This window comes from Acetobacter cibinongensis (genome assembly GCF_000963925.1).
GTDB classification, from domain to species: Bacteria; Pseudomonadota; Alphaproteobacteria; order Acetobacterales; family Acetobacteraceae; genus Acetobacter; species Acetobacter cibinongensis.
Genome location: NZ_BAMV01000008.1, coordinates 171,311 through 228,981 on the forward strand (window position 1 = coordinate 171,311; position 57,671 = coordinate 228,981).

General features: G+C 54.7%; 56 protein-coding genes (2 of these 56 running past the window's edge). 48 read left to right on the top strand and 8 right to left on the bottom strand.

The features are described 5' to 3' along the window. From Abci_RS05230 to Abci_RS05450, 45 genes are all read left to right on the top strand, one after another. On the top strand, positions 1 to 2,766 hold the 3' portion of the coding sequence (locus Abci_RS05230) for an efflux RND transporter permease subunit (RefSeq protein WP_048838086.1). The gene continues 405 nt to the left of window position 1, outside the view; the window shows 2,766 of its 3,171 coding nt (coding positions 406-3,171); its start codon lies beyond the left edge, outside the window; the stop codon is at positions 2,764 to 2,766. Further along, entirely contained in the window at positions 2,763 to 4,100 is a 1,338-nt protein-coding gene (locus tag Abci_RS05235) for an efflux RND transporter periplasmic adaptor subunit (RefSeq protein WP_048838087.1), read from the top strand. Before Abci_RS05230 ends, Abci_RS05235 begins: the two co-directional genes overlap by 4 nt. 8 nt (positions 4,101 to 4,108) lie before the next feature. After that, positions 4,109 to 5,707, top strand: a complete 1,599-nt coding sequence (locus tag Abci_RS05240) for an efflux transporter outer membrane subunit (RefSeq protein ID WP_371861374.1) — start codon at positions 4,109 to 4,111, stop codon at positions 5,705 to 5,707. A 106-nt stretch (positions 5,708 to 5,813) separates the two neighbouring features. Continuing rightward, positions 5,814 to 6,245 (top strand): 50S ribosomal protein L11, encoded by a 432-nt coding sequence (gene rplK / locus Abci_RS05245; RefSeq protein ID WP_048838089.1) that lies wholly within the window; start codon positions 5,814 to 5,816, stop codon positions 6,243 to 6,245. A 4-nt stretch (positions 6,246 to 6,249) separates the two neighbouring features. Beyond that, a complete protein-coding gene (gene rplA / locus Abci_RS05250; RefSeq protein WP_048838090.1) occupies positions 6,250 to 6,942 on the top strand; it encodes a 50S ribosomal protein L1 in 693 nt (230 codons plus the stop codon). A 284-nt stretch (positions 6,943 to 7,226) separates the two neighbouring features. Beyond that, positions 7,227 to 7,751, top strand: a complete 525-nt coding sequence (rplJ, locus tag Abci_RS05255) for a 50S ribosomal protein L10 (RefSeq protein WP_048838091.1) — start codon at positions 7,227 to 7,229, stop codon at positions 7,749 to 7,751. Positions 7,752 to 7,850: 99 nt separating this feature from the next. After that, on the top strand, positions 7,851 to 8,225 hold the full coding sequence (gene rplL, locus Abci_RS05260) for a 50S ribosomal protein L7/L12 (protein WP_048838092.1): 375 nt from the start codon (positions 7,851 to 7,853) through the stop codon (positions 8,223 to 8,225). A gap of 233 nt (positions 8,226 to 8,458) precedes the next feature. Further along, entirely contained in the window at positions 8,459 to 12,631 is a 4,173-nt protein-coding gene (gene rpoB / locus Abci_RS05265) for a DNA-directed RNA polymerase subunit beta (protein ID WP_048838093.1), read from the top strand. Between the two features lie 105 nt (positions 12,632 to 12,736). Next, positions 12,737 to 16,912, top strand: coding sequence for a DNA-directed RNA polymerase subunit beta' (gene rpoC, locus Abci_RS05270; RefSeq protein ID WP_048838094.1), 4,176 nt, complete (start codon positions 12,737 to 12,739; stop codon positions 16,910 to 16,912). A gap of 345 nt (positions 16,913 to 17,257) precedes the next feature. Beyond that, complete coding sequence (gene rpsL, locus Abci_RS05275) at positions 17,258 to 17,629, top strand: 30S ribosomal protein S12 (protein WP_025826436.1); 372 nt, start codon at positions 17,258 to 17,260, stop codon at positions 17,627 to 17,629. A gap of 14 nt (positions 17,630 to 17,643) precedes the next feature. Then, positions 17,644 to 18,120 carry a 30S ribosomal protein S7 gene (rpsG, locus tag Abci_RS05280; RefSeq protein WP_006557752.1) on the top strand — a complete coding sequence of 159 codons (477 nt, stop codon included), beginning with the start codon at positions 17,644 to 17,646 and terminating at the stop codon, positions 18,118 to 18,120. 95 nt (positions 18,121 to 18,215) lie between these two features. Then, the gene (tuf, locus tag Abci_RS05285) at positions 18,216 to 19,406 is read left to right on the top strand and encodes an elongation factor Tu (protein WP_048838095.1); all 1,191 of its coding nucleotides are present in this window, start codon (positions 18,216 to 18,218) and stop codon (positions 19,404 to 19,406) included. A gap of 109 nt (positions 19,407 to 19,515) precedes the next feature. Then, positions 19,516 to 19,824 carry a 30S ribosomal protein S10 gene (gene rpsJ, locus Abci_RS05290; protein WP_007282720.1) on the top strand — a complete coding sequence of 103 codons (309 nt, stop codon included), beginning with the start codon at positions 19,516 to 19,518 and terminating at the stop codon, positions 19,822 to 19,824. 10 nt (positions 19,825 to 19,834) lie between these two features. Beyond that, entirely contained in the window at positions 19,835 to 20,518 is a 684-nt protein-coding gene (gene rplC / locus Abci_RS05295; RefSeq protein WP_048838096.1) for a 50S ribosomal protein L3, read from the top strand. A gap of 4 nt (positions 20,519 to 20,522) precedes the next feature. Beyond that, positions 20,523 to 21,137, top strand: a complete 615-nt coding sequence (gene rplD, locus Abci_RS05300) for a 50S ribosomal protein L4 (RefSeq protein ID WP_048838097.1) — start codon at positions 20,523 to 20,525, stop codon at positions 21,135 to 21,137. After that, positions 21,134 to 21,469 carry a 50S ribosomal protein L23 gene (locus tag Abci_RS05305; protein WP_048838098.1) on the top strand — a complete coding sequence of 112 codons (336 nt, stop codon included), beginning with the start codon at positions 21,134 to 21,136 and terminating at the stop codon, positions 21,467 to 21,469. The genes rplD and Abci_RS05305 overlap by 4 nt, the downstream gene beginning before the upstream one ends. Positions 21,470 to 21,485: 16 nt before the next feature. Then, positions 21,486 to 22,316: a 50S ribosomal protein L2 gene (rplB, locus tag Abci_RS05310; protein ID WP_048838099.1), complete on the top strand. Its 831-nt coding sequence runs from the start codon at positions 21,486 to 21,488 to the stop codon at positions 22,314 to 22,316. A gap of 13 nt (positions 22,317 to 22,329) precedes the next feature. Then, complete coding sequence (gene rpsS, locus Abci_RS05315) at positions 22,330 to 22,608, top strand: 30S ribosomal protein S19 (protein ID WP_048838100.1); 279 nt, start codon at positions 22,330 to 22,332, stop codon at positions 22,606 to 22,608. Between the two features lie 2 nt (positions 22,609 to 22,610). Beyond that, on the top strand, positions 22,611 to 23,021 hold the full coding sequence (gene rplV, locus Abci_RS05320) for a 50S ribosomal protein L22 (protein WP_006557761.1): 411 nt from the start codon (positions 22,611 to 22,613) through the stop codon (positions 23,019 to 23,021). 3 nt (positions 23,022 to 23,024) lie between these two features. Then, positions 23,025 to 23,702, top strand: a complete 678-nt coding sequence (rpsC, locus tag Abci_RS05325) for a 30S ribosomal protein S3 (RefSeq protein WP_048838101.1) — start codon at positions 23,025 to 23,027, stop codon at positions 23,700 to 23,702. A gap of 18 nt (positions 23,703 to 23,720) precedes the next feature. Then, positions 23,721 to 24,137 carry a 50S ribosomal protein L16 gene (gene rplP / locus Abci_RS05330; RefSeq protein ID WP_048838102.1) on the top strand — a complete coding sequence of 139 codons (417 nt, stop codon included), beginning with the start codon at positions 23,721 to 23,723 and terminating at the stop codon, positions 24,135 to 24,137. 1 nt (position 24,138) lies between these two features. Continuing rightward, positions 24,139 to 24,375, top strand: coding sequence for a 50S ribosomal protein L29 (gene rpmC / locus Abci_RS05335; RefSeq protein WP_048838103.1), 237 nt, complete (start codon positions 24,139 to 24,141; stop codon positions 24,373 to 24,375). A 13-nt stretch (positions 24,376 to 24,388) separates the two neighbouring features. After that, positions 24,389 to 24,661 (top strand): 30S ribosomal protein S17, encoded by a 273-nt coding sequence (rpsQ, locus tag Abci_RS05340; protein WP_048838104.1) that lies wholly within the window; start codon positions 24,389 to 24,391, stop codon positions 24,659 to 24,661. Between the two features lie 19 nt (positions 24,662 to 24,680). Next, complete coding sequence (gene rplN, locus Abci_RS05345) at positions 24,681 to 25,049, top strand: 50S ribosomal protein L14 (RefSeq protein WP_006557767.1); 369 nt, start codon at positions 24,681 to 24,683, stop codon at positions 25,047 to 25,049. After that, positions 25,049 to 25,369, top strand: coding sequence for a 50S ribosomal protein L24 (gene rplX, locus Abci_RS05350; RefSeq protein ID WP_048838105.1), 321 nt, complete (start codon positions 25,049 to 25,051; stop codon positions 25,367 to 25,369). Before rplN ends, rplX begins: the two co-directional genes overlap by 1 nt. Positions 25,370 to 25,379: 10 nt before the next feature. Continuing rightward, positions 25,380 to 25,949 (top strand): 50S ribosomal protein L5, encoded by a 570-nt coding sequence (rplE, locus tag Abci_RS05355; protein ID WP_048838106.1) that lies wholly within the window; start codon positions 25,380 to 25,382, stop codon positions 25,947 to 25,949. An 83-nt stretch (positions 25,950 to 26,032) separates the two neighbouring features. Then, positions 26,033 to 26,338, top strand: a complete 306-nt coding sequence (gene rpsN, locus Abci_RS05360) for a 30S ribosomal protein S14 (protein ID WP_048838107.1) — start codon at positions 26,033 to 26,035, stop codon at positions 26,336 to 26,338. 9 nt (positions 26,339 to 26,347) lie between these two features. After that, the gene (gene rpsH / locus Abci_RS05365) at positions 26,348 to 26,746 is read left to right on the top strand and encodes a 30S ribosomal protein S8 (protein WP_048838108.1); all 399 of its coding nucleotides are present in this window, start codon (positions 26,348 to 26,350) and stop codon (positions 26,744 to 26,746) included. A gap of 10 nt (positions 26,747 to 26,756) precedes the next feature. Beyond that, a complete protein-coding gene (gene rplF / locus Abci_RS05370) occupies positions 26,757 to 27,290 on the top strand; it encodes a 50S ribosomal protein L6 (RefSeq protein ID WP_048838109.1) in 534 nt (177 codons plus the stop codon). After that, positions 27,290 to 27,652, top strand: a complete 363-nt coding sequence (gene rplR, locus Abci_RS05375; protein ID WP_048838110.1) for a 50S ribosomal protein L18 — start codon at positions 27,290 to 27,292, stop codon at positions 27,650 to 27,652. Before rplF ends, rplR begins: the two co-directional genes overlap by 1 nt. 15 nt (positions 27,653 to 27,667) lie before the next feature. Further along, positions 27,668 to 28,246: a 30S ribosomal protein S5 gene (rpsE, locus tag Abci_RS05380; RefSeq protein ID WP_048838111.1), complete on the top strand. Its 579-nt coding sequence runs from the start codon at positions 27,668 to 27,670 to the stop codon at positions 28,244 to 28,246. After that, positions 28,239 to 28,424: a 50S ribosomal protein L30 gene (rpmD, locus tag Abci_RS05385; RefSeq protein WP_048838112.1), complete on the top strand. Its 186-nt coding sequence runs from the start codon at positions 28,239 to 28,241 to the stop codon at positions 28,422 to 28,424. The genes rpsE and rpmD overlap by 8 nt, the downstream gene beginning before the upstream one ends. Before the next feature lies 1 nt (position 28,425). Continuing rightward, positions 28,426 to 28,914, top strand: coding sequence for a 50S ribosomal protein L15 (rplO, locus tag Abci_RS05390; protein WP_048838113.1), 489 nt, complete (start codon positions 28,426 to 28,428; stop codon positions 28,912 to 28,914). A gap of 142 nt (positions 28,915 to 29,056) precedes the next feature. Further along, positions 29,057 to 30,415 (top strand): preprotein translocase subunit SecY, encoded by a 1,359-nt coding sequence (secY, locus tag Abci_RS05395; protein WP_048838114.1) that lies wholly within the window; start codon positions 29,057 to 29,059, stop codon positions 30,413 to 30,415. After that, positions 30,412 to 31,062, top strand: a complete 651-nt coding sequence (locus tag Abci_RS05400) for an adenylate kinase (protein ID WP_048838115.1) — start codon at positions 30,412 to 30,414, stop codon at positions 31,060 to 31,062. Before secY ends, Abci_RS05400 begins: the two co-directional genes overlap by 4 nt. A 139-nt stretch (positions 31,063 to 31,201) precedes the next feature. After that, positions 31,202 to 31,579, top strand: a complete 378-nt coding sequence (gene rpsM / locus Abci_RS05405; RefSeq protein WP_048838116.1) for a 30S ribosomal protein S13 — start codon at positions 31,202 to 31,204, stop codon at positions 31,577 to 31,579. 66 nt (positions 31,580 to 31,645) lie between these two features. After that, a complete protein-coding gene (rpsK, locus tag Abci_RS05410; RefSeq protein ID WP_048838117.1) occupies positions 31,646 to 32,038 on the top strand; it encodes a 30S ribosomal protein S11 in 393 nt (130 codons plus the stop codon). A gap of 111 nt (positions 32,039 to 32,149) precedes the next feature. Continuing rightward, positions 32,150 to 33,169, top strand: coding sequence for a DNA-directed RNA polymerase subunit alpha (locus Abci_RS05415; protein WP_048838118.1), 1,020 nt, complete (start codon positions 32,150 to 32,152; stop codon positions 33,167 to 33,169). 29 nt (positions 33,170 to 33,198) lie between these two features. Further along, positions 33,199 to 33,624, top strand: coding sequence for a 50S ribosomal protein L17 (gene rplQ / locus Abci_RS05420; RefSeq protein ID WP_048838119.1), 426 nt, complete (start codon positions 33,199 to 33,201; stop codon positions 33,622 to 33,624). A gap of 307 nt (positions 33,625 to 33,931) precedes the next feature. Beyond that, positions 33,932 to 35,257, top strand: coding sequence for an MFS transporter (locus Abci_RS05425; RefSeq protein ID WP_048838120.1), 1,326 nt, complete (start codon positions 33,932 to 33,934; stop codon positions 35,255 to 35,257). Between the two features lie 241 nt (positions 35,258 to 35,498). Next, positions 35,499 to 36,542 (top strand): ABC transporter substrate-binding protein, encoded by a 1,044-nt coding sequence (locus tag Abci_RS05430; protein ID WP_048838174.1) that lies wholly within the window; start codon positions 35,499 to 35,501, stop codon positions 36,540 to 36,542. Next, positions 36,539 to 37,303, top strand: a complete 765-nt coding sequence (locus Abci_RS05435; RefSeq protein WP_048838175.1) for an ABC transporter permease — start codon at positions 36,539 to 36,541, stop codon at positions 37,301 to 37,303. The genes Abci_RS05430 and Abci_RS05435 overlap by 4 nt, the downstream gene beginning before the upstream one ends. Continuing rightward, the gene (locus Abci_RS05440) at positions 37,291 to 38,106 is read left to right on the top strand and encodes an ABC transporter ATP-binding protein (RefSeq protein ID WP_371861364.1); all 816 of its coding nucleotides are present in this window, start codon (positions 37,291 to 37,293) and stop codon (positions 38,104 to 38,106) included. The genes Abci_RS05435 and Abci_RS05440 overlap by 13 nt, the downstream gene beginning before the upstream one ends. Positions 38,107 to 38,190: 84 nt before the next feature. Continuing rightward, positions 38,191 to 38,433, top strand: coding sequence for a hypothetical protein (locus tag Abci_RS05445; RefSeq protein ID WP_048838122.1), 243 nt, complete (start codon positions 38,191 to 38,193; stop codon positions 38,431 to 38,433). A 35-nt stretch (positions 38,434 to 38,468) separates the two neighbouring features. Next, positions 38,469 to 38,645, top strand: coding sequence for a DUF1328 domain-containing protein (locus Abci_RS05450; RefSeq protein WP_048838123.1), 177 nt, complete (start codon positions 38,469 to 38,471; stop codon positions 38,643 to 38,645). 86 nt (positions 38,646 to 38,731) lie between these two features. Here the strand turns inward: Abci_RS05450 and Abci_RS05455 are convergent, their stop codons facing one another. From Abci_RS05455 to Abci_RS05475, 5 genes are all read right to left on the bottom strand, one after another. After that, positions 38,732 to 40,303: an efflux transporter outer membrane subunit gene (locus Abci_RS05455; RefSeq protein ID WP_048838124.1), complete on the bottom strand. Its 1,572-nt coding sequence runs from the start codon at positions 40,301 to 40,303 to the stop codon at positions 38,732 to 38,734. Positions 40,304 to 40,313: 10 nt separating this feature from the next. After that, positions 40,314 to 43,616 carry an efflux RND transporter permease subunit gene (locus tag Abci_RS05460; protein WP_048838125.1) on the bottom strand — a complete coding sequence of 1,101 codons (3,303 nt, stop codon included), beginning with the start codon at positions 43,614 to 43,616 and terminating at the stop codon, positions 40,314 to 40,316. Further along, positions 43,613 to 46,789: an efflux RND transporter permease subunit gene (locus Abci_RS05465; RefSeq protein ID WP_048838126.1), complete on the bottom strand. Its 3,177-nt coding sequence runs from the start codon at positions 46,787 to 46,789 to the stop codon at positions 43,613 to 43,615. Before Abci_RS05465 ends, Abci_RS05460 begins: the two co-directional genes overlap by 4 nt. Continuing rightward, the gene (locus Abci_RS05470) at positions 46,786 to 48,063 is read right to left on the bottom strand and encodes an MdtA/MuxA family multidrug efflux RND transporter periplasmic adaptor subunit (RefSeq protein WP_048838127.1); all 1,278 of its coding nucleotides are present in this window, start codon (positions 48,061 to 48,063) and stop codon (positions 46,786 to 46,788) included. Before Abci_RS05470 ends, Abci_RS05465 begins: the two co-directional genes overlap by 4 nt. A 263-nt stretch (positions 48,064 to 48,326) precedes the next feature. After that, positions 48,327 to 49,721, bottom strand: a complete 1,395-nt coding sequence (locus tag Abci_RS05475; RefSeq protein WP_048838128.1) for an MFS transporter — start codon at positions 49,719 to 49,721, stop codon at positions 48,327 to 48,329. 108 nt (positions 49,722 to 49,829) lie between these two features. Between Abci_RS05475 and Abci_RS05480 the strand changes: the two genes are divergently transcribed. The 3 genes from Abci_RS05480 (at position 49,830) to Abci_RS05490 (ending at position 52,019) form a co-directional block, all read left to right on the top strand. Next, a complete protein-coding gene (locus Abci_RS05480) occupies positions 49,830 to 50,135 on the top strand; it encodes a CsbD family protein (RefSeq protein WP_048838129.1) in 306 nt (101 codons plus the stop codon). A 124-nt stretch (positions 50,136 to 50,259) separates the two neighbouring features. Next, positions 50,260 to 50,889 carry a ribonuclease HII gene (locus Abci_RS05485; RefSeq protein WP_048838130.1) on the top strand — a complete coding sequence of 210 codons (630 nt, stop codon included), beginning with the start codon at positions 50,260 to 50,262 and terminating at the stop codon, positions 50,887 to 50,889. After that, positions 50,886 to 52,019, top strand: coding sequence for a site-specific DNA-methyltransferase (locus Abci_RS05490; protein WP_048838131.1), 1,134 nt, complete (start codon positions 50,886 to 50,888; stop codon positions 52,017 to 52,019). Before Abci_RS05485 ends, Abci_RS05490 begins: the two co-directional genes overlap by 4 nt. 69 nt (positions 52,020 to 52,088) lie before the next feature. On the opposite strand, the gene Abci_RS05495 is transcribed toward Abci_RS05490, so the two are convergent. From Abci_RS05495 to Abci_RS05505, 3 genes are all read right to left on the bottom strand, one after another. Next, entirely contained in the window at positions 52,089 to 52,694 is a 606-nt protein-coding gene (locus Abci_RS05495; protein WP_048838132.1) for a hypothetical protein, read from the bottom strand. 70 nt (positions 52,695 to 52,764) lie between these two features. Then, positions 52,765 to 54,942 carry a hypothetical protein gene (locus Abci_RS05500; protein WP_048838133.1) on the bottom strand — a complete coding sequence of 726 codons (2,178 nt, stop codon included), beginning with the start codon at positions 54,940 to 54,942 and terminating at the stop codon, positions 52,765 to 52,767. A gap of 6 nt (positions 54,943 to 54,948) precedes the next feature. After that, positions 54,949 to 57,671, bottom strand: the 3' portion of a protein-coding gene (locus Abci_RS05505) for a DUF4159 domain-containing protein (protein WP_048838134.1). It continues 100 nt past the right edge of the window; the window shows 2,723 of its 2,823 coding nt (coding positions 101-2,823); the start codon falls outside the window, past its right edge — the gene reads right to left on this strand; the stop codon is at positions 54,949 to 54,951.

Here is a 57,671-nt window from a genome sequence, read left to right on the forward strand (position 1 = left end):
TCCTCCGTGCCGGTCATTACGTTGCAGGTGTCTTCCACCTCCATGACGGCATCCCAGATTTATGACATGTCTTCCAACCTGATCCGTCCGGCCCTTGTGTCGGTGGCGGGTGCGGCTATTCCCAACCCTTACGGGGGGCAGCCGGGTAACGTCATGGTGGATCTGGACCCCATCAAACTACTGGCGCACAAGCTCTCTCCCGTTGATGTCTCCAAGGCCCTTAACAGCCAGAACATTGTGCTGCCTGCCGGTGACCAGCGGATTGGCACTTTTGACTGGATGGTCCAGACCAACGCCTCCCCCCGTGCGTTGGATGAGATGAACATGATCCCCATCAAACAGGTTGGGGGCGCTGTCGTCCGGTTGCAGGACGTTGCGTGGGTGCATCAGGGTGGCCCACCGCAGACCAACCTTGTGCTGGTCAAAGGCCAGCAGGGCGTTCTGATTGTTGTGATGAAGAGCGGCGATGCCTCTACCCTGGAGGTTGTGTCCGGGGTCAAGGCTCTGCTGCCGGGTATTGTCAAAACCTTGCCAGAGGGCGTCAGCATCAAGGTGCTGAACGACGCCTCCACCTTTGTGAAGGAATCCGTGCAGGACGTGCTGCGCGAAATGCTGACAGCCGCCTGCCTGACCGGGCTTGTGGTTCTGCTCTTCCTCGGGTCATGGCGCTCCACGGTTATTATCGCAACATCCATCCCCCTCGCTATGCTGTGCTCCATTATCGGGCTGGGCTGGGCTGGGCAGACCATTAACGTCATGACGTTGGGTGGTCTTGCACTGGCCGTTGGTATTCTGGTGGATGACGCCACGGTGATGATCGAGAATATCGATGCTCACCTTGAGATGGATAAGGATCTGGAAACGGCAATTATCGATGCTGCTAATCAGATTGTCATTCCAACCTTTGTCTCAACACTCTGCATCTGTATCGTCTGGATGCCGCTGTTCCAGTTGACTGGCGTTGCAGGTTGGCTGTTCATGCCCATGGCAGAAGCCATCATTTTTGCCATGATGGCGTCTTTCATCCTGTCCCGTACGCTTGTGCCCACCATGGCCAAATACATGCTGGCCGCGCAGGTGGCGGCTCATGCCCATGGCCCGCAGGAGCCAAAAACAGTTTTTGGTCGGTTCCAGAAAGGGTTTGAGCGCAGGTTCGAGCGGTTCCGTCACGCCTATCATGACCTGCTCAAGCATCTGGTTTCCATTCGTGGTACGTTTGTACCGGTATTTGTGCTGTGTTCCCTTGGGTCTCTGGGGTTACTGTTCTTTGTTGGGCAGGACTTTTTCCCCGAGATCAACTCGGACACCATGGCCATTCACATGCGTGCGCCGCTCGGCACCAAGCTGTCTGAAGCAGGTAAAATATCCCAGTTGGTGAATGCTGAAATTGAGCGCACGCTGGCTGGGCAGGTTGAGAGCATAGTCGATAACTGTGGCTTGCCGTTCAGCCCGCTTAACCAGGCCTTCATTCCCACCCCGACCGTGGGGACGCAGGACTGCGATATTACCGTCTCCCTCAAGGAGGCTGACTCTCCTGTTGCGGAGTACCGCAAAAAGCTGCGGCACAACCTGAATGAGATGTTCCCGGGTACGCAAATCTCCTTCCTGCCCGGAGATCTGACCGCAAAAATTCTGAACTTTGGTCTGCCTGCGCCCATAGATGTGCAGATTGTCGGGCGTAACCTGTCTGACAACTTCAAGTTTGCAAACAGACTGGCCGACAGGCTGCGCCATGTAACTGGCCTAACCGATGTGTCGGTACAGCAGCCCATGACAACCCCCACCCTGCGCGTGAACGCCCAGAGAACTTACGCTTTGGGAACGGGTATTACGGAATCAGACGTTGCCAACAACGCACTGGTTTCACTCTCAGGTAGTTCTCAGGTCGGGCAGGTTTATTGGCTGGATACCAAGACCGGGGTTTCGCATCTGATTGATATTCAGACGCCCGCCACCTTCCTGCAAACCATGAACGATCTGGAGCTAACCCCCATTGATAAAGGGGACGGCAACCCGAACGGGCAAAACCCACAGATCCTTGGTGGACTAAGTAGCATCGAACAGGTGGGCACACCCGGTGAGATCGCACATTATAATATCATGCCAGTGTTTGATATTTACGCCACGAATGAGGGGATTGATCTGGGTACGGTCTCGCGGGAAGTCAGCCGGATTGTGGATGAAATACGGCCAGACCTGCCAAAAGGGTCCACGCTGGAAGTGCGCGGTCAGGCCGTCACCATGAACAGTGCCTATGCGCAGTTGCTGGGTGGCCTGGCTATGTCCGTCCTGCTGGTTTACCTGCTGATTGTTGTTAATTTTCAGTCTTGGCTCGACCCGTTTATTATCATCACGGCGCTGCCAGGCGCTTTGGCCGGTATTGCCTGGAGCCTGTTCCTGACAGGCACTACGCTGTCGGTTCCGGCTCTCACAGGGGCCATCATGTGCATGGGTACGGCAACAGCCAACGCCATTCTTGTGGTGTCCTTTGCAAGGGAGCGACTGGATGAGCATGGTGATGCCATTGCCGCAGCCCTTGAAGCAGGCTTTGAGCGTATCCGGCCCGTGCTGATGACAGCATCCGCCATGATTATTGGCATGCTGCCAATGTCCTTAAGTAACTCGCAGAACGCACCGCTTGGCAAAGCGGTTATGGGTGGCCTGATGGTCGCAACAGTAGCAACCCTGCTGTTTGTGCCCTGCGTGTTCGCCATGCTGCATAACCGCAAAAAACCAGAGACGATGCAAAAGGGAGAAAGCGCATGAGCGCGCAGAATTACGGCAGTCATGACCAGAACGGCCCCCATGACAGCCAGACTCCGCCGCCTTCTCCGCCACGGCGTAAGCTTGCGCTCGTGCTTGTGGGGGGCGCTGCTGTGGTTCTGGCGGTTGCCGGTATTGTGTCGCGCCATTCGCACTACATGAATCTGGCGCAGGAAATGGCTATTGAATCCATTCCCGCAGTGCAGGTCATAACGCCACAACCCGGCCCCAATGAGCGTCGTCTGTCCCTGCCTGCCAATATTGCCGCATGGTATCAGGCTCCCATTTACGCGCAGGTCTCTGGCTACGTGAAAATGTGGTACAAGGACTTCGGTGCCGTTGTGAAAGCGGGCGATGTTCTGGCCGAAATTGACACGCCGGGACTGGATGCCCAGTACGCTGCCGCCAAGGCCAACCTGAATGTGGCGCAGGCGCGGTACAAGCTGGCGCAGATTACTGCCAAACGCTGGAAGGCGCTTCAGGGCACTCAGGCTGTTTCACAGCAGGAGGTAGACGTACAGGCGGCAAATGCCGAGGCCCAGAAAGCGCAGGTTGAAGCAGCCGAACACGATGTGGAACGCTACGCAGCCCTTGAAGGCTTCAAACGCATTGTGGCTCCTTTTGATGGCGTGGTGACATCCCGTTTTGCGGATGTGGGGGACTACGTGAACGCTGGCCGTGGGGATGTTGATGCACACGGCAACGCCACTGAACTGTTTAGCGTTGCGGATGTTCACGCCATGCGTGTCTTCGTAGCTGTCCCGCAGGACTACGCGGATATTATTTCCCCGCGCCTGGAGGCCGATCTGGAAGTGCCACAATATCCGGGTCGTAAGTTTAAGGCCAGGTTCCTGGCCACCGCCACAGCCTTCAATGCCTCAACCCGCACCGTTACAACCGAGCTTACGCTGGATAACAAATCCGGCGAGCTATGGCCTAACTCCTATGCCACCGCTCGTTTTCGCGCGCCGGGTGACACCAATATGTTGATCCTGCCGGAAGGCGCTCTGGTTTTCCGCGCGGAAGGTACGCAGGTTGCGTTGGTGGATGAGACGGACCACGTGCATCTGGTGAACGTGACTGTTGGCACCAACTTGGGCACCACGCTGCAAATTCTCAGCGGGGTGAAGAAAACTGACCGTATTATTAATAACCCGTCAGCCGGTTTGCTGGATGGGCAGAAGGTGAGGGTGGTTAAGGGAACACCCGGCTACAACATGCCACCCAAAAAACCAGCGCCTGCCAACAAGGCGGAAGGTGAGTCTGCGTCACAGGACAACACACGCGCCATGCCTGAAGATAATACACCTGCGGCTGAGGCCGGAGGCCGTCCATGACGCATGGCATGATGGCGCGTAAAACCTACCGATATAGTGTGCTGGTAGGGCTGTCTTTCGCAACCATGCTTTCTGGCTGTGATATGGCGCCCAAGTACCAGCCCGTCCCCCTCAAGGTGCCGGAAAGCTGGGGAAATACGGGGGTGCTTAAGCAGGCAAGCCCTGCTGATGATGTTATCCGCTCCGATTGGTGGACCATGCTGGGAGATCCTCTGCTGAACCAGTTGGAGGAGCAGGCCATGCGCCTGAACCCGGACCTCCAGGCGCAGGCAGAGGCGTTCATGCAGTCTCGTGACGTGGCAATGGAAGCCAAGTCTCACCTGTACCCGCAGCTTAATGGTGCGGCATCGGGGGACAAGAATAAGGGCTCGCGGCACAGGCTCTGGCGTGGGGGTGGTTCGCAGGGGCCTGTCTATATGTCCTCGGAGCAGTATTCAGCCACAGCCTCTTGGGAGCCTGATTTCTGGTCTGCCATCCGTAACCGGGTTCGTATGACCAAGCAGCGCTCGCAAGAAGCGGCGGCAGAGTATGCTTTAGGGCGTTTGAGCTTGCAGGCCGAGCTTGCGAGTGACTACGTTTTGCTGCGTGGTTTTGACGCACAGAGTGCTGTGTACCGTGACTCTATTCGGTACTATCAGACAGCCGTGCAGGTTACCAAAATGCGTCTGGCAGGGGCTATCGCGCCCGGTATGGACGTATCACGTGCCGAGGCCCAGCTTTATGCCACTCAGGCGCAAGAGACGGACATCCAGACCCAGCGCGAGGTTGTAGAGCACGCCATTGCCGTACTGGTTAATCAAGCGCCGTCCTCGTTTCATATCGCGCCAACCACGCGGCTGAGCTTTGCTCCAACAATGCCGCCTATTGCCTTGCCAGCAACTCTGTTGGAGCGGCGGCCCGACATCGCGGCCGCAGAGCGACGTATGGCGCAGGCAAACCGTGCAATCGGGGTTTCCCGGGCCGCCTTCTATCCTCATGTAACCTTTAACGCCATGACGGGGTTTATGGATAACGGGTTTGACCTCGCGTCTCTCTCCAACTCCATGTACCAGTTTGGGGTACAGGCGCTTATGCCGTTGTTTCAGGGTGGCCTGAGGCGCGCTGAATTGCAGCGCAACTGGTCTCAATACCGGCAGGAAGAAGACCTTTACCGTTCTACAGTGCTGAGTGCTTTTCAGGAGGTGCAGGATAATCTCACCCGCACAACCCGGCTGAAAACAGAAGCAGCCCAGCAGAGCAACGCAGTGGATGCCGCATTGCGCACCCAGACCATGACCATGGCGCTCTATACAGGCGGCCTGACAAACTATCTGGATGTGGTTGTAGCGCAGGTAGCAGCCCTTCAGGCACGCATTGCGCTGGTGCAGGTGCAAACCCGTGCCATAGATGCCCGGGTGCAGCTTGTACGGGCGCTGGGTGGCGGCTGGTCGCGCACTGATCTGCCCAAGTCGGACCAGATCATGCCGTTTAGCCCACTTCAGTACGGCAATCTGCGCCATGCGGGACCCGTTGCGGGTGTGACAACCCAGACAGATCCTGCTTCGGCAGATCTTGTGGGGCAGCAAAAAACATCACAACCCCTTGACACCCGTAGTCAACGCCGCTAAGCGCGGCACTCCAATCGAACGCGGGAGGTCTGACTCGCACCATGCTTCGTGTGGTGCAGCGCAGACCGTAAACCGCGGTTCGGGTTCATTATGAGGAGTCCCGGATATGGCCAAAAAAGTTGTTGGCTACATCAAGCTTCAGATTCCTGCTGGTAAGGCCAATCCTTCGCCTCCAGTTGGTCCTGCGCTCGGTCAGCGCGGTCTGAACATCATGCAGTTCTGTAAAGAATTTAACGCCAAGACCCAGGGTCTTGAGCCAGGTATGCCGATCCCGGTCGTCATCACCGCTTATGCAGACCGTACGTTCAGCTTCATCACCAAAACCCCGCCGAACACGTACTTCCTGCTCAAAGCTGCCAAAATTTCCAAAGGCAGCCAGACAGTTGGTAAAAGTGCCGCTGTGGGTAAAGTGACCATGGATCAGCTGCGCGAAATCGCAGCAGAAAAATCCAAAGACATGAACGCCAACGATATCGATGGTGCTGTTCGGATGCTGATTGGCTCCGCACGTTCCATGGGTCTGACGGTGGAGGGCTGAGAGCATGGCTACTAAAAAGCGTCTCGCCGCTGCACAGGCGAAAGTAAACAGCGCGCAGGCTTATGGTCTGGACGAAGCGATTGCTCTGGTAAAGGGTAATGCTACGGCAAAGTTTGACGAAACGATCGAAATTTCCCTGAACCTGGGTATTGATCCGCGTCATGCTGACCAGATGGTCCGCGGTTTTGTGTCTCTGCCAAACGGCACGGGTAAAACCCTGCGCGTTGGTGTGTTTGCTCGTGGTGCTAAAGCTGAAGAAGCTCAGGCCGCTGGTGCAGACGTTGTGGGCGCAGAAGACCTGATGGAAAAAGTGCAGGCTGGCGAAATCAATTTCGACCGCTGCATTGCAACCCCGGACATGATGGCTCTGGTTGGTCGTCTGGGTAAAATCCTCGGTCCGCGTGGTCTGATGCCAAACCCCAAGCTGGGCACCGTGACAATGGACGTTAAAGGCGCTATTGAAGCCGCCAAGTCCGGTCAGGTTGAATACCGCGCTGAAAAAGCTGGTATTGTTCACGCTGGCGTTGGCAAGGCATCTTTCGATGCTGCTAAACTGGCTGAAAACGTGCGCGCATTTGTTGATGCCGTGCAGAAAGCTCGTCCGACCGGTGCAAAAGGCACCTACATGAAGAAGGCTGGTCTGTCTTCTACCATGGGTCCGGGCGTTCAGTTGGATCTCTCAGCTTTCGCAGGCTGAGACTGAATGTTGCTGTGTCAGGGTTTTGCTCTGGCACAGTATCATAAGGAAATCTGATTTCGATTTGATTTCCTGAACCTGTCCGAGACCACACGCGGTGCAGCCTTAATGAGCCCTATGGGCTTGCGGGTGGTAAGATGGGGATACTGGCTGTTCATCGTTTTTCGGTGGCTCCGGTTATTCCGTTTCAAGGACAGGCGAGCTGAGCTTCATGGTGTTCATGAAGCTCTAGGGCAACCCGTTCTGACTGGCTTTTGTCAGGCAGGACAAGACGGAGACGGGATTTGAACCGTACGGAAAAGCGGGACTTCATTGCTTCCCTTGCCGCCGTGTTTGCCGAAACGTCCATGGTCGTTGTGACCCGTAATGACGGGCTGACAGTGGCTGATGTGACGGATCTGCGACGCAAAGTGCGTGCAGCGGGCGCAACGTATAAAGTCGCGAAAAACCGGCTGGCAACTCTCGCCCTGGATGGGACCCAGTTCGACGGCATCAAGCCGCTGCTTAAAGGCCCGACCGCGCTTGCGTGGGCGGAAGACCCTGTTGCAGTTGCAAAGGTGATTGTCGAGTTCGCCAAAGCCAATGACAAGCTCGTGCTGCTTGGCGGTTCTCTTGGCTCTCAGGTGCTTAGCGCCGATGGTGTCAAGGCTCTTGCCGAACTGCCGTCTCTGGATACGCTGCGCGCGCAGCTCGTGGGTCTTATCTCCACGCCTGCTACGCGTATTGCTTGCGTTACCAAAGAACCGGCTGGCCAGCTTGCTCGGGTTTTTGGGGCCTATGCCAAAACGGGTGAGGCGGAAGCCGCCTAAAAACGCACTCTTACAAGAGAGTGTGATGTCTTTAAGGTGCAGCCTTTCTGTTGAGGGGTTGCACTTTGCAAACCAGTGTTTACATTAGGAAGTCTAATCATGGCTGATCTGAACAAGCTCGTTGACGAACTGTCCGCTCTGACGGTTCTTGAGGCCGCTGAACTCTCCAAGCTGCTCGAAGAAAAATGGGGCGTTTCTGCTGCTGCTCCAGTTGCTGTTGCTGCTGGTCCGGCTGCTGCCGCTGCTGCTCCTGCAGAAGAAAAAACCGAATTTGACGTTGTTCTCACCAAAGCTGGTGACAAGAAAATCAACGTCATTAAAGAAATCCGTGGCATCACAGGTCTTGGCCTGAAAGAAGCTAAGGATCTGGTTGAAGGCGCACCGAAGACCATTAAAGAAGGCGCTACGAAAGACGAAGCCGAAAAAATCAAGAAGCTTCTTGAAGACAACGGCGCAAGCGTCGAAATCAAATAAGTTCTCGCCATATCCACTGCATCAGCGGTGGAATGATGAGAAAAAGGTTTTCGGGTGGAGGTATGTATGCCTCTGCCCGTTTGCCTGTTCCGGGTTCTTTATCCGGGGTGGGTATGATGCCAGGGCTTTCCTTGGTGTGTATTAAGGCCTAGAATCAAAGGTCGGACCATCAGGCCTGCGGGTGAGCGGCAGGCCTGATGGTCCGAGTAGTTAAGGGCGGGGCAGGAGCGACGATGAACGCAATCACCAAATCGTTCACAGGACGGAAGCGAATTCGCAAGAGTTTCGGGCGGATCCCCGAAATCGCTCCGATGCCGAATCTGATTGATGTGCAACGTGCGTCTTATGAGACGTTCCTTCAGGCGAATGTATCTCCTGATGCGCGTACACCAACAGGTTTGCAGGAGGTTTTCCGTTCTGTTTTCCCGATCAATGACTTTGCAGGTCGGGGGCGTCTTGAGTTCGTAAGCTACGAATTCGAAGAGCCAAAATATGATGTTGAAGAATGCATCCAGCGTGGCCTGACATTTTCTGCGCCGCTGAAAGTTATTCTGCGCCTTATCGTGTGGGATGTGGACGAAGACACAGGGTCTCGCTCCATCCGTGATATTAAGGAGCAGCCGGTCTATATGGGCGACATGCCCCTGATGACCGAAAACGGTACGTTTATCATTAACGGAACCGAGCGTGTTATCGTCAGCCAGATGCACCGTTCACCTGGTGTGTTTTTTGACCACGATAAAGGCAAAACGCACTCTTCCGGCAAATATCTGTTTGCCGCACGCGTTATTCCGTACCGTGGATCCTGGCTCGACTTCGAATTCGATGCGAAAGATCTGATCTACGTTCGTATCGACCGTAAGCGTAAGCTGCCTGTCACAACTCTGCTTTATGCGCTTGAGGGTGCTGCTTCTGAAGCCGCTCGTAAAGCCAAGCTGGCAGAGGGTGGTGATGTTGACCTGCTCGATATCAAAGGTATGGATGACAATGAAATTCTTGCCTACTTCTACGGCAAGGTCATCTTTACCAAAACAGCAAAAGGCTGGGCTCGCCCCTTTGACGCGGATGCGTTCCGTGGCCTGAAGCTGCTCGCTCCTCTGGTTGATGCAGAAACAGGCGAAGTTGTCGCAGAAGCGGAAGCTAAGCTGACAGCCCGCGCCGTTCGTAAAATTGCCGAAAAAACGCGTGAAGTGCTGGTTGGTGATATCGACCTTCTGGGTCGTTTCATCGCGCATGATATCGTGAATTACGATACGGGTGAAATTTACGGCGAAGCTGGCGAAGAAATCACGGAAGCTCGCCTTGCAGCGTTGGAAGAAGCTGGCGTTACAGACCTTCCTCTGCTGGCGATCGATGCTGCCAACGGTCCGTGGATCCGCAACACCCTGACTGTGGATAAAAACAGCTCTCGTGATGAAGCGCTGATCGATATTTATCGTGTCATGCGTCCAGGTGAGCCGCCAACGGCTGAAACCGCAGACGCCATGTTCCATGGCCTGTTCTTTGACGGTGACCGTTACGATCTATCTTCCGTTGGTCGCGTCAAGATGAACATGCGTCTTGATATTGATGTGCCTGACACCATGCGCGTGCTGCGTAAGGAAGACATCCTGCGCACCATCAAAGTGATGTGTGACCTGAAAGATGGTCGCGGCCAGATTGACGACATTGATAACCTGGGTAACCGTCGCGTTCGCTCCGTGGGCGAATTGATGGAAAACCAGTATCGCGTTGGCTTGCTCCGTATGGAACGCGCTATTCGTGAGCGCATGGGGTCCGTTGATATTGATACGGTCATGCCGCATGACCTTATCAACGCAAAGCCGGCCGCCGCTGCCGTGCGTGAGTTCTTCGGGTCTTCCCAGCTCAGCCAGTTTATGGATCAGACCAACCCGCTGTCTGAAGTCACGCATAAGCGTCGTCTTTCAGCGCTTGGCCCGGGCGGTCTGACCCGTGAGCGTGCAGGCTTTGAAGTGCGTGACGTTCACCCAACGCATTACGGTCGTATCTGCCCAATTGAAACGCCAGAAGGCCCGAACATTGGTCTGATCAACTCTCTGGCAACCTACGCCAAGGTGAATAAATACGGCTTCATTGAAACCCCGTATCGCCTTGTAAAAGACGGCGTTCTTCAGGATGGCTGGAAGTATCTCTCCGCCATGGAAGAAGAAAAGCTGATCGTGGCGCAGGCTGATGCGAAGCAAAGTGCCGATGGTGCTTTGACCGACGAACTGGTTTCAGTCCGCCGTGGTGGTGACTTCCGTCTGGTGCCGCCGACTGAAGTTACTGCGTGCGACGTATCACCCAAGCAGCTTGTGTCTGTTGCTGCTGCGCTCATTCCGTTCCTTGAGAACGATGACGCGAACCGCGCACTGATGGGCTCTAACATGCAGCGTCAGGCTGTGCCGCTGGTGCGCTCTGATGCGCCGCTGGTCGGCACGGGTATGGAAGCTGCGGTTGCACATGACTCTGGTGCAACCATCGTTGCAAAACGTGATGGTATAGTGGACCAGATTGACGGTGCCCGTATCGTTGTGCGTGCAACGGATTCAACAGGCGCTACCCAAGGCGTTGATATTTACCGTCTGCGTAAGTATTCCCGCTCCAACCAGTCTACCTGCATCAACCAGCGCCCGCTGGTGCATGTTGGTAATCAGGTTAAAGCAGGCGATATTATTGCTGATGGTCCGTCAACCGAGCTTGGTGAACTGGCTCTGGGTCGTAACGTTCTGGTCGCCTTTATGCCTTGGAACGGTTACAACTTCGAAGACTCCATCCTGATTTCTGAACGTATCGCTAAAGACGACGTGTTCACTTCGATCCATATCGAAGAGTTCGAAGTCATGGCGCGTGACACCAAGCTGGGTCAGGAAGAAATTACGCGTGACATCCCGAACGTGGGTGAAGAAGCGCTGCGTAACCTCGACGAAGCTGGCATTGTTTACGTTGGTGCGGAAGTGAACCCCGGTGACATCCTCATCGGTAAGGTCACGCCAAAGGGCGAAAGCCCGATGACACCGGAAGAAAAACTTCTGCGTGCCATCTTTGGTGAAAAGGCATCTGACGTACGTGATACCTCTCTGCGTCTGCCGCCTGGCACAACAGGTACGATCGTTGACGTGCGCGTCTTCTCTCGTCGTGGTGTAGATAAAGACGAACGTGCAATGGCCATCGAACGGGCCGAAATTGAACGTCTGTCTAAAGACCGTGATGACGAACGTGCCATTCAGGAACGTTCCTTCTACAGCCGTCTGCGCGAAAAGCTGCTGGGTCAGGTTGCTGGTGCGGGCTTCAAAGGTATCCGTTCAGGCACGGAAATCACTGATGAAGTGCTGGATGAGCATCCTCGCGGTGCATGGCGCAACATTGTTGTGGCGTCTGACTCCGTTATGGCAGAGCTGGAAACCCTGCGTCGTGAATTTGATGCATCTGTGCAGAAAATTCAGGGTCGTTTTGAAAGCAAGGTTGAAAAACTCCAGCGCGGTGATGAACTGCCACCTGGCGTGATGAAGATGGTCAAGGTGTTTGTTGCCGTGAAGCGTAAGCTTCAGCCTGGTGACAAAATGGCGGGTCGTCACGGGAACAAGGGTGTGGTCTCCCGCGTGGTTCCAGTTGAAGACATGCCGTTCCTCGAAGATGGTACGTCTGTTGACATCGTGCTGAACCCTCTGGGTGTGCCATCACGTATGAACGTGGGGCAGATTCTGGAAACGCACCTTGGCTGGGCTTGTGCAAACCTTGGTCGTGGCATTGGTGATCTCGTTGATGATTACCAGCGCAATGGTGAAAAGCGTCAGGAATTGCTGGACCGTCTGAAAGACGTTTACGGCGATGAGATCTACGACGAAGCCATTGCCAACATGAGCAATGACGAGTTGGTAGAACTTGCCAATAACCTGCGCAAAGGCGTGCCCATAGCCACTCCGGTGTTCGATGGCGCTTCCATCCCTGAGATTGAAGCCATGCTTGAGAAAGCTGGTGTCAACAAATCTGGTCAGTCCCAGTTGATTGACGGGCGTACGGGCGAGCCGTTTGAGCGTGTGACCACCGTTGGTTACATCTACATGCTCAAGCTGCACCACCTTGTTGACGACAAGATCCATGCTCGTTCCATTGGTCCATACTCTCTTGTCACGCAGCAGCCGCTGGGTGGTAAGGCCCAGTTTGGTGGGCAGCGTTTTGGTGAGATGGAAGTGTGGGCTCTTGAAGCTTATGGTGCCGCTTACACCCTGCAGGAAATGCTGACGGTTAAATCAGATGACGTGTCTGGTCGTACCAAGGTCTATGAAGCCATTGTGCGTGAGCATGATGACTTTGAAGCCGGCATTCCGGAAAGCTTTAACGTTCTGATCAAGGAACTGAAGTCTCTTGGTCTGAATGTTGAGTTGGAGCAGGGGGGCGAGTAAAGGTAAGCATGACAACACGCTCTAGCATCACTCTCCGTTTTTATTTTGAAGGGGCAGCCGGACTGACACGTCCGGCACCCCATTTCCCTTTGGGGGCTTCGGCACATGAATGAACTCATGAAAATTCTTGGCCAGACCGGCCAGGCGATGACCTTCGATCAGATCAAGATCCAGCTGGCATCACCTGAGCAGATCCGGTCCTGGTCATTCGGCGAAATCAAGAAGCCCGAGACGATCAACTACCGGACATTCAAGCCGGAGCGTGATGGTCTTTTCTGCGCCCGTATCTTTGGCCCTATCAAAGATTACGAGTGCCTTTGCGGCAAATACAAGCGGATGAAATTCCGTGGTATTGTGTGCGAAAAGTGCGGCGTGGAAGTTACGCTGGCCAAAGTGCGCCGTGAGCGCATGGGTCATATCCAGCTTGCAAGCCCTGTTGCACACATCTGGTTCCTGAAATCTTTGCCAAGCCGTATCGGTCTTATGGTCGACATGACCCTGAAAGATCTGGAAAAGGTTCTCTATTTCGAGAACTATCTGGTTCTTGAACCCGGTACCTCTCCGCTTAAGCAGTATTCTCTCCTGACCGAGGAACAGTACCTCGATGCTATGGATGAATATAGCGAAGAAGGCGTTGAAGTCGGTATCGGCGCAGAAGCCATCAAGAAAGTTCTTGAGCGGATTGACTGTGATGCTGAAAAAGTAGAACTGCGTCAGGAACTGAAGGAAACCACTTCAGAAGCCAAACGCAAAAAGCTGGTCAAGCGTCTTAAACTGGTTGAAGCGTTTGCTGAAAGCGGTTCTCGTCCTGAATGGATGATCCTTGACTACGTACCGGTCATCCCACCGGAACTGCGTCCACTTGTACCGCTGGATGGTGGTCGTTTCGCAACGTCCGATCTGAACGATCTGTATCGTCGCGTTATCAACCGTAACAACCGTCTGAAGCGTCTGATGGAGCTGCGTGCGCCCGATATTATCGTGCGTAACGAAAAGCGTATGCTTCAGGAAGCTGTTGATGCCCTGTTTGACAACGGCCGTCGTGGTCGTGCGATTACCGGTGCCAATAAGCGTCCGCTGAAGTCCCTCTCCGACATGCTGAAAGGCAAGCAGGGTCGCTTCCGTCAGAACCTTCTTGGTAAACGTGTTGACTACTCTGGCCGTTCGGTCATCGTGGTTGGCCCGGAAATGAAGCTGCATCAGTGCGGTCTTCCCAAGAAGATGGCTCTGGAACTGTTCAAGCCGTTCATTTATTCCAAGCTGGAAAAATATGGTCACGCCACAACCATTAAAGCTGCAAAGCGTATGGTTGAAAAAGAGCGTCCGGAAGTGTGGGATATCCTTGAAGAGGTTATCCGTGAGCACCCGGTTATGCTTAACCGTGCGCCTACGCTTCACCGTCTTGGTATTCAGGCGTTTGAACCTATCCTGGTAGAAGGGAAGGCCATTCAGCTTCATCCGCTCGTCTGTACAGCATTCAACGCAGACTTTGACGGTGACCAGATGGCGGTACACGTGCCCCTGAGCCTTGAGGCTCAGCTTGAAGCACGTGTGCTGATGATGTCCACGAACAACATTCTCAGCCCGGCAAACGGTAAGCCGATTATCGTGCCGTCTCAGGATATTGTTCTGGGTCTCTATTATCTCAGCCTTGAACTGCCTGAGTTTGCGGCAACGCCTGACCGTAATGAATACGACAATACGACTGGCGAGTTGATCAAAGCCGGGGCGCCTTCTTTCTCATCCATTGGGGAAGTTGAATACGCTCTGAACGCAGGTGCCTTGAAACTGCACGATAAGATCCGTGCACGTTTTGAAACCATCAAAGACGGCAAGAAAACCTACGAAACAATCGTCACGACACCTGGTCGTGTTCTGATTGCGCAGATCCTGCCGCTCAGCGAAGCCATTCCGTTCTCTCTGATCAACAAGCAGCTGACCAAAAAAGCTGTATCTGATGTTATTGATACGGTTTATCGTCACTGTGGTCAGAAAGAAGCTGTTATCTTCTGTGACCGCCTGATGGCTCTTGGGTTCCGTCACGCAGCAAAAGCCGGTATTTCCTTCGGTAAAGATGATATGATCATCCCTGAAGAGAAAAAGATTTTTGTTGAGAAGACGGCTGCTGAAGTTAAGGAATTCGAACAGCAGTATCAGGACGGTCTGATCACCGCTGGCGAACGCTATAACAAAGTGGTTGACGCATGGTCGCGTTGCACGGACGAAGTGCAGGCTGCCATGACCAAAGAAATTTCCCGTCAGGAAATTGGTAAGCCAATCAACTCGGTCTGGATGATGAGCCACTCCGGTGCGCGTGGGTCACCAGCACAGATGAAACAGCTTGCTGGTATGCGCGGTCTGATGGCCAAACCATCTGGTGAGATTATCGAACAGCCGATTATCGCAAACTTTAAAGAAGGTTTGTCGGTTCTCGATTACTTTACGTCTACCCATGGTGCACGTAAGGGGCTGGCCGATACAGCGCTTAAAACCGCTAACTCCGGTTACTTGACGCGCCGTCTGGTGGACGTTGCTCAGGACAGCATCATTATTGAAAATGATTGCGGTACCGAGCGCGGCCTGACTGTGCGCGCTGTGCTGGACGGTGGTGAAGTTGTGGCCTCCCTCTCCGAGCGTATTCTGGGACGTACAGCGGCTGCAGACATTGTTGACCCAGCATCGGGTGAAGTCATTGTCGCACGTAATCAGCTCATTGAAGAAGCTGATGCAGAGCGTATTGAAAATGCCGGTATTGAATCCGCTTTCATTCGTTCTGTGCTGACCTGTGACAGCCGGATTGGCGTGTGCGGTCATTGCTATGGCCGTGACCTTGCACGTGGTACGCCAGTGAACATTGGTGAAGCGGTTGGCGTCATTGCGGCTCAGTCCATTGGTGAGCCTGGCACACAGCTGACAATGCGTACCTTCCATATTGGTGGTGCGGCACAGCGTGGTGCTGAGCAGTCAGCAATTGAAGCTTCTCGTGATGGTCTGGTTGTTATCCGCAACCGTAACGTGGTGCATAACTCTCAGAACGTGCCGATTGTCATGGCGCGTAACTGTGAAATTCTGATCACGGATGAAAACGGTTCGGAAAAAGCACGCTACCGTGTGCCTTACGGTGCACGACTGCTGACAACGGAAGGTGAAGCTGTTTCACGCGGTCAGAAGCTGGCCGAGTGGGACCCCTACACACTGCCTATCATTACCGAAAAGGCAGGTAAGGTTGAGTATCTTGACCTGATCGATTCCATCACGCTTGTTGAGCGTATGGATGAAGTGACGGGCCTTACCGCCAAAGTGGTGGTGGACTACAAGCAGGCAGGGAAGGGCGTAGATCTGCGTCCACGCTTGCAGCTTAAAGGTCCAAACGGCGAAGTCATGAAACTGGATAACGGCAGCGATGCCCGTTACTTCCTGTCTCCTGAAACACTTCTCTCCGTTGAAAACGGTGCAGAAGTCCATGCAGGTGACGTACTGGCCCGCTTGCCGCGTGAAGGGTCCAAGACCCGTGATATTACCGGTGGTCTGCCGCGTGTGGCCGAGCTTTTTGAAGCCCGTCGCCCGAAAGACCATGCGATTATCGCGGAAATGGAAGGTCGCGTTGAATTTGGGAAAGATTACAAGTCCAAGCGTCGTATCATCGTGAAAAACGATGAAAGCGGGCACGAGACCGAATATCTGATCCCCAAAGGCAAGCACGTGTCCGTTCAGGAAGGTGACTTTGTCGAAAAAGGCGATCCGCTGGTCGACGGTCCGCGTGTTCCACACGACATTCTGAAGGTCATGGGGGTTGAGGCATTGTCCGATTACCTTGTGAACGAAATTCAGGATGTTTACCGTCTGCAGGGTGTTAAGATTAACGATAAGCACATCGAGGTTATCGTCCGTCAGATGCTCCAGAAAGTTGAAATTCTGGAGCCAGGCGACACGACTTACCTGATTGGCGAAACCGTTGACCGGATTGAGTTTGATGTCGAAAATACCAAATGCATGAATGCTGGTGAGCGGCCTGCCGTAGCCATGCCAGTGCTTCAGGGTATTACCAAGGCATCTCTGCAAACACAGTCCTTCATCTCTGCTGCGTCCTTCCAGGAAACAACGCGCGTTCTTACCGAAGCTGCTACGGCAGGGAAGGTTGACCGGCTGAATGGCCTGAAAGAAAACGTGATTGTTGGCCGCCTCATCCCTGCGGGGACAGGAAGCGTCATGAACCGCCTGCGTGCCATTGCGGCATCTCAGGACCGTCAGCGTGTAGGACGCTCCTCTGCGGCTGAATAAGCCTTAACAGAGGGCACCAGGCTCGGAATAGGGGGTCGGGGCTAACGCTCCGGCCCCTTTTTCTATTTTATAGAGAGTTATTGGCTGAAACCCTTAAGAATCGCGTCTCTTCGCTTGACTTCGCGTGGGCGCAGGGTTAGGTAGCAGCCCTCAGCTCCGCTCCATTGCAGGGGCAGGGGTAAATCGTAATTCTTTGTAAAGCATGCGGTTGGCTTCCGGCAGGAAGCAACACCGGATGTCAACATAGCCCCATATGAGCGTTTTGCTCGATGGGATTTTCAAATGACAGTCGGCAGTCGATGAAAAGACTAGCCGACCGAACTGTGTAAGGATCGGGAAAGGCGCATGCCGACCATCAACCAGCTCATTGCCAAAGGGCGCAAGCCTGCAGTTAAGCGCAATAAAGTGCCTGCTCTGCAGAGTTGCCCTCAGAAACGTGGTGTTTGCACCCGTGTTTATACGACGACGCCTAAAAAGCCGAACTCCGCCCTGCGTAAAGTTGCCAAGGTGCGTCTGACGAACGGCTATGAGGTGGTTAGCTATATTCCGGGTGAAGGTCATAACCTTCAGGAACATAGCGTCGTGCTAATCCGTGGCGGTCGTGTAAAAGATCTTCCGGGTGTGCGTTACCATATCCTTCGCGGTGTTCTCGATACCCAGGGTATCGCAAAGCGTCGCCAGCGGCGTTCGCTTTATGGCGCTAAGCGTCCGAAGTAAGGGAAGGTTAAGGTATGAGCCGCCGTCACCGCGCTGTTAAGCGTGAGATTCTTCCTGATCCGAAGTTCGGAGATATTGTCATCACGCGTTTCATGAACGCGCTCATGTATGATGGCAAGAAATCCACTGCGGAAGGGATCGTATATGGAGCTCTTGAGGCGCTTGTGCGCCGGAGTGGAGCTTCTGCGGATCCGGTTGCATTGTTCCACAATGCTCTGGATAACGTTAAGCCTGCAGTAGAGGTTCGTTCCCGCCGTGTTGGTGGTGCGACCTACCAGGTGCCTGTTGAGGTCCGTGCAGAGCGCCGTCAGGCGCTGGCTATTCGCTGGGTGATTGATGCTTCTCGCAAGCGGGGCGAAAACACCATGCAGGACCGGTTGTCCAACGAGCTGCTTGATGCCGTAAACAACCGTGGTGCTGCTGTTAAGAAGCGCGAAGATACCCACCGTATGGCTGAAGCCAATAAGGCATTCAGTCACTATCGCTGGTAATCATTCGAGTATGCTGGCGCTCCCTTGTTTTGGGGTGCTGGTAGACTTATTTGGAAACTGCTCCTTGCATGTGGCGAGGGGTATGGAGTGGAAAAATGGCTAAGGCTAAGTTTGAGCGGAATAAACCGCACTGTAACATTGGTACCATTGGTCACGTTGACCATGGTAAGACGTCTCTGACGGCTGCCATCACCAAGACGCTGGCGAAAGCCGGTGGCGCAGAATTCAAAGCATACGACCAGATCGATGCTGCTCCTGAAGAACGCGCTCGTGGTATCACCATTTCTACGGCTCACGTGGAATATGAAACTGCAAACCGTCACTATGCTCACGTGGACTGCCCCGGACACGCTGACTATGTGAAGAACATGATCACCGGTGCTGCTCAGATGGACGGCGCAATTCTGGTTGTGTCCGCAGCTGACGGCCCAATGCCGCAGACCCGTGAGCACATCCTGCTTGCTCGTCAGGTTGGTGTGCCTGCTCTGGTTGTGTTCCTGAACAAAGTTGATCAGGTTGACGATCCGGAACTGCTTGAGCTGGTTGAAATGGAAGTTCGTGAACTTCTGTCTTCTTACCAGTTCCCTGGCGACGATATCCCCATCATCAAAGGGTCTGCTCTGGTAACCCTCGAAGATGGTGACCCGGAAATCGGTGAAAACCGCGTTCGCGACCTGATGGATGCAGTTGACTCCTACATCCCGCAGCCAGAACGTCCGGTTGACCGTCCGTTCCTGATGCCGATCGAAGACGTGTTCTCCATCTCCGGTCGTGGCACCGTGGTGACGGGTCGTGTTGAGCGTGGCGTTGTTAACGTTGGTGACGAAGTTGAAATCGTGGGTCTGAAAGACACCGTGAAGACGACTGTTACAGGCGTTGAAATGTTCCGTAAGCTGCTTGATCGCGGTGAAGCTGGTGACAACATCGGTGCGCTGGTTCGTGGTACGAAGCGTGAAGACGTTGAGCGTGGCCAGGTTCTTGCTAAGCCGGGTTCAATCACCCCGCACAAGAAGTTTAAAGCTGAAGCTTACATCCTGACGAAAGAAGAAGGCGGCCGTCATACTCCGTTCTTCACAAACTATCGTCCGCAGTTCTACTTCCGTACAACCGACGTGACGGGTGTTGTTCACCTGCCAGAAGGTACGGAAATGGTCATGCCTGGCGATAACTGCGCTATGGATGTTGAACTGATTGCGCCGATCGCCATGGATGAAGGCCTGCGTTTCGCTATTCGCGAAGGCGGCCGTACCGTTGGTGCAGGCGTTGTGGCTTCCATCTCCGAATAATTTCGGTAAAGAGGCCAAGGACTGTATGGCCCCGGCTGAGTCACTCAGCCGGGGTCTTACTTGGCGGCCGGGTTTCCCCGGACAAGTTAAAGTGTTGGACTAAAAAACAATGGACAACCAGAACATCCGCATTCGCCTAAAGGCGTACGATCACCGCGTGCTTGATAACAGCACAAAAGAGATCGTAAACACGGCGAAGCGTACGGGTGCGCGGGTTCGGGGTCCTATCCCGCTGCCGACGCATATCGAACGGTTTACTGTTAACCGCTCTCCCCACGTGGACAAAAAAAGCCGCGAACAGTTCGAAATTCGGACTCACCGCCGCTTGCTCGATATTGTCGAGCCAACTCCGCAGACCGTGGACGCCCTCATGAAACTCGACCTCGCCGCTGGCGTAGATGTCGAGATCAAACTTTAAGGTCCAGACGATGCGCACCGGATTGATCGCAAAAAAGTTGGGCATGTCCCGACTCTTCAAGGAAGATGGCACGCATGTGCCCGTCACCGTCCTGCACGTAGATGCGTTGCAGGTGGTTGATGTCCGTACTCAGGAACGTGACGGCTACACAGCTGTTCAGTTGGGTATGGGCAAAGCCAAAGTGAAAAATGTCACCCAGCCGAACCGCGGCCATTTCGCCCGCACGAAGGTTGAGCCGAAAAAAGTTGTTCGCGAATTTCGTGTTGCTGACGATGCAACGCTTGAGATCGGTGCAACGCTTTCCGCTTCACACTTCGTTGTTGGCCAGAAAGTGGACGTGACAGGCACCAGTAAAGGTAAGGGTTTCGCAGGCGCCATGAAGCGCTGGAACTTTGCCGGTCTGGAAGCCAGCCATGGTGTTTCTATCTCACACCGTTCTCATGGTTCTACCGGTAACCGTCAGGATCCCGGCAAAACCTTCAAGAACAAAAAGATGGCAGGCCATCTGGGTGACGAGCGTATCACCACCCTGAATCTTGAAATTGCAGCGATCGATCCGGAAAAGAATCTGGTTATGGTGCGTGGCTCCATTCCTGGTGCAAAAAACAGCACTGTCCTGATTCGTGATGCGATCAAAAAAGCCCGCCATGTCGATGCGCCATATCCGGCAGCTCTCGTGACGGCGGAGGGCTGAGGTCATGGAAATCGAAATCAAAACGCTTGATAACGGCACAGCAGGGTCTGCTACTCTCCCTGATGAGCTGTTTGCGGTTGCTCCGCGTGCAGACATTATGGCGCGTGTTGTTCACTGGCAGCTGGCAAAACGCCGCGCTGGTACACACAAGGTCAAAGGCATGGGCGAAGTGTCCGGCACGACCAAAAAGCCATACAAGCAGAAAGGCACAGGTAGCGCTCGTCAGGGCTCTCTGCGTGCGCCTCAGTATCGTACGGGTGGTGTTGTTCATGGGCCGGTTGTTCGCGACCACGGCTATGATCTGCCAAAGAAAATCCGCCGTATGGGCCTGATCTCTGCGCTTTCTCAGAAAGCTCAGGACGGCAAGCTGATTGTTCTGCAGTCTGCTTCTGGCATTGAACGCACGAGTGAACTGGCTGTTAAGCTGAAGAACCTCGGCCTTAAATCCGCCCTCATTGTTGACGCTGCTGTTGATGAAGGCTTCGTACGTGCTGCACGTAACCTGCCTAAAATCGATGTTCTACCGACCATCGGCGCCAACGTTTATGACATTCTTAACCACGAGGTTCTGGCCATCACCCAGGCAGGTCTCGAAGGTCTGAAGGAGCGCCTGGCATGACCAACATTCTTGCAGTGCGCAAGAAAGCCGAGCGTCTTTCCCGTGAAGCATTGTACGACATCATTCGTGCGCCGCTGATCACGGAAAAGGCAACCGCGCTTTCCGAAAAAAATCAGGTTGCATTCAAGGTTGCCATGACAGCAACCAAGCCTGAAATCAAAGTCGCAGTGGAAACACTGTTTGGCGTCAAGGTTGTTGGTGTTAACACCCTTGTCCAGAAGGGCAAGGCCAAGCGCTTCAAAGGGCGTCTGGGGCAGCGTTCTGACATCAAAAAGGCGTTCGTTCAGCTTGCAGAAGGTCAGTCTATTGACCTGACCGCCAAACTGGCCTGACGTGGGGTAGGAACAAATGGCACTGAAGCACTTTAATCCCGTCACGCCGAGCCTTCGTGGTACGGTTCTGATTGACCGCGCTGACCTTTGGAAAGGTAAGCCAGTCAAGCAGCTGACCGAAGGTAAGAACAAGACGGGTGGCCGCAACAATAACGGCCGCACAACCTCTTTCTTCCGTGGCGGCGGTCACAAACAGTCTTACCGTTACATCGACTTCAAACGTCGCAAGTTTGACGTGCTGGGCACGGTTGAGCGTCTGGAATATGACCCCAACCGCACAGCATTCATTGCGCTCGTGAAGTATGAAGACGGTGAACTGGCTTACATTCTGGCTCCGCAGCGTCTGAAGGTTGGCGATAACGTTATCGCTGGCGCGCGCGTTGACATTAAGCCAGGCAACGCAATGCCACTGGCCGCTATTCCGGTCGGTACCATTGTGCATAACATCGAGCTGAAACAGGGTGCAGGCGGCAAAATGGCACGCTCTGCAGGGACCTACGCTCAGCTCGTGGGTAAAGACGCTGGCTACGCACAGATCAAACTGCAGTCTGGCGAGCTTCGTATTGTCCGCGGTGAATGCATGGCTACCGTTGGTGCCGTGTCTAACCCTGACAACATGAACCAGCATCTGGGTAAAGCCGGTCGTGCCCGTTGGTTGGGCCGTCGTCCACATAACCGTGGCGTCGTCATGAACCCGGTTGACCATCCGCATGGTGGTGGTGAAGGCCGTACATCTGGTGGTCGCCATCCGGTCACACCGTGGGGCAAGCCCACCAAAGGTTACAAAACTCGGGTCAACAAGCGTACGGACAGTCTGATTATCCGTCGTCGCAAGACCGGCAAGTAAGGGGCAATAGAAGATGGCACGTTCCGTCTGGAAAGGCCCGTTCGTCGACGGGTATCTGCTGAGCAAAGCCGAAGCGTCCCGCGCGTCGGGTCGTAACGAAGTGATCAAGATCTGGTCACGTCGTTCCACGATCCTTCCGCAGTTCGTAGGACTGACGTTCGGTGTTTATAATGGTCATAAGTTCCTGCCTGTGCAGGTGACAGAGAACATGGTCGGACACAAGTTCGGTGAATTCTCTCCCACCCGTACATTCCACGGGCACGGGGCCGACAAAAAGTCGAAGCGGGGCTAATAATGAGCAAGCCGAAGCAGCCGCGCACGCTCGCGGAAACAGAAGCGCAGGCCGTTACGCGCAACATTCGGGTTAGTCCCCGTAAGTTGAACCTTGTTGCGGGTCTTATCCGCAACAAGCCAGCGTCTCAGGCAGTCGCCACCTTGACGTTCTCCAAGCGTCGTATCGCGCAGCAGGTCAAAAAGACCCTTGAAAGCGCCATTGCGAACGCTGAGAACAATCATCAGCTCGATGTTGATCAGCTGGTGGTCAAGACAGCTGAGGTTGGAAAGTCTATTGTCATGCGGCGTTTCCACGCCCGTGGCCGTGGTCGTTCCGCCCGTGTGGAAAAATTCTTCAGCCATCTGAAGATTGTTGTTGCCGAGCGGGCTCCTGAGCCTGAAGCAGCTTCTACTGAGCAGAAGGCGGCCTGAGGTATGGGACACAAAGTTAATCCAATCGGGCTGCGGCTCGGGATCAATCGTACGTGGGATAGCCGTTGGTACGCTGACGCCGACTATTCCCGTCTGCTGCATGAAGACCTGAAGCTGCGCGCATTCCTGCGTCGCAAGCTTTCTGGTGCAGGCGTGTCTCGCGTTGTTATCGAACGTCCGGCCAAAAAGCCTCGCGTTACGATTTATGCAGCACGTCCAGGCGTCGTGATTGGAAAAAAAGGTCAGGATATTGACGCTCTGCGTAAAGAGCTGACCCGTATGGCCGGTACCGAAGTTGCGCTGAACATCGTCGAAATCCGTAAGCCGGAAATCGACGCGACCCTGGTTGCTGACAACATTGCCCAGCAGCTGGAACGTCGTGTGGCTTTCCGTCGTGCCATGAAGCGCGCCGTGCAGTCCGCTATGCGTCTTGGCGCACAGGGTATTCGTATCAACTGCTCTGGCCGTCTTGGTGGCGCGGAAATCGCTCGTATCGAGTGGTACCGCGAAGGTCGCGTGCCTCTTCACACGCTACGTGCTGACATTGACTACGGTACGGCAACCGCACAGACCACCTATGGTGCTTGCGGTGTGAAGGTTTGGATCTTCAAAGGTGAGATCCTCGCGCATGACCCCATGGCTCAGGACCGCCGGGCAGCCGAACAGGCTCCTCAGCGCTGAGGCGAAGGATAAAAGATAATGCTTTCTCCAAAGCGGACAAAATTCCGTAAGGCGCACAAAGGTCGTATTCACGGCCTCGCCAAAAGCGGTACAACGCTTAACTTTGGTACGTTCGGTCTGAAGGCTCTTCAGCCCGAACGTATTACGGCACGCCAGATCGAAGCATCCCGTCGTGCTATCACCAGGGCTATGAAACGTGCGGGTCGGGTATGGATTCGTATTTTTCCTGACCTTCCGGTCTCGACAAAGCCTGCAGAAGTGCGTATGGGGTCCGGCAAGGGATCTCCCGAATACTGGGTAGCCCGTGTGAAGCCAGGTCGCATTCTGTTTGAAATCGAAGGTGTGCCACCAGAAGTCGCGCGTGAAGCGCTGGCTCTCGGTGCAGCAAAGCTGCCGATTAAGACCAAGTTTGTGACCCGAATTGGAGATGCGTGAGATGGCAAAGGCAACAAAGCCAGCTGATCTGCGTGCCAAAACGGCCGATGAACTGAATGCGCTTCTGATTGAGCTGAAGCGCGAACAGCTCAACCTCCGTTTCCAGCAGGCAACCGGGCAAACCGAAGGCCAGAGCCGTGTTCGGGTTGTCCGTCGTGAAATTGCGCGCATCAAGACGATCGTCGCGCAAAATGAAAAGACTGCAGCAGGTGCAAAAACATCTGCTGCCATTTCCTGAAGGGAGTTGGACGATGCCAAGGCGCGTCCTTACCGGGCGTGTGACTAGCGACAAGATGGACAAGACCGTAACGGTTCTTGTCGATCGTCGCGTCATGCATCCGCTGTATAAGAAGTTCATCCGTCGCTCTAAAAAATATGCGGCGCATGATGAAGAAAATGTCTGCAAGGTGGGTGATGCGGTGCGCATTATTGAGTGCACCCCGATTTCCCGGCGCAAGACGTGGGCTGTGGTTTCCCGCAATGGCGAAACCGTTGACGCTTCTGCCGCCGGCGTGTCGGCTTAAGTTTAAGGATATCTAAGACATGATCCATCCCGAGACCAACCTCGACGTGGCCGATAACTCAGGTGCTCGTCAGGTGCAGTGCATCAAGGTGCTGGGCGGCTCCAAACGGAAGTCTGCCTCGGTCGGCGACGTGATCGTCGTTTCCGTCAAGGAAGCCATCCCCCGTGGGAAGGTGAAAAAAGGCGACGTCCACCAAGCTGTGATCGTTCGTACCTCTTATCCGGTTCGCCGCCCTGATGGCAGCGCAATCCGTTTTGATAAGAATGCTGCCGTTCTGATCAACAAGCAGCAGGAGCCGATTGGTACGCGTATCTTTGGCCCAGTTGTTCGTGAACTGCGTGCGCGCAAGTTCATGAAAATCATCTCTTTGGCGCCGGAGGTGCTATAATGGCTGCGCGTATTAAAAAAGGCGACACGGTCGTTGTTATCACCGGTTCCTCAAAAGGGACTCAGGGTGAAGTTCTTTCTGTGCGTCCGGCAGAAAACCGCGCCATCGTGCGTGGTGTTGCTATCGTGAAGCGTCACCAGAAAGCGACTCGCATGGGTGAAGAAGGCGGCATCATTTCTCGTGAAGCCCCGATTCATCTTTCAAACCTGAAGCTGGTTGATCCTGCTTCCAAGAAGCCCACTCGCGTTGGCTTCCGTGTTCTGGAAGATGGCCGCAAAGTCCGCGTTGCTAAGGCAACCGGCGAAGTAATCGAAGGCTGAGGGGGCGAGAATGACTGAGTCTAAGAGCGTTCGTTCCGTTCCTCGTCTTCAGGAGCGTTATGAAAACGAACTGCGTGCGAAACTTCGCGAGCAGTTTGGTTACACAAACGTTATGCAGGTTCCACGGCTTGAAAAAATCGTCCTGAATATGGGCGTTGGTGAAGCTGCTGGTGATCAGAAGAAGCTTGACGCCGCTGTTGCTGAGATGACACTGATTGCTGGTCAGAAACCAGTTAAAACAGTGGCAAAAAAAGCTATTGCAGGCTTCAAGATCCGTGAAGGTCTGCCGATCGGTTGTAAAGTTACTCTGCGTCGCGTGCAGATGTACGAATTCCTTGATCGTCTCGTCACGATCGCTATGCCACGCATCCGTGACTTCCGCGGTCTGCCGGCAAACAAAGGGTTCGACGGACGTGGCAACTTTGCTCTTGGTCTGAAAGAACAGCTTGTTTTCCCGGAAATCGACTACGACAAAGTTGACGATATCCGTGGTATGGACATTGTGTTCGTGACCAGCGCAAAAACGGATGCTGAAGCTAAGGCGCTTCTTAAAGCATTCGAACTTCCCTTTGCAGCCTAAGGGAAATCGTCTACCTGTTTTCAGGTGTTGTTGTCTTGGAAAACCGTCGAAGGTTTTCGAAGGGTTCCGGAGGATAGATTTATATGGCTAAGACTTCTGCCATCACGCGGAATGCCAAACGGGCACGTATGTCCGCGCGTGATAAAGAAAAGCGTGCCGCGCTGAAAAACATTGTTATGGACCGTACACTTCCTGTGGAAGATCGGTTCGATGCGTCTTTGAAGCTGGCTGAACTGCCTCGTAACGGGTCTCGCGTACGTGTACGTCTGCGTTGCAAACTTACGGGTCGTTCTCGCGGTAACTATCGTAAATTCGAACTGTGCCGCATTGCACTGCGTGATCTAGCTTCTGGTGGCCAGATCCCAGGCCTGGTCAAAGCAAGCTGGTAAGGGCGCACAATGTCACTTTCTGATCCGTTGGGTGATATGCTCACCCGTATCCGTAACGCACAGCGTGCGCGTCATGCATCCTGTGTGTCTCCGGCTTCTAACCTGCGTTCAAACGTTCTGGATGCTCTTCAGCGTGAAGGCTACATTCGTGGCTACAAGCATGAAGAAGTCCGTAAGGGTGTGACTCAGCTTCATATCGAGCTGAAATACTCTGAAGGTGAACCGGTTATTAAAGAAATTCACCGCGTGTCCCGTCCGGGCCGTCGTGTCTATTCTAAAATTAAAGAACTGCCGCGGGTTTGCGCAGGTTTGGGTGTTTCCATCCTGTCTACGCCACGCGGTGTTCTGTCCGATGTCGAGGCTCGCACTGCCAATGTTGGTGGTGAAGTTCTCTGCCGCGTCTTCTGAGGAGCGATAGATGTCACGTGTAGGCAAATATCCCGTCGAAGTTCCTGGTGGGGTGACCGTCTCGATTGCAGATGGTATTTTCAAGGCAAAAGGCAAGCTCGGCGAACTTTCGCTGCCGCTGTCTTCTCACATTGAAGCAGCTATTGAAGACGGTAAGGTCTCGGTTAAACCCGTAGGCACGGCCGCTCAGGCTCGCATGATGTGGGGTACAACTCGCGCTTTGATTGCAACAGCAGTTAAAGGCGTTTCTGATGGGTTCTCAAAAACTCTGGAAATCAACGGCACAGGTTATCGTGCTGCTGTTCAGGGTTCCAACCTTGTGATGAACCTCGGTTTCTCTCACGACGTGGTTTACCCGATTCCGCAGGGTATCAAGATTTCCACGCCGCGTCCGACTGCGATTGTTGTTGAAGGTATCGACAAACAGCGCGTAGGTCAGGTTGCTCTTGATATTCGCAGCTACCGCAAGCCAGAGCCATATAAAGGCAAGGGCGTGCGTTACGATACGGAAACCATTCGTCGCAAGGAAGGCAAGAAGAAATAATGAGCACTCAGCAGGAACTGCGGAATCGGCGGCGTGCACGTCTCCGTTTTCAGCTCCGTCGCAAGGCTGGTGGTCGTCCGCGTCTATCGGTCTTCCGGTCTGGCAAGAACATTTATGCGCAGGTCATTGATGATGTGCAGGGGCGTACCCTCGCTGCTGCCTCCAGCCTGGATAAAGAACTGCGTGAAGCCCTGAAGACGGGCGCAACAAAAGACAGCGCAAATGCTGTTGGTAAGCTGGTTGCCCAGCGTGCCGTTGCTGCTGGCGTCTCTCTGGTTGTGTTCGACCGTGGGGAATATCTTTATCATGGGCGCGTGAAGGCGCTGGCGGAGGCTGCCCGCGAGGGCGGTCTCTCCTTCTGAGGAAAGGATCACGTAATGGCTCGTGAACCAAGAGAAGGCGGTCGAGGCGGCCGTGATCGCGAACGCGAAGGTGATGAACTGGTTGATAAGCTGGTTACCATCAACCGCGTTGCCAAGGTTGTAAAAGGCGGACGTCGTTTCGCTTTTGCAGCACTGGTTGTTGTGGGTGACCAGAAAGGTCGCGTTGGTTATGGCGCGGGTAAAGCTCGTGAAGTGCCTGAAGCAATTCGGAAGGCTACGGAACGTGCTAAACGCGGCATGATCCGCGTGCCGATGAAAGAAGGTCGTACCCTGCATCATGACGTTGCCGGTCACTTCGGTGCCGGTAAGGTTGTTCTGCGCTCGGCTGAAGCTGGTACGGGTATCATCGCTGGTGGCCCAATGCGTGCTGTCTTCGAAAGCCTGGGCATCAATGACGTGGTTGCTAAGTCCCTCGGGACGCGTAACCCGCACAACATGGTGAAAGCCACGTTTGATGCTCTGACACGTTGCGCAAGCCCACGTTCAGTTGCTAACCGTCGCGGTAAGAAGGTTGCAGAAATCTTCGGTAAGCGCGATCAGGCAGCTGTGGCAGGGGAGTCTGCAGATGTCTGAGGCAAAAACCTTTAAGGTTACGCAGATTGCTTCTGGTAACGGTCGCAAGCCTGGCCAGCAGGCAACTTTGATCGGGCTTGGTCTTAACAAGATCGGGCGCGAGAAAGTTCTGGAAGACACCCCGTCAACGCGTGGTATGGTCAGCAAAGTGGCCCACCTTGTGAAGGTGGAGGATTGATATGAATCTGAACGAGCTTCGCGACAACGAGGGTTCTCGTTATCGCAAAAAACGTCTTGGGCGTGGTATCGGCTCAGGTAAAGGCAAGACATCCGGTAAGGGTGTTAAGGGGCAGAAAGCACGTGAAGGTGTTTCCCTTAACGGCTTTGAAGGTGGTCAACTGCCGCTTTACCGTCGTCTGCCAAAGCGTGGCTTTAAGAACATCTTCCGCAAGATCTATGCGCCAGTTAATCTTGGTGCAGTTGATAAAGCCATTGCGGATGGCAAGATTGAAGCCGGTGCAGTTGTTACAGAGGACCTGCTGAAAACAGTAGGTCTTGTAGGAACAGGCAAGTACGCTGGTGTGCGCATCCTGGGTGAAGGCGAACTGACTCGCGCAGTTACCTTTGAAGTCTCCGGTGCTTCTGCATCTGCTGTTGCAGCTGTAGAAAAAGCTGGTGGCTCCGTTAAGGTTCTTGCTCCGAAAGCAGCTGAAGCTAGCGCATCCTAATGCGATGGAGAGGAGAGGCTGTTTTGGCAGGCTCTCCTTTCAGTCTGTTTTTCCAGAGGTTTCTTCTGGTTTAGCTTTTAGACTATCATGCCAGCGTCCCGCATTGACTGCGGCGGCGCTGTTTGTGTGAAAGGACGGATGCATGGCTTCCGCGGCCGAACAGCTGGCTGCCAACTTCAATGTGGGCTCCTTTGCCAAGGCAACTGAACTCAAAAAGCGGATTTGGTTCACGCTTGGCGCATTGATCATTTATCGTCTTGGAACGTACATCCCTGTTCCTGGTGTAGATGCGACCGTAATGGGCCAGCTTCTGGCGCAGCATCAGGGTGGCATACTTGGCATGTTTAATATGTTCACGGGGGGTGCGCTTGGGCGTATGACCGTGTTCGCGTTAAATATTATGCCCTATATCTCGGCTTCCATCATCGTTCAGCTGATGTCCACGGCAATACCTTCTCTTGAAACACTCAAGAAAGAAGGTGAAGCAGGTCGGAAAAAACTGAATGAGTACACACGCTACCTGACAGTCTTCATCGCGTTGTTTCAGGCTTACGGCATTGCCGTTGGGCTTGAAAGCATGAGAAGTGCTGCGGGGGCTGCGGTTGTAAGCCCAGGCCCATTTTTTCTGGCATCCTGCGTAACAACGCTGGTTGGTGGAACGATGTTCCTGATGTGGATTGGTGAACAGATCACGTCTCGTGGCGTGGGTAATGGTATTTCGCTGATCATTTTTGCGGGTATCGTTGCGAACTTGCCTCACGCTTTAGCGAGCTTGTTTCAGTTGGGCTATACGGGGGCGTTGTCTCCTATTTTTGTCCTCCTGTTTCTTGTTCTGGCAGCCATAACCATTACGTTTATAGTGTTTATGGAACAGGCCCAGCGGCGGGTGGTTATTCAGTACCCTAAACGTCAGATGGGGCAGAGAATGTTTGGTGGTGACACCACACACATGCCGCTGAAAGTGAACACGGCAGGCGTTATTCCTCCCATTTTTGCCTCTTCAGTGCTGCTTATTCCTGTTACGATTTCTGGCTTCATGAACGGTAAGTCCATGCCAGGCTGGTTGTCGTTTCTTGGAGAAGAGATGGGGCAGGGGCAACCGCTCTACATGCTGTTCTATGCAGCGATGATCGTATTCTTCTCGTACTTCTACGCTGCTGTAACATTTAACCCGACAGAGACTGCGGATAACTTGCGCAAGCAGGGTGGTTTTATCCCGGGTATTCGCCCAGGTGCCGCCACGGCAGTATATTTTGACAAAATCCTGACGCGCCTTACGACCATCGGTGCCGCGTATATGGTTCTTGTCTGCCTGCTGCCGCAAATTCTGATCAGCCGTTACAATGTTCCGTTCTATTTCGGCGGGACCAGTCTGATCATTATTGTCTCTGTAACCATTGATACCGTGACGCAGATTCAATCCCATCTGGTGGCACATCAGTATCAGGGGCTTATGAAGAAGTCTCGTGGTGGGAGAAAGCAGAGGATTATCCGGCGATGAACATTATCTTCCTTGGCCCGCCGGGCGCAGGCAAAGGTACGCAGTCGAAGCTTCTGGAAGAGCGCTACGGCCTTGTCCAGATTTCTACTGGAGACATGCTGCGCGCGGAAGTTGCGCGTGGCTCTGAGACGGGCCAGCAGGCTAAGAGTTTGATGGAAACAGGGCGTCTGGTGCCAGATGACCTGATCATCAAAATGCTTGAGTCCAGAATTGCTCAGCCAGATTGCGCCAAAGGGTTCATTCTGGATGGCTTTCCGCGGACAACAGGGCAGGCAGAAGCGCTTGATGCGATGCTTAAAGCAAGCAACAAGCATATTGATGTCGTCCTGTTTCTGGACGTGGACGAAGATATTCTGGCTGACCGTATTTCCGGTCGTTTTACATGCGCAAAATGTGGAGCGACCTACAACGAGGTTTCGAACCCGCCCAAGCAGGACGGAGTTTGTGATTCGTGCGGTAGCCATGAGTTCAAACGTCGGGCTGATGACAAACGTGAGACAGTTGTTGAGCGTTTGAAAGAGTACCGGAAACTGACTGCACCTATTTTGCCGTTTTATGAAAAAACAGGTCGTCTTCATGCCATTAATGGAATGCTGCCGACGTCTGAAGTTACGGCTCAGATAGAAACAGTTATGGCTGGACAGTGACAGATCACGAAAAAGTGATCTGTTTTCGTTGACTTGTGCGAGTGGCCGGTATATCTCGCGGCCACTGAGTGAAATCTGCTTCCGTGCATGGAAGCTATGAGAATCTGCCTTCGGGTGGATGTCTACAGGAGTGTAAGGCGTGGCACGTATTGCCGGCGTGAATGTCCCGACGAACAAACGGGTTGTTATCGGGCTTCAGTATATTTACGGAATTGGCGCAACCAAAGCAGCCCAGATCTGCACGGAAGCGGGTATTCCTGACGCGAAACGCGTTAACGAACTGAGCGACGACGAAATCATGAAGCTGCGTGAGCTGATTGATACCCAGTATCGCGTTGAAGGCGATCTGCGTCGTGAAGTTGCTATGAACATTAAACGCCTGATGGACCTGGGTTGCTACCGCGGCCTGCGTCATCGTCGTGGCCTGCCTGTTCGCGGCCAGCGTACCCATACCAACGCCCGTACCCGTAAGGGTAAGGCTGTTGCGATTGCTGGTAAGAAGAAAGTAGCACGCTAATCCGTGTTGTTGAAAAACTCCGGACGGCTTTTGCGGGCTTCTGGGTAGGGACTGAGGTAGAAAAATATGGCGAAAGCCGCAGCACCGCGTATTCGTAAAAAAGAGCGCAAGAACATTATTTCTGGCGTGGCACACGTTCTGTCCACGTTCAACAACACCATGATCACCATTTCTGACGCTCAGGGGAATGCTATCTCCTGGTCTTCAGCAGGTGCTCAGGGCTTCAAAGGCTCACGTAAATCCACACCGTATGCTGCTCAGGTTGCAGCAGAAGACGCGGGCCGTAAGGCACGTGAACACGGTATGGAAACGCTGGAAATTGAAGTGTCCGGTCCAGGGTCAGGCCGTGAAAGCGCATTGCGTGCTCTTCAGGCTGTGGGCTTCTCCATCACCTCTATCCGTGACATGACACCCGTTCCGCACAACGGTTGCCGCCCGCGTAAGCGTCGTCGCGTCTAAGAGTGAAAATAAGTGGCTACAGCACTGTAGCCACTGTTTTTGGTCTTGTTTGTTAAAGCTCAGAGAAATCGCTGCTTCAGCAGTGGTTTTTCGTATTGAAAGGCCTGCACCTTGGTCCTTCAGAAAAACTGGCAATCTCTGATCAAGCCTGAAAAGCTTGAGGTCGAATCCGGAGTGGAGCCGACACGTATTGCAACGGTTGTTGCGGAGCCGCTGGAACGTGGTTTCGGGATGACCTTGGGCAACGCCCTGCGTCGCGTGCTGCTGTCTTCCCTGCAGGGTGCGGCTGTTACCGCAGTGCAGATTGATGGCGTGCTGCACGAGTTCTCGTCCGTAGCGGGTGTGCGTGAAGATGTGACGGACATTGTCCTGAACATCAAACAGCTTGCTCTGCGTATGCACGGCGAAGGCCCGAAGCGCATGGTGCTGACGGCAACAGGCCCTGGCGAAGTTCGTGCCGGCCAGATCCAGACAGGTCATGACATTGAAATCATGAACCCTGACCTGGTTATCTGCACACTGGATGACGGTGTGAAGCTGGGTATGGAATTTGTGGTTGGTATGGGCAAAGGCTATGTGCCAGCTGCCGCTAACCGCCCGGAAGATGCGCCGATCGGTCTTATCCCGGTTGATGCTATCTATTCTCCGGTCAAGCGCGTGTCTTACAAAGTTGAGCCGACCCGTGTTGGTCAGGTTACCGACTATGATAAGCTGCTGCTGACGGTAGAAACAAACGGTGCTATCACGCCTGAAGATGCGGTTGCGCTTGCTGCACGGATCCTGCAGGATCAGTTGCAGTTGTTCATCAACTTTGATGAGCCGCGTCCGGTACAGGCTGAAGAGCCGCAGGATGACCTGCCATTCAACCGCAATCTGTTGCGTAAGGTTGATGAGCTGGAATTGTCTGTTCGTAGTGCAAATTGCCTTAAGAACGACAACATCATCTATATCGGGGACCTCGTCCAGAAGAGCGAGCAGGAAATGCTGCGGACTCCAAACTTTGGCCGTAAGTCTCTGAACGAGATCAAGGAAGTCCTGACTTCTATGGGGCTTTCCCTGGGTATGAATGTGCCGGCTTGGCCGCCGGAAAATATTGAAGATCTGGCAAAACGGCTTGATGAGCCGTTCTAAGCCCACTTCTTACGACTAGGAACTGAACTATGCGTCACCGTATTGCCGGCCGTAAGCTCGGCGTTACTTCTTCTCACCGCGCTGCCATGTTCCGCAACATGGCAGTTGCTCTGATCAAACATGAGCAGATCACAACAACCCTGCCGAAAGCAAAAGAACTGCGCCCGGTTGTGGAAAAGCTGATCACCCTAGGCAAGCGTGGTGACCTCCATGCTCGTCGTCAGGCTCACGCTCTGCTGCGCGACGATGTGATTGTGAAGAAACTCTTCTCCGCAATTGCAGAACGCTACAAAGGCCGTACAGGCGGTTACTCCCGCGTGATGCGTGCTGGTATGCGTTATGGCGATGCAGCTGACATGGCTGTTATTGAACTTGTTGACCGTGACATCAGCGCAAAAGGCCAGGATAGCGGCCCGCGCCCAGAAGTTGCGGAAACACAGGACCTCGCAGCTTAATAGGCTGAGATGTTTGGGGAGCCGTAGTCTGCGGCTCCCTTTGCCTTATTTTTATAAGGCGTCTGTTTACCTCCGTTGGTAGGCAGATATAAGCAACTGCGAATGTTGAGTTTGCTCCATTCAATGTTGTGTGGGTGAGATCATTCCTGATCTGTCTAATCCGCGCTTTGTTGCGGTACCCAACCCAAAATCTTTTTTCACGAACTAGGTGAGCACTCCCGCCATGGTTCGTATTGATAATGCGCTCTAGTCCTGTGCAATGAGGCACATGGTCTATGCCGTTATCGCGTCTAAGGAGAGCATGTAGATGCAAACAGCAGCCCAGCAGGAAAAACAATCCCTCGCAGATCGAATAGGTATTCCACGGCCTCTGCTTTGGGGCTTTATTGGTTTATTACTTTTCATGATCGGGGATGGCGTTGAAGCCGGCTATTTGGCCCCTTTTCTTGAAGGGCAAGGACATTCCTCTACACAGGTAGCCCTGCTTTTCACTATTTATGGTGTTGCTGTTTCGCTTTCGTCATGGCTTTCCGGCCCGTTGTCAGACCTGTGGGGGCCTAAAAAGGTTATGTGGGTTGGCTTATGGATCTGGGGCATTTTTGAAGTCTTTTTTCTGGTTTTCGGCCTTCAACCCAATAATTATCCCATGATGATTGCAGCTTACACGGCACGCGGCTTGGGCTACCCGCTATTTGCCTACGGGTTTCTGGTATGGATTGCTGCGGCAACGCCCGCGCGCCAATTAGGGTCTGCAGCAGGGTGGTTTTGGTTTGCTTTCTCAGGTGGACTGCCCACGCTTGGTTCGCTGTTTGCAAGTTTTGCAATTCCTCGCATTGGCGAAATGGGAACATTTTGGTCGTCGCTGGCGCTTGTGATGGTGGGCGGACTGGTAGCCCTCCTCTGCACCCATGAACCGCGTGGCACCCAGCGCCTTAGCCCACCTGATGTGACGCTGAAGCAGGCCATGTTTGGGTCAATCAGCATTATCTGGCGTGAACCAAAAACGTTGATTGCCGGGTTGGTGCGTACCATCAACACGTCTTCTGAATATGCGTTTCTGGTTATTATGCCGGGTGTATTTACGAAGGTGGTTGGCTTTTCGCTCGAACAGTGGCTTCAGCTTTTGTCTATTGTTTTCCTCAGCAACATTATCTTCAACCTGCTGTCTGGCATGATGGCAGACCGCTTTGGGCCGCGTGCGGTTGTTGCTGTTGGTGGGGGCCTGGGTGCCGCCATTTCTGTCCCATTATTTTATTATGTGCCGCTCTCAATGCCACATAACTTTCCCATTGCAGCAGCTATGGGCATTCTCTACGGTGCTGCTTTGGCAGCATTTGTGCCACTTTCGGGGCTTATGCCTCAGGTTTGCCCCAAGGAAAAAGCGGCCGCATTGTCCATATTGGGCCTTGGTGCGGGTGCTAGCACATGGGTTGGTCCTGCCATCGTAACATGGTTTGAAGGGTGGCATGGTGTTGAAGGTGTCATCTGGATTTTCAGTGGCCTTTATGTGCTTTCCGCTGTGATGACGCTTGCTATTACGGTCTCTCCAGAAGCGCGGGCTTATATCCGGCGCTCCGAGGCTGTTTCTCAATCCGACCGTGAAGCCGCTATGCATGCTGCGGGCAATCAGTAAAACTCTGGACGTCTCATAATCGGGTTGTCTTGGAAGGGCGCAAGGACTTTGTCTCTTGCGCCCTTTTTTTGCTGCTGGGGAGAAGGGCTTTTTGCGCTAACCTGCGTGTTGAAGGTGTAAAATACTATTGGTAGGGGCTGGCTGTAATATATCGCATACTGCGTGTGATTGACATTGAATGAGATATTACCACTATTGTGTGGTAATATTAGTCACTTATCCGCAGATGGGCGTGAAACACATGAAGCGTTTGTTTTCCAAATTGGCGCTGCTCGGGGCTGTTGCCCTCTCAGCGTTTGCAGTGCCTGCCAGTGCAGGTACGCCTATCAAGGTTGGTTATATACCAGTCCTCGGGTCGTCCGCTTTGTTTGTAGTGGATGGGGAAGGCTGGGCTAAATCTGCCGGGTTGGATTTACAGCTTGTTCGCTTTACCTCTGGCCCGCAAGCCATTCAGGCTTTGGTCTCTGGACGCATAGATGCCTACGTGGCGGGAGTACTGCCTTTATTGCAGGCGCGTGCTCATGGTGCGGATGTAAAGGTTGTTACGGCGGCCTCTGTGGAGGAATTGGAGGTTGTTGCGCGCGGCAAGCTGGCTGAGGCACTTCCCAAACAGCAGGATGGGGACGTACCTGTCTCCGCTGTAAAAACGGCTTTTGATACTTTCAAGGCGGAGCAGTCACGGCCACCGCGTCTGGCAGCACAGCCTGCCGGCTCCGTGCCGGATACGCTGTTGCGTTATTGGCTTCAGAAGCGCGTGAACATCCCGGCACCATTGACCAATACGGTCAGCATAGTTGGCGTTGATATTGATGCAGCACAGCAGGCCTTTCTTGCGGGTGCAGTCGATGCAGCCGTTCTGCGTGAACCTGCTTTGACGGTTGTGCGCTCACGGTTGCCCGAAACCAGAACGCTTGCGACCGGGCATGATCTGTTACCAGACCAGCCTGGATCAGTTCTCGCTATCGTCAAGCCTGACGCTCCAGAACATCAGGTCTGGTCCCAAAAGCTGGCAGAATTGTTTGTGAAAGCCACAACGCTTCTGGCGACCCACCCAGATGAAGCTGCGCCTTTTGTCACGAAAGCTTTGGGTGGAGGCATTTTGAGTGAAGATATTCTCAAAAAAGCGCTCGAGCATTCGGCCTCTCGGTTTGTCAGTGACCCAGCAAGAATAGTTGAGGGCGTCCGCCAATTGCAGGATTTTGAAGTTGAGCAGGGCTTGTTACGCAAGGCACAACCGGTAGATGATCTGTTTGATCTTGATTTATGGCGGCGTGTCAAACAGTGAGTGACAAAGTTTCGGTTAAAAGCAGATGGCTTCTATCGGCCATCGGGTTGCTTTTCTTTTTTGGGACATGGGAAGCATCGGTCAGGACCGGCCTGCTTCCTGCCGGTATGGTCCCGGCACCCAGCTCGCTCTGGCAGGCTTGGCGGGATGAGGTGCAGGGAGGTTTCTGGCAGCAGGCCATCAAGGACAGTTTGGGCCATTATCTTCTCGGTTTGGCCATTGGCTCAGTCTTTGGTGCGCTTTTAGGGCTGTTGTGCGGCATGCTTGCTGTGCTGGATGGCCTGCTGGATGGCATTGTGAGGTTGCTGCGGCCCGTGCCGGGTTTGGCATGGGTGCCATTTGCCATTCTCTGGTTTGGCCTCAACACAGCCGGGGCGACGTTCGTTATCGCCATTTCAGTATTCTGGATTAATTTTTACGCGGCCTATGCTGCTGTGAAGAGCGTAGATCCCGAATTTTATGAGCTTGCGGCCTCTTTCGGGCATGGCAGTTTTTTTGGCCGTCTGGTCAAGGTTGTCTTACCTGCTTCTGCTCCCGGTCTGATGGCGGGTTTACGCACGGGGCTTGGGCAAGGCTGGATGTCCGTTGTGGCCGCAGAACTGTTTGGGGTGCCGGGTATTGGTGCCAGAATGATGCAGGCCTCGAGCTTGCTGGCTACCGATGTTGTGGTTGTCTATATGCTGACCATGGCTTTGCTTTATGCCCTGACAGACTTTCTGTTCGGGTTTGTGAGAAAATTCGTTTTGCGGTGGCAGCCATGAGCAGTGCAGACCAGATTGCCGGGCTTGAAAATGTTGGCCTGTCTTATGATGGCGGAAAGAATTTTATTCTTCGCCATGTTAGCCTGACATTACATAAAAATGAGTTTGTGGCCCTGCTTGGGCCGTCTGGTGTGGGGAAGTCTACAGTTCTGCGGGTCTTTATGGGGCTTACAGCACCTTCCGAAGGCCGTGTTGTTTTATCGGATGAGGCTGGGAAGCTGCCGCAGGAAAAAACCAAGCGGCGCAAGCAGGCTCTCGTTTTTCAGGATGCACGCCTTATGCCGTGGCGTACGGTCGCGCAGAATGTGGCATTTGGGCTTGAAGGGCTGCACCTGACACGAGAAGAAAAAACATCCCGTGTTTTGCAAGCGCTGAAACTTGTGGGGCTGGAGCAGGCCGCTGAACGCTGGCCACGCCAGCTTTCTGGGGGCCAGCGTCAGCGTGTTGGCGTGGCACGCGCTCTGACAGTGGACCCGGACCTGCTGCTGATGGATGAACCATTCGGCGCACTGGACCCGGTAACACGGCTTAATTTGCAGGATGAGTTGCTTAGAATATGGGAACAGACCCATAAGACCGTCCTGTTTGTAACCCACGACATAGAAGAGGCTCTCAAGCTTGCCACACGCATAGTCGTGCTTTCGGGCTCGCCTGCTGGCATTGCAGGGGTTCTGGAGGTGCCCGAAAATCAGAAAGATCCGCTCTCGGAGGCGTTTCGTATCAACTCTGCCCGCTTACGCGCCATGATAGCGGGTGAGGCAGATCCGGGTGGGGCCCCTTACTGGTACTCTGGCCAGATTTAGGTATTTTATCAAAAAATTGATGCGACCATGCATCCCAGCGCAGAAGGCTGCGTTAGAAGAAGTTATTAGAAGGGAGTAGGCGTAATGAGTGACAAAGCAGACGATATTCAGCACAAGCTGGAAGACGGTGTAGGCCGCCTGCAAGACGGCGCTGACAAGCTGTTTGATAAAGCCGATGCCGCCACGGACGACTTTGTAAGCAGCGTTAAAAGCTGCACGGCGCTGGATGCTGTGCGGGACACGATTGTTGACCAACCACTGCTTGCTGTAGGCGTGACAGGGGCTGCAAGTTTTCTGCTTGGTGCTGTTCTAAAACGCAAACTTTGATCTAGTAACAGCTCTTTTTTTAAGGACATACTCTTATGCTGAAAATGGCTCTTTTCTTTTTGGTGATTTCTATTATCGCCGCGCTATTCGGGTTTGGTGGCATTTCCAGCGCTGCTGCTGGTATGGCAAAAATCCTGTTCTTTATTGCCATTGTCCTTTTTGTTGTGTTCCTGGTCGTGGCACTTCTGGCCGGTCGTACCATTATGAGGTGATGCTGAGTTCTTACTGAACACGCGTCATTAAAAAAGCCTCTCCCATGAAAGTGGGAGAGGCTTTTTTGTGTGCAGAACGCTTGCCCTCAGCGGTTGCTGGGCAGGAAGTTTTTGTCTTTCTGGATAAAGGTAGGCAGGAAGGGGTTGTCTTTCTGCATGGAGTTCTTGCTTGGCAGGCTAGTGGCATCCCAGCCGCCGCCGAGATTCTGGATGAGTGTTACTGAATCTAGAATTCGGCTCTGCTGAATTTGGAGTGCCGTCTGAGCGTTGGAAAGAGCGGTCACTTCAGACGTAATAACCGTTGTATAAATCTGGGTCCCAGCCAGGTACTGGTTCAGGGCAACGGTGACAGCTTTATTAGCGGCATCCAGCGCCACTTTTTGTTCATCAGCCTGCTGCGCGAGAATACGCAGGTTTGAGAGCTGATCTTCTACCCCTTGTAGCGCCGTCAGCACCGTCTGGCGGTAAGTGGCAACATACAGGTCATAGTTCGCGTCAGCTTCATGCACAGCGGCTGTGCGGCTGCCACCAGAGAAGATGGTTTCCGTAGCGGAAGCGCCCAGCGACCAGATGCGGTTTGCGACCTGAACCAATGAACCTACCGGGTCGCCACTGTAAGAGTAAGACGCACTCAGTTTAACTTCAGGATAGAACGCGGCAATGGCCGCACCAATCTGCGCGTTATATTCTTCCATTCGGCGTTCTGCTGCGGCCACATCCGGCCGCCGTTCCAGCAGTTGTGCCGGGACGGATACCGGAATGGCGGGAATATCCCGCGGCAGTGCGCCAGGTGCAATAGACACGTCTGCCGGGGTTTTACCAATCAGAATAGCAACCGCATGTTCATATTGTGCCCGGTTAGCCTGCGTAGCCGTTGCCTGAGCACGGGTCTGTTCAAGCTGTGTTTTGGCTTGCAGCAGGGTTGTGGGGTCTGCCGTGCCAGCTTCATACTGGTTGCGGGTTATCTCGTAAGAGCGTTCGTAGAACTTTACGTTGCGTTGCAGCAGATCATGCAGGCTGTCCTGATACCGCATGTTGAAATAGGCTGTTGCCAGTTGGGCCTGATAAGAAAGTTTGGCATTGGCCAGGTCAGCCGCACTTGCCTGTGTTTCCGTAACCTGAGCCTGAATCTGCCTGCGGATCTTGCCCCAGAGATCAAGGTCCCAAGAGGCACTAGGCCCCATGCCATAGGTGTTCGCTGTGCTGTTGGACGGCATAGCCCCCCCGACTTCTGTGGTGCCGCCGTTGCTGACAACCGTACCAGATGAGCGGGAGCCACGCCCTGCACTTTGCCGGTTAAAAGTAAGAGAACCGCTGAGGGTAGGGTAAAGCTGTGCGCGAATGGAATTAATGCTGGCCCGTGCAGCGCGGTAACGGGACTCATATTCCTTCACATTCTGGTTGTTGAGTTCAACCTGAGCTTCAAGCTGGTTCAGCACGGGGTCATTATAAATGGTCCACCAGGTGCCTTTGGGAAGTTCAGCCAGAGCCGGGTTGGCGTAGTTCCAGCCGGGGGCAGGGCGCAGTTCCTTGAATTTTGGGGATACGATGGCTGTGGGACGTTTGTAGGATGGACCAACCATACAGCCGGTAAAAACCAGCGGTGCCAGCAGGATACCCAAACGGCGTGAGAGCGGACGGAAAGGAGAAAGCTTCATCGGGCGTATTTCAGGTATCTTGCAGGTTACGGGAAAAAGGAAGGCGCCACAGTCTACCCTGTTCTATACGCAGGCGCAGGCCGTCTATCAGCAAATAAATAACAGGCGTGGTGTAAAGTGTCAGCGCCTGGCTGACCACAAGCCCGCCAACAATGGCAATACCCAGAGGGCGCCGGAGCTCCGCGCCATAACCATTGGCGACAATAAGCGGCGCGGCGCCAAGGGCTGCGGCAAGGGAGGTCATCATAATCGGGCGGAAGCGTAGAAGGCACGCGGTCCGAATGGCTTCCAGTGAGGAAAGGTTTTGCTCCCGCTCTGCCGCAATAGCAAAATCGACCAGCATGATTGCGTTTTTCTTCACAATGCCAATCAGCAGAATAACGCCGATCATGGCAATGAGCGAGAATTCTTCCCCCGCAATCTGGAGCGCCAGAAGGGCTCCTACACCTGCGGAGGGCAGGGTGGAGAGGATGGTAAGGGGGTGCGCATAGCTTTCATACAGCACGCCCAGCACAACATAGACTGCCACCAGAGCCGCCAGAATCAGCAAAGGCTCATTGTTGACGGTCTTCTGAAACTGCGCGGCATTGCCAGCAAAACTACCGTGAATGGTAGGGGGCATGTGCAGTGCAACCTGCGCAGCTTCGATAATCTGCGTAGCGGCTCCCAAAGAGACGTTCTGCGCTAGATTGAACGAGATTGTAGACGCAACAGATTGTCCCTGATGATTAACTGACAGAGGCGTTTTGGTCTGTTTAAGTTGCGATATAAAAGTCAGCGGGACTACGGACGAAGAGGACGTAGAGACGGCAGACCCATTTGAGGCTCCGCTGCCACCAGCCAGTGCATTGGCAATCTGGTTCTTGAAGGATTGTGTGCTCAGGCTGGATGCCACATCGTTCCCGGCTGAATCCCGCCCCGTGGTGTTGCGTACACGGATGGTATTGGCGCGCGTTCCCCCACCAGCGGACCCGCCAGATACGCTCACCCAAACCTGGTGCAGGTCATTGGGAGAAGACCAGAAGGCGGGGTCAGCTTCCATGACAACGCGATACTGGTTGAGCGGATTATAAATGACAGAGGCGGCACGCTGACCAAACGCATCATAGAGTGTGTTGGACAGCATTTGCGGGGTAACATTGACCCGCGCCGCCGTGTCACGGCTGATCATGACACTAATGGCGGAGCCACCTTGCTCAACATCGGAAGTAACTTCTGTCAGTTCCTTATGTTTTTGCAACTCCGCCTGCAATTTGCTGGTCCAGGAATAGACCTCTGAGGCATCCTCCCCCTCCAGCGTGTACTGGTAAGAGGCGCTGCTCTGGCGCGCTCCGGCACGGACGGCACCAGGCTGCATCAGGAAAAATTGAGCCCCGACCATGGAGGTGAATTTGCTTTCAATACGCGCAATCAACTCGGTTGGGGTATCGTGGCGCTCTGATTTGTCCTTGAGCTGTAAAAACATATTGGCAGAGTTGGAGGAGCCGCGTCCGCCCATAAAACTGGCAACACTTTTTACATCAGGATCGCTTTTGATAATGTTTTGTACCTGCGTAAGCTTTTTTGACAGGGCTTGAAAAGAAATCCCTTGGTCACCGCGTAGATGGCCCATCAACATTCCCGTATCTTCTGTTGGGAAAAACCCTTTGGGCATATGCACAAATAACGCGACGATCATAACAAGCGTTACAGGTAGCGAGAGAAGCACCAGCCAATAGTGTCGCAGGGCAATATCCAGAGAATGGGTATAATGCGTCTGAACGCTATCCAGAAAACGGGTTATGCTGCCAGATATTTTTGAAAGAAAACCGTTCTTTTTGCTCTGTTCAGGCGGTGTGGCTTTAAGAATTTGCGCGGCCATCATTGGGGTGAGTGTCAGGGAAAGCACCATTGAAATCAGAATGGTGATGGACACGGTCATGGCAAATTCGTGAAAAAGCCGACCAGCTAAACCGCCCAACAGCAGAATGGGAAGAAAAACGGCAATAAGCGAAATGGAAATGGAAATAACCGTAAAGGCAACTTCCTGACTGCCCTTGAGTGCTGCCTCTCTGGGGGACAGGCCTTCTTCAATATAACGCGCAATATTTTCCACAACCACAATGGCATCATCAACCACAAAACCAGTTGAGACGGTGAGCGCCATGAGGGACATGTTATCCAGCGAATACCCCAAAAGCTTCATGGCGCCGAATGTCGCGACAATAGACGTTGGGACAACAATGGCTGGAATAAGCGTCATACGAACAGAGTGCAGGAAGACCAGCACAACCAGAATAACCAGTACGACGGAGATAATGAGGGTGAGTTGTGTATCAGCCAAAGAGGCACGGATGGTCAGAGACCTGTCCAGCCCAATATGCAGGTCAACGCCCCCGGGTAATGCTGAGCGCAGGAGCGGTAATTTGGCGTTAATTTCATCCACGGTCTGAATAACGTTGGCACCGGCTTGCGGGAACACGATACCAATAACAGAGCGGGAATTATTGAAAAAACCGGCGTTGTGTAAGTCTTCAACGCTATCATCGACCCGTGCGACATCGGACAGCCGGACAGGGCGGTTGTTGCGCCATGCAATAATCAGGTCACGGTAGGATTGTGCATCCCGTGCCTGATCATTGGTATCCAGTGTGAAGCGGAAGCCGTTCTGGTCAATAATCCCTTTGGGGGTGTGGGCGTTGGCGGATGCCAGAGCCGCCCGAATATCCTCAAACCCGATCCCGTAACGGAAGAGCGGCAGCGGGTTGATTTCCACGCGGACCGCGGGAAGGGAGCTTCCTCCGATTTCAACCTGACCCACACCCCGGATTTGTGAAAGTTGCTGCACCAGCACATTGGTTGCGTAATCGTAAAGCTGGGGCTGCGTATGGGTATCTGACGTGAGCGCCAGAATAAGAACAGGCGCACCATTGGGGTTTGCTTTGGAATAACTGGGGTTCTGGCGCAGAGATGTCGGGAGGTCTGCGTGTGCCGCCTGAAGAGCTGCCTCCACATCCCGCGCGGCCCCGTTAATATCCCGCGATAAAGCAAATTGCAGCGTAATGCGCGTGGTGTTCTGGGAAGATTGAGACGTCATTTCCGTAAGGTCTGCAATCTGGCCCAGATGCCGCTCCAGCGGTCCGGCTACGGCGCTGGCTATTTCTTCTGGAGAGCCACCAGGTTGGCGGGCCTGCACCTGAATGACCGGAAAATCGACATTCGGCAGGTCCGCTACGGGCAGGCTTCTATACCCCATCAAGCCTGCCAGCAGTAACGCCACAGTCATGAGCGTCGTGGCAACTGGCCGGTCAATAAAGATCCGGCTTATGTTCACGGCGCAGCCTGTTCCGGGTGATGCGTCTGTTTGCCTTGCCGCCACGTTGCCCAGCGATGACCCCACGTATCAAGCGTGAGGTAAATGACAGGGGTGGTGAACAGGGTAAGAAGCTGCGAGAGCGCAAGGCCGCCGATAATAGCCAGACCCAAGGGGTAGCGGAGTTCAGATCCAGTGCCCTGCGAAATAACCATAGGAACAGCCCCCAGCATGGCGGCCAAGGTGGTCATGAGAATGGGGCGGAAACGCAGTGTTGCGGCCTGCCGTATGGATTGTAGAGAGTCCATGCCATGTTCACGCTCCGCTTCCAGCGCGAAGTCGATCATCATGATGGCGTTTTTCTTCACAATACCAATCAGCAGAACAATGCCGATAATACCCATGACATCCAGCCCGGCACCCGCGACCCACAGTGTCAACAACGCCCCAATGGCGGCGGAGGGCAGGGTGGAGAGAATGGTGACGGGGTGAATGAAGCTCTCGTACAAAATACCCAGCACGATATACACGGCGATAAGTGCTGCCGCGACTAGGAAGATTTCGTTGCTGAGAGACCCTTCAAACGCAGCCGCAGTCCCCTGAAAGGATGTCTGGAAAGACGCTGGCAGCTTGATCTCTTCTTCTACCTTGCGGATGGCTGCCGTGGCGTCCCCCAAAGAATAGCCGGGGGCAAGGTTGAACGAAATGGTTGTGGCCGGGAACTGCCCGAAATGGGTAATGAGCAGCGGCGCAGTATCATGAGTAACAGTTGTAACAGCCGGTAGGGGCACCAGCCCGGATGTTGGGGACCGGGTTGGGCCGGATGCACTTTCACCCGAGTTCCCGCTAATACCGGGCAGATATAGCTGGTTGAGCGAGAACAGACTGTTCTGAAAACGAGGGTCTGCTTCCAGAATGACACGGTACTGGTTGGACTGCGTGTAGATGGTAGAGATCTGACGCTGGCCGAAAGAGTCATACAACACGTTGTCGATTGTTTGCGGTGTGATGGAATACCGCGCACCGGTTGTACGGTCGAGCGTAACCTTGGCCACCAGCCCCTGCGCCTGAAGATCCGATGTTACATCAGAAAGCGCAGGTTCTGCCCGCAGGCGTTCCAGCAGCTTGGGAACCCATGTGTTGAAAGCGCTGTATTCCGGGTTTTCAAGCAGGAACTGATACTGTGTTGCGGTGACGGTCGTGTCCAGTGAAAGGTCCTGCACTGGCTGCATGTAGAGCTTGATGCCAGTAACCTGCGCTGTTTCCTGCGACAGGCGGCGCGCAACCTCAGCGGCACTGCTGGAACGGGCGTCATGGTCCTTCAGGTTGATCAGGAAACGGCCCTGGTTGAGGGTTGCGTTCTGACCATCCACCCCAACGAAGGAAGAAATGGACACGACATCCGGATCTTTAAGAATAACCTTGGCCAGATCCTGCTGATGGGTCTTCATGCTCTCGAAAGAGATGGACTGTGCAGCAACAGAGATACCCTGAATAACGCCAGTATCCTGCTGCGGAAAAAAGCCTTTGGGGATGACATAGGCCAGCACGCCAGTCAGAACCAGTGTCCCTACCGCTACCAGAAGGGTTGTTACGCGGTAGGCCAGCACAACGTCCAACGCCCGGTCATAGGCGGCAATCAGTTTTTCGGTTGCAATTTCAACTTTTGCGGACCAGCGCTGGAAACGGGTGGTTGCGCTGCTGGCGTCGTGCGGGCGCTCGGTCAGGATACGGGCGCACATCATGGGCACCAGCGTAAGGGAGACTATGGCTGACAGAACAATGGTGACAGACAGTGTCAGAGCGAATTCATGGAAGAGGCGCCCGACAACATCGCCCATGAACAGGAGCGGGATAAGCACGGCAATAAGAGAAATGGTCAGCGAGATAATGGTAAACCCGATTTCTCCGGCCCCTTTGATGGAGGCGGACATACGGTCTTCACCCATTTCGACATACCGCGAAATGTTCTCGATCATGACGATGGCATCATCCACAACAAAGCCCGTTGCGATGGTGAGCGCCATAAGAGAGAGGTTATCCAGCGAGAAGCCCAGCAGATACATGATCGCCAATGTGCCTACGATAGAAAGCGGCACAGATAGGCTGGGGATGATGGTTGCGGGAATATTGCGCAGGAAAACAAAAATGACGGCAACAACCAGAACCAGTGCCATAAAAAGCTCGAACTCAACATCCGCAACGGAGGCGCGGATGGTTGTGGTTCGGTCCGTCAGGGGGACGATATCAATACCCGGAGGGAGCGATTTGCGAAGCTGAGGCAAGGCGTCCTTGATGTTGTCCACAACCGCAATCACGTTGGCGCCGGGCTGGCGCTGGACGTTCATGATCAACGCAGGCGTCAGGTTGGACCATGCTGCCAGTTGGGTATTTTCCGCCCCAATCACCACAGAGGCAACATCCCTCAAGCGAATGGGGCCGCTGTTCTGGTACGCAATAACCTGATTGAGCAGGGTGTCTATGGAGGTAATCTGCCCGTCAACACGCAGGGTTGCCGCACGGGTAGCGCCGTCAAATGTCCCGGTGGGAGAATTGACGTTCACGTTGCCAATGGTTGTTCGCAGGGTATCCAGATCAATGCCGTAAGAGGTCAGCTTGGGAATATTGACCTGAACCCGGATAGCCTTGCGGTTACCCCCCGACAGAGAGACAAGTCCCACGCCTGAAATCTGGCTGATTTTTTGGGCCAGTCGCGTGTCAACGTAGTCTTCCACCTCCGGCAGCGGAATGGTGGCGGAGGTGATGCCTAGCGTGAGGACAGGGGTATCAGCCGGATTTACCTTGGCGTAAATTGGCGGCGCGGGCAGGTCGCTCGGCAGGAGCGAGTTCGCCTGATTGATGGCTGCCTGCACCTCCTGCTCTGCCACATCCATGGACATGGTCAGGTTGAAACGCAGGGTAATGACGGAAGCCCCGCCCGACGAGCGGGAGGTCATCTGGTCAAGGCCCGGCATTTGCCCGAACTGCGTTTCCAGCGGTGCCGTGACCGATGTTGCCATGACATCCGGCCCGGCACCGGGGTAGAAGGTCTCAACTGTAACGGTTGGATAATCTACCTGTGGCAGGGCGGAGATAGGCAGAAAATGATAGCCCAGTAACCCTGCCATCAGGATGGCAAACATGAGCAGGGTTGTGGCTACCGGCCTGCGGATAAAGAGGGCAGAAGGATTCACTGCGCTGACGTGCCTGCTGGGGTGTCGGGTTTATCGGTTTTGGTCGCGGCTGGAATGGTCACTTTAGCCCCAGCGCGCAGGTGGTCCGTGCCGTCTGTCACAACGCGGTCACCAACCTTCAGGCCAGAGCTGACGACAGTGCGTGTACCATCGGAAATACCAATGGTTACGGTACGGACATCCACCGTGTTGTCATCTTTCACCACATAGACAAACTGACCGGATGGCCCTGTTTGAAGGGAGGCCGCAGGAACGAGGATGACATCCTGCAAGGTTTTGACCAGCAGGCGCGCGTTAACGAACTGGTTGGGGAACAGATGTTCATCCGTATTCGTGTAGATAGCACGCAGGCGTACGGTGCCTGTGGCGGTATCAATCTGGCTATCCAGCACGCTGACCGTGCCGTCTGCAATTTTTTTGGTGTTGGAGCTGTCCCATGCCTCAACAGGCAAGGAGCCGGTGGCGCGGAGTTGCTCTGCCACCTGCGGCAACTGATCCTGCGGCAGGGTGAAAATAACGGAAATAGGCTGCATCTGTGTCAGGACGGCAAGGCCGCCAGACTGACCTGCTGAGAGGTAGTTGCCTTTATCCACCGCACGAATACCTATGCGGCCATCAACAGGGGCTACAATGTGACAGTAAACAAGCTGAAGTTTCTGGGCATCCACCAATGCCTGATCAGACTTTACCGTTCCTTCAAGCTGCTCGACCGTAAATTCCTGATCACGCGCGGTTTTGGCATCAATACTGTCCTGCTTGATAAGGCGCTGGTAGCGGCCGTTATCAACGCGGGCCTGCGCCAGTTGTGCCTTGTCCCGTGCTAGCTGGCCTTCGTACTGGTCCAGCAAAACCTGATAGGGGCGCGGGTCGATAATGGCCAGAAGGTCGCCCTTATGGACATGCTGACCTTCCGTAAACAGAACATCTGTCAGGTAGCCCTCAACGCGGGTTTGTACCGTGACATTGGTAATGGGCACCACTGTGCCAAGTTCAGTCAGCACAACGGGCATGGTGCCGTGCTGGACAACTTCAACCGCAACAGGCTGTGCATCGGCTGCTCCGGCATCTGCCGCAGGGGCGGTGCTGGCCTGGGTGGCCGCACTATGCCGGTGGTGCTTGCCTGTTGTCTGCTTTGCCCCATGCGGCCAGAATGCAAACGCCAGAAGGCATACGCCAGCAACGGCAACGCCGCTCCAGATAAGACGTTTTTTCTTGGCAGATGTGCGGGGCGGGTGGGGTGAATCGGATCGAGGGTCCGTGGTATGGTTATCCATAGGGCGCGCTTGGTCGTTCACCTGAAATTATTGACTGGAAACGTACGAAATAGCCGCACCGGCTTTTGACGGCGTGCCGGGCAGGTAGATAGCTATGCCAGAGTCAGTGCCAATAAGAAACAAATAAAAGCACAAACCCACAGCTCCCGAGAGTGAAAAGCAGTTTAACCTATCCAAGTTTGGAAGGGGGGCCAAGGATATTGGGCCGAAAACTGGGTTTATATTAAAAATGACATATGCAAATGGCCAGCAAGAGGCTGATTTTATGCCTTTTTACCGGTTAAAACAGCGCCCGCATTGGGGGCGAGCCGCGCGGCTGCCGGGGTGGCCAGTAACGAGATAAACCCGACCACCAGAAACGCTATGACAAAGTCATGTGGCGTGGGTTCAGAATGGAAATTCAGGATGCCCGTTAGGGTCAGGGTGCCTGCGGCAATGCAAATGCCCAAAGAGAGCATCAGTTGCTGCATGGTGGCATAAAAGCTGGTTGCGGCACTCATGCGGCTGGCCGGAATATCGGCATAGGCAATGGTGTTGTAGGCCGAAAATTGTACGGATTGCGCCATGCCGGACGCCAGCAGGATGGCTGCCAGAACCCAGAGCGATTGCCCACGATGATACTGGGCCAAAAGTGCGGCCAGTATGCCTGCGGAAAGTCCGTTTGTGACCAAAACCCGCCGGAAGCCCCATTTACGCAGTATGGCGGGCACAAATGGCCTTATGCCAATTGCCCCAACAGGGGCCAGGAAAGTCACCATGCCGCTTTGTGCGGCCGTCATGCCGGTGCCAATTTGCAGGAAGGTTGGCAGCAGAAAGGGGAAGGCCCCCACGGCAATGCGGGAGGCTGCACCCCCTATGACCGAAATGCGGAACGTGTCTGTGGCCAGAAGGCGGAAGTCCAGCAAGGGAGCGCGGATGCGCTGGGCATGAAGGCCGTAAATGCTCATCAGGCCCGTGCCCATCAGCAGAAGCGTGAGAATAAGGCTTTTAGTGCCCTCATTGTGGCTGAACAGTTCCGCGACAAGAGAGAGGAGGGCCAGCCCGCCCCCGGCAAGAAACATGCCCTTGAGGTCAAATGGTGGCGGATGCTTCTCCCTGACTTCCGGAATGAAGCGCCGGGTGAGGATAAGGCCGATAATGCCAACCGGTATATTAAGGTAAAAATTCCACCGCCAAGAAAGATAGGTGGTGATAAAGCCGCCTACAACCGGCCCGAGCAGAGGGCCAAGTGTTGCGGGCAGCATCATCCACGTCATGGTGCGGACAAGCTCTTCCCGTGGGGTGCTGCGTAAAACCACAAGGCGGCCAACCGGCACCATCAGTGCTCCGCCAATGCCTTGCAATGTGCGCATACAAGCCAGAAACGTAAGGCTATGCGCGGATGCGCAGGCAACCGAACACAAGACAAACATAATAATGGCCCCGCTCAGCACGGTGCGGCTGCCCAGCCGGTCTGCCAAAGCGCCGGAAGCGGGGATAAATATGGCCAAACCAATAATATATGCAGTCAGCGCAACAGACGTTGCAACCGTATCCACATGTAAACTGTTAGCAATGGATGGGAGGGCTGTTGAAAGAATGGTGCCATCAAGTTGCTCCATAAACAGCATGGAAGCGACAATAAGGGCTGTGAGATGAACGCGGCTGAGTGACACCATGCTAGTCAGAGACGCGTTTTTGCGGTCTGATGCAACAGCCGACCACGCACTATTACCGCTTTTTTAAGCGGATGTGTGTGGGAACACGATAACAAAAGGAGACGCCAAATGGCTGACGATAAACTGAAAAACGTGTCCAACAAGGTTGAAGGTCTGGTTGATGAAACCAAAGGACGCGTCAAAGACGCCGTGGGTGGTCTGACGGGTGATCTGGGGTTGCAGGCTGAAGGTAAGTTTGACCAGTTCACTGGCGCCGCCCAGCAGGACTTTGCTGACCTGTACGAAGAAGGTGAAGGCGTGGTGGAAAAAGCCGTGACCTTAGTGCGTGATAAACCCCTGCTGTCACTGGGTATTGTGTCCGTGGTTGGCCTGCTGGTTGGCTGGCTGCTTTTCCCACGTGGCAAACGTTCCTAAAAAAATACCGACTCCGAGTCTTGCGCTCGGAGTCAAAAAGTGATTCTCCTTGCCTCACAGAGTCGGTGATGGTGCGACTCGGTAATTTTAACCGAGTCGTTCCAAATCAGTCGAAAGAGGGGCAATGCCGGATTTTACGCGGGAAATGCAACACGGTGGGCGTGTGGCGGGAGTGGATGAAGTGGGTCGTGGCCCGCTTGCTGGTCCTGTCGTGGCTGCCGCAGTCGTGTTTGCCGCTGGCGTGCCGGATGACCTGGCTGCCGTTATTGATGATTCCAAAAAACTGAAGCCAGTGCTGCGTGAGGCCATAGCCGCACGCCTGCCCACTGTGCCGGGTATTGAAATTGGGCTTGGCGCAGCTTCCACCTCTGAAATTGACGACATGAATATCCATCATGCCGCACATCTGGCCATGCAGCGTGCTGTAGCACGTCTGCCAAGCCTGCCGGATCATGTGCTGGTTGATGGCAACAAGACCCCGGATTTTGGGTGCAGCACACAAACGCTGGTTGGCGGTGACGGCCTGAGCCTGTCTATCGCGGCGGCGTCCATCATCGCCAAAGTGGTGCGCGATCGCATCATGGCGCGTCTGGATGCCCGTTGGCCTGCTTATGGGTGGGACAGGAATGCCGGTTACGGCACGCCTGTGCACCGGCATGCGCTGACCACAGTGGGCGTCACCCCGCATCATCGTAAAACTTTCGGCACAGTACGCCGGCAACTTGAATTTTTTAACAGGGAGGGCCGGGCATGAGCGGCGCACAATCAATGGGCATGGAACTGCCTCTGGACCAGATTCTGCGCGGCGAATGTGTGGAAACCATGCGTGGCCTGCCTTCAGGCTCCGTGGACTGCATTTTTGCAGACCCGCCTTATAACCTTCAGTTGCGTGGTGAACTGCGCCGCCCGGATGACAGTCTTGTTGATGGGGTGGATGACGACTGGGATAAATTCACAGACCTTCAGGCCTACGACAAGTTCACGCGGGACTGGCTGACGGAAGCGCACCGGGTGCTACATAAAGATGGCACCATGTGGGTAATTGGGTCTTACCACAATATTTTCCGCATCGGGGCTATTCTGCAGGATCTGGGATTCTGGATCCTGAACGATATTGTGTGGCGGAAGTCCAACCCTATGCCTAACTTTCGTGGGCGGCGCTTTACCAATGCGCACGAAACCATGATCTGGGTGGCAAAAAGCGAAACAAGCCGCTACCGCTTCAACTATCAGGCCATGAAAGCCCTGAATGATGATGTGCAGATGCGGTCAGACTGGTATTTGCCCCTTTGCACCGGGAATGAGCGCCTGCGGAACGAGCATGGCCTGAAGCTGCACCCGACACAAAAGCCTGAAAGCTTGCTGCACCGGGTTATTCTGGCCTCCACCGCTGTTGGGGATGTGGTGCTTGACCCGTTCACAGGCACGGGCACAACACCGGCTATGGCCCGTCGGTTGCGCCGCCGCTTTATAGGAATTGAGCGTCACCCGGACTATGTGGCGGCTGCACGAGACCGCGTTGAGCGTGAAGTGCCACTGGCCGAGGACGCCGTACAGGCAACGCCTGATAAGCGCGAAACGCCACGTGTACCGTTTGGTAGTCTGGTGGAGCAGGGGTTGATTGGTGCCGGTGTTGCCTTGTGTGACAAGAAGCAGCGCGTTCAGGCAACGGTTGCACCGGATGGTACGCTGGTGAGTGGCACGAAGCGCGGTTCCATTCACAAAATGGGCGCTATGCTGACAAATGCTCCCTCCTGCAACGGTTGGACATTCTGGCACTTTGAGCGGAATGGAGAATTGCTGCCTCTGGATGTGCTGCGGCAGGAAAGTCTGGCCTTGGCACAACAGACTATGGAAATGGCGTTACAAACGGCGGTTGGCTAAAACAAAACTGCCTGCGTAATAAAAAAGCCGCTCATAAAGAGCGGCTTTTTTTGTTTGAACTGCTTAGGCTTATCTGCCGCCGAACCCGAGAAAGCCGATTTCCGGCTTGGCTGTGCCGCCAGACTGATCATAACGAGTGCCATAGCGTGACGTCTTGCTCGGGGCTTTGCCTGCACCGATTGTAAGATGGCCCGAACCATTTTCCATGCTCATGCTCGGCTCGCCGGTTGCCACGGCGGTGCGTGCCCCTTGTTCGTCCGCGCTGCGGAGGGAGAGCAGTAGGAAGGTGATGGGGTTACGGTTCAGGTCAATGGACATTTCAAGCGGCGTCTGTCCCAGAATATTCCGGTGATACATGTCCGCGCCACGGTTGATAGATTCTTTGGCCGCACTGACGCTGCCACGATTAATGGCGTCAAACAGGGCAGCGGTTGGCTCCATGTCCGCATTGGCATGTTCACCGTCATCTTCCTCATTCCCTGCGCCGGGAATGGCGGCCGGTGGGGCTGCGCGTTTGGCTTCTTTGGCAGCCTCAGCTTTTTGCTGGGCTTCTTCCGCAGCGGCCTGCTGCTCCTGCTCACGGGCGGATTGCGCCCAGGCGGAGGCAGGAAGGGCAACTGCCAGAAAACCAGAGCAGGCCAAAGTAGCCGGAAGAATGCGGAACAAGCGGGTCATGTTCTGTCCATACGGAAAACGATAACAGCCAAACTATCACATTGGCAGGACGGCGGGAAGAAGAAGCCGCTCAAGAACGTCCTTCCCGCCACCAGCCTACAAAAAGAAGGCCGAGTGAAACAATAAGCATAAGCCACGCAGGCAGGAGCGGTGTTGCCGTCCGGCCTGTGACAACATGGGCATTCCTATGTGGAAATCCCGCCCAGTCCGTCCCGTGAAAAGACGAGCCATTGACCAGTTTAAGGCTTGGAGCCTGTGCCGGAGCGCCTGTCCAGAACACACCACCGCCGCTGGCGGTGCTGAGGGATGCGAGACGGGACGCCGTTGCCCGAATATCAGTAAATTCCTGTGGATCAGGCGGCATGGCGGCAGCAAAAGCCTTGTGGCTTCCATCATCGACCTGCCAAATCCCGGCTTGCTCCGCCTGCATGTGGCCAGTGGTGATGCCATTTTTTACAGGAGAGGGAGAGGACGCAGTTTTATCCGCTTCAACAGGGCTTAGCGCCAGAGGGTGTGTCTGCCCATCCGGTGCCGTAACTGTCACGGTGGCAGGCGTGCTGCCAGTGGCACTGCGGCGCGTGACTGTGAGGACGCCCCCTTCATCTTGTGCTGTCAGTTGCTCCTCTTCCAGTTCCGGCTCTTTCATGAGCCAGTGAGAAATGCGGCGTAACAACTCAGCCTGTGGCCCTCCGCCGCCTTCACCCCGTGACCAGAGCCATATCTGGTCAGAGAGCAGAAGGGCGACCCGGCCTTGGTCAACCCGGTCCAGCACTAGCAGTGGTGCATTGTCCGGCCCGCTGAGCAAGGTCTGGCCATGTGTGGAACTGGGTTTGAGCGACCGATACCACGGCCCCCACTGGCCTGTGATGGTTTGCGCCGTGTCCGTTTGTGCGCCGGTGCCGGGGGTTGGCGCACCCGGTAAAGCGGCCGTCACCGGGTGATTTTGCCCCTCTGCTGTTAGGCGCGGGCGGAAGGCCTGCTCTACCATGCTGCCATCAAGCGGAACATGCGCAGGCAGAATATCGCCTACCGCCGTGTCCTGTAGTGTACCGGGGCCGACAAATTCCGGCCCGGCAGTCAATAGCAGGCCACCCCCTTTACGCACAAAATTTGCAATGTTGCGCAGGTAGCTGGGGGGCAGGATGTTCTGATTTTCAAACCCGTCCAGAATGATCAGATCAAACTGATCAATCTTTTCCTGAAAAAGCTCCCGAACCGGGAAGGCAATCAGAGCGAGGTCGGACAGGGGGGTACCATCATCCTTATCCGGTGGCCGCAGAATGGTGAAGTGTATGAGATCGACAGACGGGTCAGCTTTCAGCAGACGCCGCCAGACCCGTTCCCCCTGATTAGGTGTGCCAGAGATCAACAGAACCCGGAGCCGATCGCGTATGCCATTCATCCGGGTAACGGTCTGGTTGTTCAGGCTGGAGACCTCGCCCTCCAGAGGGGACACAGCAAGGCTGACAAGGATTTGGCCAGGGTGTGAGGCCGGTATTTCAATATCCTGTGGTGTGCCTGTCTTAATTGGTAAGGTGAAAGGGGCATCCCCATTCACACGCACCGTCAGCGTAGCCGGGGTACCTTTTGCTGTGCCGGGGCCGGAATCATCGGCTTGCACACGCACAGTGGCGGGCTGGCCCACAATAGCATAGGGCGGAGCTTGCAGAACCCTTAACCGGCGATCACTTTCCTCCCCTTTGGCGGGAAGAATGACATGCAGTGGCAGCGTGGTTTTACTGCTATCCGCAGCGGTGAGTGTCAGTTTTTCGGGCAGGGTTTGCGGTGTGTCCGCAACCTGACCATCCGTGAGCAGTATGGCTCCAGCAAATTGGTCAGAGGGAATATCCGCCGCAGCCTGATCCAGCGCGTCAAACAGGCGCGTACCATCATGGCCGGAATTTCGCACTGTCACTGTGCGGAGGCTGAGGCCCTGCTTCTTTTCATCCGCCAGCAGGTGTTCTGCCTGCTGTGCCAGTGCCGCGCGTTGGCCCAGTGACATGGAGGGGGATTGATCCACCACCAGCAATGCGGTTTCTGGCAGCATATGCCAGCTTTCATGCAGGCGTTGTGGTCCTGCCAGCCATACCAGAACCGAAGTAATGGCAGCCAGCCGGAAAAACGCGCCTTTTGTGCGGTGGAACAAGGCGTAGACACAGAGGGCAAGAGCGATGAAGCCAAGTGTGATTAGAACCCACACAGGCACAAGAGGCGCAAAGCCAAAGCTGGAGGTGAGGTGAGTAAGCATGGCCTCTTATTCCCCCAGCCGTTTAAGTAGCATGGGCACGTGCACCTGATCTGCTTTATAATTGCCTGTCAGGGCGTAAATAACGGCATTAACCCCGAAGCGATACGCCAGTTGCCTCTGCTCCGCTCCGCCGGGAATAACGGCGTAGGGTGTGTTGCCATTTTCATCGACCGCCCAGGCGTGCGCCCAGTCGCCTGAACCGATGATAACCGGGCTGACATCATCATTCTCCGCAACGCCTTCACGCGCGACCCAAATGTTTTGGCCAGCGTAACGGCCCGGAAACTCATGCAGCATATAAAAAGTATGTGCCAGAAGGTGATGGTCGGTCATGACGCTGAGTGGCGGAATGGGCAGGCCATTCGTCACGCGCCGCAGGGCTGAGCGTGAGCCAGGGGCATCCCCGGCAAATCCGGAAGAGGGGTCAGCAGTGTCAGCGTTGCCGGAATCCTGCCCTTGCGTATCAATCAGCAAAATGCCGCCATGCGCCATAAAGGCTGTCAACGCAGCGGTCTGTTGGGGGGTGATGTGCGCATCTGCCGTAATTGGCCAGTAAAGCAGGGGATAGTAACTCAAATCATCCTGCCCGATGGTCACTCCGTCCGGGTGGCCGAGCATGGCGGAGGTACGGGCGTTGGCATAGTCAGACAAGCCCTGAAGACCCTGTCGGGAGACGGTATCAATATCGGTGTGGCCAGTCAGAACATAAGCCAGCCGGGTTTCCAGCGCCCCGCCGGGCACATGGGCCGTTGCTGGCGTATTGGCTGTTGGGGTCGCAGGTGTTTGTGCCTGTGCGGCGGGCTGCGCGGCGCACAGCAGGACAAATGCCATGGCGATACTGCTACGACGGCTAAAAGGGCGTTTGCCCAGTTTCAAGCCTTGCCGCATGGCCAGAACCAGCGCGGCGTCCAGCAGAAGCAGGGCAAGAGCAGCCAGCAGGCAATAGCGGCCTACGGGTGTGTCCGGTCTATGACCAGACGGGCTGGTTATGACCCCAAACGCTGCTGCTGGTGTCAATGTATGCAACTGTGTTGCTGCGTTAAGAGCACGGCGTGTGGCGCGTGGGCCATACAGGCCGGGTGGATGTGCCGCAGATGCCTGTGTGGTGGCAAAAGCATTGGCCCGCAAACCTTTGGCTGTGGCTGGTGGAGGGCCAAGCGCGCCGTCTCCATCCAATGTCAGCACAGGCGACAGAATACTGGTATCGGCTGGAATGCTGACCCCATTTGCGTGCTCTGTCAGGCGTTGCAACATGCTGACAAACAGGCCGGAAAGCGGCAGGTTAGACCAGTCTGCCGTGCTGCTGACATGAAAGAGAATGACCTCGCCCTTACCAAGTTCTTTATGGGTCACAAGCGGTGTGCCATCCGCCAGTCGCGCCCAGCTATGGGCGGACAGGTCTGCCATGGGGCTGGCCAGTACCTGCCGGGAAATTGTGACGTCTGACGGAATGGCCAACCCGTGGAAAGGAGAAGATGCGTCAAACGGAGCAAGCTTCTGCGGTGTGCCCCAGGTCATGGTGCCGCCAAGCTGTCGTGACCCGTCCAGCAAGGCGACGGGAAGCAGGGCATCGTGTCCGTTATCCAGAGGGTCTGTGCCAGCGGGGGCATCGGGTGGAGGGGTTGCGCTACCATCGTGCTGGGCCCCTGCAAGAGCCGGGCCAGCAAACCGAATAAGCGTGCCGCCATTTTTGACCCATTCCGCTACTTTCTGGCGTAGGGCTGGGTCTGCCAAGGCCCCATCGGGCGCAATCAGCACAGAAAAGGGTTGGGCCAGCAGGGTTGCGGCAGGGCCTTCATGCAGGTCTGCTGTGGGGGCCAAAGCACGACGGAGGTAGAAAAGTGGGCCAATCAGAGGAGTATCGGCAGCGCCTGTGGTCATGAGACCAACCGGGCGCAGGCGGTCACCTTCATCAAGCAACAGCGTGGTGGCCGCACTTGGCTGACCGGAGAGAGACAGCCGGTCAATCCGGTTGCGCACCGTGGTCGGCAGATCCACCACAACGTCCGTCCCGCCACTTTTGGCGGGAAGTGTTACAGGAACAACGGCAAGCGTTCCGCCACCCTGTGTATGAACATGCACGGTAACAGCCCTCGGGGCCTCGGCGGGCAGGGCGAGAAGGTGCGCCATGACGGCACCGGTATGGGAGTGCGCCGGTTGCAGGGCGTATATGGCACTGTCAGGGATCCGTATTTCCTGAACGGGACCTAGGGCCTGCAAGAGTTTTGCCAACTGGGCATCCCCGTCACTGGCCACTCCGTTGGCGATATACACCACATTTCCGATGGATGGCAGGCTGTGAGCAGCAAGTTTGCGGGCCAGAGCCGTCCGGTCTGTTCCCCACGGGGAGGGGCGGAGGGAGGCCAGTTCCTGCCTGACCATTTTTGCCGGACGAAGTGTGGGAGGCGCGTCAGTACCGTCTTCAGCACGTGTGCCCGCTGTGCGTAACAGGAGAACGGGCCTGTTGGCGTGGTCCGCATCATCAACAAGGCTTTGGGCCACAGCCAGCCGCTCTGGCCAGCTTGCAGCGGACAGCATGTCATCATCCAGCACCAAGGCAAGGGGGCCATGCCCAGCGGACGGGAGAGCATCTCCCGTAATGACAGGATGAGCCAGCCCTAGAACCAGCAATGTCACAGCGCACAGCCGTATGAGCAGCAGCCACAAGGGCGCACGGCTGGCATCTACTTCCTGCGGATGGAGGCTGCGTAAGATCTGGATGGCAGGAA

Coding starts and splice junctions, on each gene's coding strand:
- Abci_RS05450 (WP_048838123.1), top strand. CDS start 38,469: ATGCTGAAAATGGCTCTTTTCTTTTTGGTGATTTCTATTATCGCCGCG.
- rpsS (WP_048838100.1), top strand. CDS start 22,330: ATGGCACGTTCCGTCTGGAAAGGCCCGTTCGTCGACGGGTATCTGCTG.
- Abci_RS05455 (WP_048838124.1), bottom strand. CDS start 40,303: ATGAAGCTTTCTCCTTTCCGTCCGCTCTCACGCCGTTTGGGTATCCTG.
- Abci_RS05500 (WP_048838133.1), bottom strand. CDS start 54,942: ATGCTTACTCACCTCACCTCCAGCTTTGGCTTTGCGCCTCTTGTGCCT.
- rplP (WP_048838102.1), top strand. CDS start 23,721: ATGCTTTCTCCAAAGCGGACAAAATTCCGTAAGGCGCACAAAGGTCGT.
- rplR (WP_048838110.1), top strand. CDS start 27,290: ATGAGCACTCAGCAGGAACTGCGGAATCGGCGGCGTGCACGTCTCCGT.
- rpsG (WP_006557752.1), top strand. CDS start 17,644: ATGAGCCGCCGTCACCGCGCTGTTAAGCGTGAGATTCTTCCTGATCCG.
- rplF (WP_048838109.1), top strand. CDS start 26,757: ATGTCACGTGTAGGCAAATATCCCGTCGAAGTTCCTGGTGGGGTGACC.
- rplD (WP_048838097.1), top strand. CDS start 20,523: ATGGAAATCGAAATCAAAACGCTTGATAACGGCACAGCAGGGTCTGCT.
- Abci_RS05495 (WP_048838132.1), bottom strand. CDS start 52,694: ATGACCCGCTTGTTCCGCATTCTTCCGGCTACTTTGGCCTGCTCTGGT.
- rpsJ (WP_007282720.1), top strand. CDS start 19,516: ATGGACAACCAGAACATCCGCATTCGCCTAAAGGCGTACGATCACCGC.
- rpoC (WP_048838094.1), top strand. CDS start 12,737: ATGAATGAACTCATGAAAATTCTTGGCCAGACCGGCCAGGCGATGACC.
- rpsN (WP_048838107.1), top strand. CDS start 26,033: ATGGCTAAGACTTCTGCCATCACGCGGAATGCCAAACGGGCACGTATG.
- rplC (WP_048838096.1), top strand. CDS start 19,835: ATGCGCACCGGATTGATCGCAAAAAAGTTGGGCATGTCCCGACTCTTC.
- rplO (WP_048838113.1), top strand. CDS start 28,426: ATGAATCTGAACGAGCTTCGCGACAACGAGGGTTCTCGTTATCGCAAA.
- Abci_RS05235 (WP_048838087.1), top strand. CDS start 2,763: ATGAGCGCGCAGAATTACGGCAGTCATGACCAGAACGGCCCCCATGAC.
- secY (WP_048838114.1), top strand. CDS start 29,057: ATGGCTTCCGCGGCCGAACAGCTGGCTGCCAACTTCAATGTGGGCTCC.
- rplE (WP_048838106.1), top strand. CDS start 25,380: ATGACTGAGTCTAAGAGCGTTCGTTCCGTTCCTCGTCTTCAGGAGCGT.
- rpoB (WP_048838093.1), top strand. CDS start 8,459: ATGAACGCAATCACCAAATCGTTCACAGGACGGAAGCGAATTCGCAAG.
- Abci_RS05240 (WP_371861374.1), top strand. CDS start 4,109: ATGATGGCGCGTAAAACCTACCGATATAGTGTGCTGGTAGGGCTGTCT.
- Abci_RS05490 (WP_048838131.1), top strand. CDS start 50,886: ATGAGCGGCGCACAATCAATGGGCATGGAACTGCCTCTGGACCAGATT.
- rpsE (WP_048838111.1), top strand. CDS start 27,668: ATGGCTCGTGAACCAAGAGAAGGCGGTCGAGGCGGCCGTGATCGCGAA.
- rplX (WP_048838105.1), top strand. CDS start 25,049: ATGGCTGCGCGTATTAAAAAAGGCGACACGGTCGTTGTTATCACCGGT.
- rplN (WP_006557767.1), top strand. CDS start 24,681: ATGATCCATCCCGAGACCAACCTCGACGTGGCCGATAACTCAGGTGCT.
- Abci_RS05425 (WP_048838120.1), top strand. CDS start 33,932: ATGCAAACAGCAGCCCAGCAGGAAAAACAATCCCTCGCAGATCGAATA.
- rpsC (WP_048838101.1), top strand. CDS start 23,025: ATGGGACACAAAGTTAATCCAATCGGGCTGCGGCTCGGGATCAATCGT.
- rplV (WP_006557761.1), top strand. CDS start 22,611: ATGAGCAAGCCGAAGCAGCCGCGCACGCTCGCGGAAACAGAAGCGCAG.
- rplL (WP_048838092.1), top strand. CDS start 7,851: ATGGCTGATCTGAACAAGCTCGTTGACGAACTGTCCGCTCTGACGGTT.
- rplA (WP_048838090.1), top strand. CDS start 6,250: ATGGCTACTAAAAAGCGTCTCGCCGCTGCACAGGCGAAAGTAAACAGC.
- rplQ (WP_048838119.1), top strand. CDS start 33,199: ATGCGTCACCGTATTGCCGGCCGTAAGCTCGGCGTTACTTCTTCTCAC.
- Abci_RS05475 (WP_048838128.1), bottom strand. CDS start 49,721: ATGGTGTCACTCAGCCGCGTTCATCTCACAGCCCTTATTGTCGCTTCC.
- rpsL (WP_025826436.1), top strand. CDS start 17,258: ATGCCGACCATCAACCAGCTCATTGCCAAAGGGCGCAAGCCTGCAGTT.
- tuf (WP_048838095.1), top strand. CDS start 18,216: ATGGCTAAGGCTAAGTTTGAGCGGAATAAACCGCACTGTAACATTGGT.
- rplB (WP_048838099.1), top strand. CDS start 21,486: ATGGCACTGAAGCACTTTAATCCCGTCACGCCGAGCCTTCGTGGTACG.
- Abci_RS05485 (WP_048838130.1), top strand. CDS start 50,260: ATGCCGGATTTTACGCGGGAAATGCAACACGGTGGGCGTGTGGCGGGA.
- Abci_RS05445 (WP_048838122.1), top strand. CDS start 38,191: ATGAGTGACAAAGCAGACGATATTCAGCACAAGCTGGAAGACGGTGTA.
- rpmC (WP_048838103.1), top strand. CDS start 24,139: ATGGCAAAGGCAACAAAGCCAGCTGATCTGCGTGCCAAAACGGCCGAT.
- Abci_RS05480 (WP_048838129.1), top strand. CDS start 49,830: ATGGCTGACGATAAACTGAAAAACGTGTCCAACAAGGTTGAAGGTCTG.
- rpsH (WP_048838108.1), top strand. CDS start 26,348: ATGTCACTTTCTGATCCGTTGGGTGATATGCTCACCCGTATCCGTAAC.
- rpsK (WP_048838117.1), top strand. CDS start 31,646: ATGGCGAAAGCCGCAGCACCGCGTATTCGTAAAAAAGAGCGCAAGAAC.
- rpmD (WP_048838112.1), top strand. CDS start 28,239: ATGTCTGAGGCAAAAACCTTTAAGGTTACGCAGATTGCTTCTGGTAAC.
- Abci_RS05470 (WP_048838127.1), bottom strand. CDS start 48,063: ATGGATAACCATACCACGGACCCTCGATCCGATTCACCCCACCCGCCC.
- Abci_RS05400 (WP_048838115.1), top strand. CDS start 30,412: ATGAACATTATCTTCCTTGGCCCGCCGGGCGCAGGCAAAGGTACGCAG.
- rplK (WP_048838089.1), top strand. CDS start 5,814: ATGGCCAAAAAAGTTGTTGGCTACATCAAGCTTCAGATTCCTGCTGGT.
- Abci_RS05305 (WP_048838098.1), top strand. CDS start 21,134: ATGACCAACATTCTTGCAGTGCGCAAGAAAGCCGAGCGTCTTTCCCGT.
- rpsQ (WP_048838104.1), top strand. CDS start 24,389: ATGCCAAGGCGCGTCCTTACCGGGCGTGTGACTAGCGACAAGATGGAC.
- Abci_RS05430 (WP_048838174.1), top strand. CDS start 35,499: ATGAAGCGTTTGTTTTCCAAATTGGCGCTGCTCGGGGCTGTTGCCCTC.